The 57,671-nt window shown below is 49.9% G+C and carries 52 protein-coding genes and 1 tRNA gene (1 of these 53 only partly in view); 24 read left to right on the top strand and 29 right to left on the bottom strand.

From position 1 onward, the window contains the following. Both V7P87_RS04860 and V7P87_RS04855 read left to right on the top strand, forming a co-directional pair. Positions 1-582 carry the 3' end of a proline--tRNA ligase gene (locus V7P87_RS04860; protein WP_333796421.1) on the top strand. The gene continues 1,143 nt to the left of window position 1, outside the view, so the window shows 582 of its 1,725 coding nt (coding positions 1,144-1,725); its start codon lies off the left edge, out of view; it ends in the stop codon at positions 580-582. A gap of 175 nt (positions 583-757) precedes the next feature. Next, entirely contained in the window at positions 758-1,063 is a 306-nt protein-coding gene (locus V7P87_RS04855) for a DUF6170 family protein (protein ID WP_333796420.1), read from the top strand. Between the two features lie 139 nt (positions 1,064-1,202). Here the strand turns inward: V7P87_RS04855 and V7P87_RS04850 are convergent, their stop codons facing one another. From V7P87_RS04850 to ccmA, 11 genes are all read right to left on the bottom strand, one after another. Then, positions 1,203-2,711, bottom strand: coding sequence for a peptide MFS transporter (locus V7P87_RS04850; RefSeq protein WP_333796419.1), 1,509 nt, complete (start codon positions 2,709-2,711; stop codon positions 1,203-1,205). Between the two features lie 251 nt (positions 2,712-2,962). Continuing rightward, a complete protein-coding gene (locus V7P87_RS04845) occupies positions 2,963-3,757 on the bottom strand; it encodes an MlaA family lipoprotein (protein ID WP_333796418.1) in 795 nt (264 codons plus the stop codon). Between the two features lie 4 nt (positions 3,758-3,761). Beyond that, positions 3,762-5,009, bottom strand: a complete 1,248-nt coding sequence (gene ccmI, locus V7P87_RS04840) for a c-type cytochrome biogenesis protein CcmI (protein WP_333796417.1) — start codon at positions 5,007-5,009, stop codon at positions 3,762-3,764. After that, entirely contained in the window at positions 5,009-5,524 is a 516-nt protein-coding gene (locus V7P87_RS04835; RefSeq protein ID WP_333796416.1) for a cytochrome c-type biogenesis protein, read from the bottom strand. Before V7P87_RS04835 ends, ccmI begins: the two co-directional genes overlap by 1 nt. After that, entirely contained in the window at positions 5,514-6,137 is a 624-nt protein-coding gene (locus tag V7P87_RS04830; protein ID WP_333796415.1) for a redoxin family protein, read from the bottom strand. The genes V7P87_RS04835 and V7P87_RS04830 overlap by 11 nt, the downstream gene beginning before the upstream one ends. After that, positions 6,130-8,124 carry a heme lyase CcmF/NrfE family subunit gene (locus tag V7P87_RS04825; RefSeq protein ID WP_333796414.1) on the bottom strand — a complete coding sequence of 665 codons (1,995 nt, stop codon included), beginning with the start codon at positions 8,122-8,124 and terminating at the stop codon, positions 6,130-6,132. The genes V7P87_RS04830 and V7P87_RS04825 overlap by 8 nt, the downstream gene beginning before the upstream one ends. After that, entirely contained in the window at positions 8,124-8,687 is a 564-nt protein-coding gene (ccmE, locus tag V7P87_RS04820) for a cytochrome c maturation protein CcmE (protein WP_333796413.1), read from the bottom strand. The genes V7P87_RS04825 and ccmE overlap by 1 nt, the downstream gene beginning before the upstream one ends. Continuing rightward, on the bottom strand, positions 8,671-8,901 hold the full coding sequence (gene ccmD / locus V7P87_RS04815) for a heme exporter protein CcmD (protein WP_333796412.1): 231 nt from the start codon (positions 8,899-8,901) through the stop codon (positions 8,671-8,673). The genes ccmE and ccmD overlap by 17 nt, the downstream gene beginning before the upstream one ends. Continuing rightward, complete coding sequence (locus V7P87_RS04810) at positions 8,901-9,728, bottom strand: heme ABC transporter permease (RefSeq protein WP_333796411.1); 828 nt, start codon at positions 9,726-9,728, stop codon at positions 8,901-8,903. The genes ccmD and V7P87_RS04810 overlap by 1 nt, the downstream gene beginning before the upstream one ends. 1 nt (position 9,729) lies before the next feature. Then, complete coding sequence (gene ccmB, locus V7P87_RS04805) at positions 9,730-10,395, bottom strand: heme exporter protein CcmB (protein WP_296299405.1); 666 nt, start codon at positions 10,393-10,395, stop codon at positions 9,730-9,732. Beyond that, a complete protein-coding gene (gene ccmA, locus V7P87_RS04800) occupies positions 10,389-11,036 on the bottom strand; it encodes a cytochrome c biogenesis heme-transporting ATPase CcmA (RefSeq protein WP_333796410.1) in 648 nt (215 codons plus the stop codon). Before ccmA ends, ccmB begins: the two co-directional genes overlap by 7 nt. Before the next feature lie 100 nt (positions 11,037-11,136). On the opposite strand from ccmA, the gene fliK reads away from it, so the two are divergent. From fliK to V7P87_RS04785, 3 genes are all read left to right on the top strand, one after another. Then, entirely contained in the window at positions 11,137-13,161 is a 2,025-nt protein-coding gene (gene fliK / locus V7P87_RS04795) for a flagellar hook-length control protein FliK (RefSeq protein ID WP_333796409.1), read from the top strand. A gap of 18 nt (positions 13,162-13,179) precedes the next feature. Then, on the top strand, positions 13,180-13,497 hold the full coding sequence (locus V7P87_RS04790; RefSeq protein ID WP_333796408.1) for an EscU/YscU/HrcU family type III secretion system export apparatus switch protein: 318 nt from the start codon (positions 13,180-13,182) through the stop codon (positions 13,495-13,497). Between the two features lie 199 nt (positions 13,498-13,696). Next, a complete protein-coding gene (locus tag V7P87_RS04785; protein WP_260656665.1) occupies positions 13,697-13,891 on the top strand; it encodes a hypothetical protein in 195 nt (64 codons plus the stop codon). A gap of 73 nt (positions 13,892-13,964) precedes the next feature. On the opposite strand, the gene rluB is transcribed toward V7P87_RS04785, so the two are convergent. The 5 genes from rluB to rnm all read right to left on the bottom strand — a co-directional run bounded on the left by rluB (position 13,965) and on the right by rnm (position 18,105). Continuing rightward, the gene (gene rluB / locus V7P87_RS04780; protein ID WP_333796407.1) at positions 13,965-14,903 is read right to left on the bottom strand and encodes a 23S rRNA pseudouridine(2605) synthase RluB; all 939 of its coding nucleotides are present in this window, start codon (positions 14,901-14,903) and stop codon (positions 13,965-13,967) included. Continuing rightward, complete coding sequence (scpB, locus tag V7P87_RS04775; RefSeq protein WP_333796406.1) at positions 14,900-15,502, bottom strand: SMC-Scp complex subunit ScpB; 603 nt, start codon at positions 15,500-15,502, stop codon at positions 14,900-14,902. The genes rluB and scpB overlap by 4 nt, the downstream gene beginning before the upstream one ends. 55 nt (positions 15,503-15,557) lie before the next feature. After that, positions 15,558-16,370 (bottom strand): segregation and condensation protein A, encoded by an 813-nt coding sequence (locus tag V7P87_RS04770; protein ID WP_296299579.1) that lies wholly within the window; start codon positions 16,368-16,370, stop codon positions 15,558-15,560. 65 nt (positions 16,371-16,435) lie between these two features. Continuing rightward, positions 16,436-17,056 carry an L-threonylcarbamoyladenylate synthase gene (locus tag V7P87_RS04765; RefSeq protein ID WP_296299399.1) on the bottom strand — a complete coding sequence of 207 codons (621 nt, stop codon included), beginning with the start codon at positions 17,054-17,056 and terminating at the stop codon, positions 16,436-16,438. Between the two features lie 131 nt (positions 17,057-17,187). Continuing rightward, on the bottom strand, positions 17,188-18,105 hold the full coding sequence (gene rnm, locus V7P87_RS04760; protein WP_333796405.1) for an RNase RNM: 918 nt from the start codon (positions 18,103-18,105) through the stop codon (positions 17,188-17,190). Positions 18,106-18,665: 560 nt separating this feature from the next. Between rnm and V7P87_RS04755 the strand changes: the two genes are divergently transcribed. From V7P87_RS04755 to V7P87_RS04720, 8 genes are all read left to right on the top strand, one after another. Next, complete coding sequence (locus V7P87_RS04755) at positions 18,666-20,279, top strand: anthranilate synthase component 1 (RefSeq protein ID WP_333796404.1); 1,614 nt, start codon at positions 18,666-18,668, stop codon at positions 20,277-20,279. Beyond that, positions 20,276-20,908 carry an aminodeoxychorismate/anthranilate synthase component II gene (locus tag V7P87_RS04750; protein ID WP_333796403.1) on the top strand — a complete coding sequence of 211 codons (633 nt, stop codon included), beginning with the start codon at positions 20,276-20,278 and terminating at the stop codon, positions 20,906-20,908. The genes V7P87_RS04755 and V7P87_RS04750 overlap by 4 nt, the downstream gene beginning before the upstream one ends. After that, the gene (trpD, locus tag V7P87_RS04745) at positions 20,905-21,960 is read left to right on the top strand and encodes an anthranilate phosphoribosyltransferase (RefSeq protein ID WP_333796402.1); all 1,056 of its coding nucleotides are present in this window, start codon (positions 20,905-20,907) and stop codon (positions 21,958-21,960) included. The genes V7P87_RS04750 and trpD overlap by 4 nt, the downstream gene beginning before the upstream one ends. Next, positions 21,953-23,341, top strand: a complete 1,389-nt coding sequence (trpCF, locus tag V7P87_RS04740) for a bifunctional indole-3-glycerol-phosphate synthase TrpC/phosphoribosylanthranilate isomerase TrpF (protein ID WP_333796401.1) — start codon at positions 21,953-21,955, stop codon at positions 23,339-23,341. The genes trpD and trpCF overlap by 8 nt, the downstream gene beginning before the upstream one ends. Beyond that, the gene (gene trpB, locus V7P87_RS04735) at positions 23,334-24,584 is read left to right on the top strand and encodes a tryptophan synthase subunit beta (RefSeq protein WP_333796400.1); all 1,251 of its coding nucleotides are present in this window, start codon (positions 23,334-23,336) and stop codon (positions 24,582-24,584) included. Before trpCF ends, trpB begins: the two co-directional genes overlap by 8 nt. Positions 24,585-24,599: 15 nt before the next feature. Continuing rightward, a complete protein-coding gene (gene trpA, locus V7P87_RS04730; protein WP_333796399.1) occupies positions 24,600-25,400 on the top strand; it encodes a tryptophan synthase subunit alpha in 801 nt (266 codons plus the stop codon). A gap of 118 nt (positions 25,401-25,518) precedes the next feature. Next, on the top strand, positions 25,519-26,967 hold the full coding sequence (locus V7P87_RS04725) for a hypothetical protein (protein WP_333796398.1): 1,449 nt from the start codon (positions 25,519-25,521) through the stop codon (positions 26,965-26,967). Positions 26,968-27,209: 242 nt separating this feature from the next. Continuing rightward, positions 27,210-28,277: an efflux RND transporter periplasmic adaptor subunit gene (locus tag V7P87_RS04720; RefSeq protein WP_333796397.1), complete on the top strand. Its 1,068-nt coding sequence runs from the start codon at positions 27,210-27,212 to the stop codon at positions 28,275-28,277. 143 nt (positions 28,278-28,420) lie between these two features. Here V7P87_RS04720 and V7P87_RS04715 read toward each other — a convergent pair whose 3' ends face one another. The 4 genes from V7P87_RS04715 to V7P87_RS04700 all read right to left on the bottom strand — a co-directional run bounded on the left by V7P87_RS04715 (position 28,421) and on the right by V7P87_RS04700 (position 35,303). Further along, positions 28,421-30,193, bottom strand: coding sequence for a M14 family metallopeptidase (locus V7P87_RS04715; RefSeq protein ID WP_333796396.1), 1,773 nt, complete (start codon positions 30,191-30,193; stop codon positions 28,421-28,423). Further along, complete coding sequence (locus tag V7P87_RS04710) at positions 30,190-30,945, bottom strand: substrate-binding periplasmic protein (protein ID WP_333796395.1); 756 nt, start codon at positions 30,943-30,945, stop codon at positions 30,190-30,192. Before V7P87_RS04710 ends, V7P87_RS04715 begins: the two co-directional genes overlap by 4 nt. 209 nt (positions 30,946-31,154) lie before the next feature. Continuing rightward, complete coding sequence (locus tag V7P87_RS04705; protein ID WP_333796394.1) at positions 31,155-34,214, bottom strand: efflux RND transporter permease subunit; 3,060 nt, start codon at positions 34,212-34,214, stop codon at positions 31,155-31,157. Between the two features lie 3 nt (positions 34,215-34,217). Further along, complete coding sequence (locus tag V7P87_RS04700; protein WP_333796393.1) at positions 34,218-35,303, bottom strand: efflux RND transporter periplasmic adaptor subunit; 1,086 nt, start codon at positions 35,301-35,303, stop codon at positions 34,218-34,220. A 106-nt stretch (positions 35,304-35,409) separates the two neighbouring features. On the opposite strand from V7P87_RS04700, the gene V7P87_RS04695 reads away from it, so the two are divergent. Next, positions 35,410-36,309 (top strand): LysR family transcriptional regulator, encoded by a 900-nt coding sequence (locus V7P87_RS04695; RefSeq protein WP_333796392.1) that lies wholly within the window; start codon positions 35,410-35,412, stop codon positions 36,307-36,309. 238 nt (positions 36,310-36,547) lie between these two features. On the opposite strand, the gene V7P87_RS04690 is transcribed toward V7P87_RS04695, so the two are convergent. The 3 genes from V7P87_RS04690 to V7P87_RS04680 form a co-directional block, all read right to left on the bottom strand. Then, complete coding sequence (locus V7P87_RS04690; RefSeq protein WP_333796391.1) at positions 36,548-37,351, bottom strand: putative porin; 804 nt, start codon at positions 37,349-37,351, stop codon at positions 36,548-36,550. A gap of 206 nt (positions 37,352-37,557) precedes the next feature. Next, a complete protein-coding gene (uvrB, locus tag V7P87_RS04685; RefSeq protein ID WP_333796390.1) occupies positions 37,558-39,561 on the bottom strand; it encodes an excinuclease ABC subunit UvrB in 2,004 nt (667 codons plus the stop codon). Between the two features lie 100 nt (positions 39,562-39,661). Then, entirely contained in the window at positions 39,662-41,026 is a 1,365-nt protein-coding gene (locus V7P87_RS04680; protein WP_333796389.1) for an MATE family efflux transporter, read from the bottom strand. A 673-nt stretch (positions 41,027-41,699) separates the two neighbouring features. On the opposite strand from V7P87_RS04680, the gene V7P87_RS04675 reads away from it, so the two are divergent. The 10 genes from V7P87_RS04675 to gloA all read left to right on the top strand — a co-directional run bounded on the left by V7P87_RS04675 (position 41,700) and on the right by gloA (position 51,408). Further along, positions 41,700-41,776: transfer RNA gene (locus V7P87_RS04675), tRNA-Asn, on the top strand. A gap of 217 nt (positions 41,777-41,993) precedes the next feature. Then, positions 41,994-43,916, top strand: coding sequence for an EAL domain-containing protein (locus V7P87_RS04670; protein ID WP_333796388.1), 1,923 nt, complete (start codon positions 41,994-41,996; stop codon positions 43,914-43,916). A 165-nt stretch (positions 43,917-44,081) separates the two neighbouring features. Further along, positions 44,082-44,663, top strand: a complete 582-nt coding sequence (rsxA, locus tag V7P87_RS04665; protein WP_333796387.1) for an electron transport complex subunit RsxA — start codon at positions 44,082-44,084, stop codon at positions 44,661-44,663. Between the two features lie 2 nt (positions 44,664-44,665). Next, on the top strand, positions 44,666-45,253 hold the full coding sequence (rsxB, locus tag V7P87_RS04660; RefSeq protein ID WP_333796386.1) for an electron transport complex subunit RsxB: 588 nt from the start codon (positions 44,666-44,668) through the stop codon (positions 45,251-45,253). After that, positions 45,254-47,809: an electron transport complex subunit RsxC gene (gene rsxC / locus V7P87_RS04655; protein WP_333796385.1), complete on the top strand. Its 2,556-nt coding sequence runs from the start codon at positions 45,254-45,256 to the stop codon at positions 47,807-47,809. Continuing rightward, positions 47,806-48,885 (top strand): electron transport complex subunit RsxD, encoded by a 1,080-nt coding sequence (rsxD, locus tag V7P87_RS04650; protein ID WP_333796384.1) that lies wholly within the window; start codon positions 47,806-47,808, stop codon positions 48,883-48,885. Before rsxC ends, rsxD begins: the two co-directional genes overlap by 4 nt. Further along, positions 48,885-49,517 (top strand): electron transport complex subunit RsxG, encoded by a 633-nt coding sequence (gene rsxG / locus V7P87_RS04645; RefSeq protein ID WP_333796383.1) that lies wholly within the window; start codon positions 48,885-48,887, stop codon positions 49,515-49,517. Before rsxD ends, rsxG begins: the two co-directional genes overlap by 1 nt. Positions 49,518-49,524: 7 nt before the next feature. Further along, positions 49,525-50,241 carry an electron transport complex subunit E gene (locus V7P87_RS04640; protein WP_333796382.1) on the top strand — a complete coding sequence of 239 codons (717 nt, stop codon included), beginning with the start codon at positions 49,525-49,527 and terminating at the stop codon, positions 50,239-50,241. A 123-nt stretch (positions 50,242-50,364) separates the two neighbouring features. Further along, positions 50,365-50,997, top strand: coding sequence for an endonuclease III (gene nth / locus V7P87_RS04635; protein ID WP_333796381.1), 633 nt, complete (start codon positions 50,365-50,367; stop codon positions 50,995-50,997). Positions 50,998-51,006: 9 nt separating this feature from the next. Further along, positions 51,007-51,408, top strand: coding sequence for a lactoylglutathione lyase (gloA, locus tag V7P87_RS04630; protein ID WP_260657758.1), 402 nt, complete (start codon positions 51,007-51,009; stop codon positions 51,406-51,408). Here gloA and V7P87_RS04625 read toward each other — a convergent pair. The 6 genes from V7P87_RS04625 to V7P87_RS04600 form a co-directional block, all read right to left on the bottom strand. After that, a complete protein-coding gene (locus tag V7P87_RS04625) occupies positions 51,393-53,693 on the bottom strand; it encodes a putative bifunctional diguanylate cyclase/phosphodiesterase (RefSeq protein ID WP_333796380.1) in 2,301 nt (766 codons plus the stop codon). The two genes, gloA and V7P87_RS04625, sit on opposite strands and share 16 nt — an antisense overlap. A gap of 292 nt (positions 53,694-53,985) precedes the next feature. Next, a complete protein-coding gene (locus V7P87_RS04620; RefSeq protein WP_333796379.1) occupies positions 53,986-54,891 on the bottom strand; it encodes an aspartoacylase in 906 nt (301 codons plus the stop codon). Between the two features lie 318 nt (positions 54,892-55,209). Continuing rightward, a complete protein-coding gene (locus tag V7P87_RS04615) occupies positions 55,210-55,422 on the bottom strand; it encodes a (2Fe-2S)-binding protein (RefSeq protein WP_296299374.1) in 213 nt (70 codons plus the stop codon). A gap of 244 nt (positions 55,423-55,666) precedes the next feature. Further along, complete coding sequence (locus tag V7P87_RS04610) at positions 55,667-56,065, bottom strand: DUF2750 domain-containing protein (protein WP_333796378.1); 399 nt, start codon at positions 56,063-56,065, stop codon at positions 55,667-55,669. A 105-nt stretch (positions 56,066-56,170) separates the two neighbouring features. Beyond that, positions 56,171-57,031, bottom strand: a complete 861-nt coding sequence (locus tag V7P87_RS04605; protein ID WP_333796377.1) for a peptidylprolyl isomerase — start codon at positions 57,029-57,031, stop codon at positions 56,171-56,173. A 180-nt stretch (positions 57,032-57,211) separates the two neighbouring features. Continuing rightward, positions 57,212-57,658, bottom strand: coding sequence for a YqaA family protein (locus tag V7P87_RS04600; protein ID WP_333796376.1), 447 nt, complete (start codon positions 57,656-57,658; stop codon positions 57,212-57,214). Positions 57,659-57,671 lie beyond the last annotated feature (13 nt).

Here is a 57,671-nt window from a genome sequence, read left to right as displayed (position 1 = left end):
ATCCAATCTTATGAAGTGGCGGATTTACGCAATGTGGTTGAAGGTGACCCAAGCCCATGTGGCAAAGGTAAACTTGTGATCAAACGTGGTATTGAAGTGGGCCATATTTTCCAATTGGGTGATAAATATGCCGCAGCGATGAAAGCCGGTGTACTGAATGAAGAAGGCAAACACCAGATCATGACCATGGGTTGTTATGGTGTGGGGGTGTCGCGCATCGTGGCCGCTGCTATTGAGCAAAACCACGACGAATACGGCATTACCTGGCCTGCGGCTATAGCACCATTCCAGGTGGCGCTGGTACCAATGAATATGCACAAATCAGTACGCATTCAGGAAGCCACTGAACAGCTTTATAAAGAGCTGATGGCGGCCGGTATTGAAGTGTTGTTTGATGACCGTAAAGAGCGCCCTGGTGTAATGTTTGCCGATATGGAGCTCTTGGGTGTGCCGCATCACATTGTGATTGGCGAGCGCAACCTGGACGAGCGTAAGGTGGAATACAAAAACCGCCGTACCGGTGAAAAACTGTTGTTGAATTTAGACGAAGTACTGGCAACGCTGCAGCAACAGCTGAAATAAGCCAATCACAGCAGTCGCAAGCCCGGATCCTGCCTGCAGTATTCGGGCTTTTTATTCAGGGTGTCATTAGGGTTGTCACTTCAGCACTACGCTGATGTGGTATCTAAGCGAAATCTGCATCGATAGTTGCCGCGTAATACACCCAAACCAGCTATTGATTGTTAAAGGAGCGTCCATGTTGTATTGGAATAGCCGCAGCCTGCCTGAACTGCAGGGACTGAATTTTCGTGAACGTATGCAGGTGCTGCGAAGTGCCGCGGATAGCCTGCCAACCCCACAAAAGCTGCTGCTGAATCTGTTAAAACTGGCGGTGTTAATTCCGTTATTTTTACTGATTGCCAGGGCACCGGATCTGGCCACAGCGGCGCTTTATGTACTGACACTGGTGCTGTTATACCCGCTTGTCACCCGCCCTTTGACTTTTTATCTGGTGCGCCCTTCATTAGCGAAAATCAGAGCAAATCTGGCGGCTAAATCTTAACTGCTGAACGCCCCTGGCTCTGCAATCTAAAAGCACGCTGCAGACTGATTGATAACAATAAAAAAAACCACCTCAGCTGAGGTGGTTTTTCTTTATCTATCAATCTCCGGCTTGTGTTGCCGCTTGCTTTGTTCGCGTTTTATTTTACGCCATGCATCAGTTTATTGATCAGCGGTGAAATCAGCAGCAGTAAAATACCTGCACCTAACAGCAGATAAAAACTGAAACTAAAGCCAGCCAGCGCCGATTCAATGGTCATACCGGTTTCACCGGAAATTTCACCGGCCAGAATACCAGACAGGTTATTACCTGTGGCCACCGACAGGAACCAGGCGCCCATCGCCAGACCAACATAACGCACCGGCGCCAGCTTGGTGACCATCGACAAACCAATAGGTGATAAACACAGCTCACCAATAGATTGCAGCACATAACACAACACCAGCGGCCACAGCGGGATCAAACCATTAGCATCCACCAGCTGGGTTAATGCAAACATCAGCACCAGGAAACCCAGCGCGTTGCCGAGTAAACCTAAACCAAACTTAAACGGAATTGTTGGTTCCATTTTACGTTTGCTGGTGAAATACCAAATAGCGCTGATCACAGGAGCAAACAGGATAATAGCCAGTGAGTTTACTGACTGGAACCAGCCGGTTGGGAAGATAAAACTACCGTCAGCAAAAATGTCACGGTTTACCAGATTTTGCGCCAGGAAGTTAAAAGAGCTGCCGGCCTGTTCAAAGAACATCCAGAACGTCACGTTAAAACCAAACAATAACAGCAGTGCACAGACACGGTGCATCTGGATACGGCCATTTTGTTTGCCTTCAATCAGCAGCATACCGGCCACAATCACAAAAAGCACCCCTAACACCCAGGCCAGCGTCTGCGCGCCCATACCTGCCATCAGGAAATACACCACAGGCACTGCAACCACCACACCGGCAATGACATAAGCCAGCATTTTGCCCGCCGGTTTATCTTCCGGCATCATGCCAATGCCTTTGAGTTGTTTGCGACCGATATAAAACCAGATGGTGCTTAAAATCATGCCAATACCGGCAGCGCCAAACACCGCTTTATAGTTCTGGTGTTGGGGTGTGCCAAAAATTTCACTGGCCAGCCAACCGGTTAATAACGGGGACAACATACCACCTAAGTTAATGCCCATATAAAAAATGGTAAAACCACGGTCACGACGGTCATCACCCTGTTTATACAGCTGACCCACTAAAGAAGAGATATTCGGCTTAAACAAGCCATTACCAACCACAATAACGGCAAGGCCTAATAAGAACACGTCCAGGCTTGGCACCATGATCATAAAAAGACCAATCGACATCACCACAGCGCCGAGCAAAATTGAACGCTGGTAACCAATAATACGGTCGGCCACATAACCACCAAAAATAGCGGTGGCGTACACTAAGGCCAGATAAGCACCGTAATAACGGCTGGCATCACCTTCACCTGAGGCATTACCGGCATAAAACTGCGCCACAATATATAAAGTTAATGCCCAGCGAATACCGTAGAACGCAAAACGCTCCCAGAATTCCGCCATAAACAACATCCATAATGGTTTTGGATGTCCCCATAAAGTTTCAAACTCTGGCTGATGGGTTATGGTCTGGGTTTGGCTCATACGCACACTCCGAAGTTTTGTCGCAGGCGCATAGCTGAGCGCAGCGTGTGAGCGCTGTTGAGGGTTTTCAGCATGGTGATTTCCTGTTTCTAATAATTATGTGAATGATAATTACGGGTTGAGGGTGTTTGGTTTTCGGTTAACGGACGTTTATACCGCAATAGGCGCTGAAAAAAAAGAGGCAACCCAAGCGGTTGCCCTTTTTTACCGCGAAAATCCGCAGATCTGCGGAATTTTGGCGACAGATCGGATCACTCCAGAAATTCTTCCAGTGCCTCTTCGTCCACTTCTGCAGCAGGTGGATTACCGTCATACAACTGGTATTCCTGACGTTGGAAATAAGCGTCTTTGACAAAAGCATAAGGGTCCAGCGAGTCGTTCAAAAGCTTTTCCTGTTGCATCAGCGCTTCACGCGCCGACAGTGCGCCAATGGTAAATTTGGCGATGGTTTGTGGGCTGTTTAATACCGACATCGGGAAATACAGGTTATCCACCACATCACCGGTCAGGTTACGCACTGTCGAAGGGCCACGCGCCGGGATCATCAAAAATGGACCATGGCCTACCCCCCAAACCCCTAAAGTCTGACCAAAATCTTCTTCTTTCACTTCAAGTCCTGCAGCGGTGGCCACATCAAATAACCCCACTAAACCCACAGTGCTGTTCAGTAAAAAGCGGCCGGCACTGACGGCAGAACTTTTGGGTTTGCCTTGCAATAAACCGTTAAAGAAATTGGCTGGCTCACTTAAGTTATTGACCATATTCGATAAACCAGTGCGGGCCGGTTTTGGCACCACCGCCATATACCCCTGGGTGGCGGGTTTGAGTAAATAAGCGTCCAGATAATCGTAGTTAAAGGTCCACATGGCGCGGTTCACTGATTCAAAAGGGTCACGTTCATCAGTGATAGCCTCAGCCTGCGGCTGTGCTGTTGCAACTTCTGTATTGTTAACTGCAACATCAGCTGTGGGCTTTTGTGGTTTAGCGCTACAAGCTGCCAGCGTGGTAAATAACAGCGCCAGCGTCATTTTAAAAAGTGGATTCATCCATTTACTCCAGTGAAAGTGTCAGCTCCTGCTGACCATCTTTTAATTCAATAAGTTCTGAAACTATTTCCGGGTCGCCCGCTGTTTTGGCAACGGCACCCGACTGACTGATCCGTGCTGATACCAGCACCTGCGCCACATTATCCAGGCCCCAGCCAGGCTGCATCACCATATTCGAGTTCAGCTCAATCTGACGACTGCCGCTAAAGACCGCCAGTTTTCGCACTGCCAGTGGCATAGGCGGGCCTTCGGCCGCTTTGGCTAGCACAAATAAACTGGCGTCTTTAAATTTTGCTGCCAAAGCAGCACTGATCTGTAAAGTCAGCATAATACGACGTTTAGGCGTGGCCGGATCTACAGCAGCGTTTTGGTCAGCCGAAGTAGCAGCTTGAGTGTCAACAGCAACAGCGCCTGCCCCTTCAGTCACTTTGGCCAGTTGCTGCTCCACCATGGCGTAACGTGGGTCATTTTTATCCAGTTGTGATAACAACATGTCCCAGGCCGCTTTCGCCTCAACCAGATCACCCCGCTCCTGGGCTATCAGCGCCAGCATCGACAAGGCGTCCTGATTCATCGGATCTTTACTCAGCACCAGCCCCAGGCTTTGTGCTGCTTTTTGCAGATTGTCGGCATTGTCGGTTACCAACAGCGCCTGGGCGTAACTTAACAGCACATTGGCGCGCTCTGGGGTTAGTTTCAGCGCTTTTTCAAAAGCCTCAATAGCGTCATCCACTAATCCCTGTGAAAACCAGATGCGGCCAAGCACATACCAGGCCACTGCGTCGTCGCCTTCATTGGCCAGTTTGGTGCGAAGCGCCAGCGCAAATAAACTGATTTCTTTTTCACTGAGCGGCTCGCCTTTATTAAGCAGCGCCCGCTCGCCATAAGAAGGTAAATTTTGTTGTGCCAGCTCCCAGTCAGCCAATTGCCGGTAATGACCACTGAGGCCATAAGCAATGCCCACCACCACAAGCACCAGTACCAGAGACAGCGGCGCCAGCCAGGGTGTGTTGTTACCGGCAAGAGCCGCCTGACGCTCCCCGATAAACTGGCTTTTTAATTCATTGGCTGCACTTAAAAAATCTTCAGCCGCCAGCTCTCCATTGTCTCTGGCCTGTGTCAGTGCATGCAAACGCTCGGCAAAAAGCTCGGTCTGGGTTTGTTCGGCGCTACCGGCTTTACGCGGCCACCATAACAGCAATACCACCACAGCCAGCATCAGCAGCGCCGCTACACTTAATTGCATCAACATTAATCCGGCTCCTTTGATGATTTTTCTGCCATGGCCTGTTTAATCATCGCCTGCAGTTTTTGTTCAAGCTCAGGGTCAACAGCGTCCGTTTGTTGCAGTTGCTGCGCTTTTTGTTGTTTTTGCAACATCACCCAGAACAAAGCAGCCAATAACAACAAAGGCGCCAGCCATAACCAGATTGTGCTCCACTGCACCGGCGGCTGATAATGCACAAAGTCACCATACCTTTGTTTCATATAATCAATCACTTGCTCTTTGTTTTGCCCTTGCTGCACCAGCTGATAGGTTTTTTCGCGCATATCCACCGCCACCACAGCGTTGGAATCGGCAATATTCTGGTTCTGGCATTTAGGGCAACGCAACTCGGCCGTCAGTTCACGGTACAGCGCTTCTTGCCTGGCATCCTGAAAAGGCAGCAACTCTTCTGCCGCAGTGGCAGCAAAAGCCGAACATAAAAACAAAGCGAATAACAAAGGGCTGAACGCCCCTAACAACAGCTGCATCTTAAGGCGCATTGGTGGCTCCTTCACTTTGTTGTCCGCCGGCGCCTGTCGCCTGGGCTTCCTGCACAACCGCCTGATATTGCGCAGCTAAGGCAAGCCAGTTTTGCGGGTTAATATCGCCAACATGGTGGGCGCGGATTTGCCCCTGTGCGTCAATTAAGAAGGTTTCAGGCGCACCTGTCACCCCTAAATCAAAAATCAGGCTACGTTTTTCATCCAGAATATTCAGCTGATAAGGATTGCCCTGCTCGGCCAGCTTTTTTGCCACATCCTGCTGTAATGCCGCTAAATCAAAAGTCTCGCCAAAGGCACTGTCCTGCGGCTGCACATAATACAAACCCACAATCTCAATGCCCTGCTGGCGCAGCTCGGTTAAAAAACCAAGCTCGGCATTACAGGTTGGGCACCACAGGCCCCAGACATTCAGTAAATACACTTTGCCTTTGAGATTGTCGGCGCTCAGCATCCGCTGTGGCTCCATCAGATCCGGCAGTGAAAACGCCGGCAAAGGTTTGCTCAAAAGCGCCGAGCCATGCTGGCGCGGGTCGGAAAACAAACCGCTGAATAAAAAAGCCGACAGCGCAATAAAAAGCACAAAAGGAATAAAAAACATTAACTTACGCATGTTCAGCTCCGGCAATTGCAGCTGTTGTTTCCCGCGTTTTTACGTCAACATGAACGCTGGCGCGACGGTAGCGTTTATCCAATAGCGCGAGCAAAGCACCCAATGCCATCAATACACCACCCAGCCAAATCCAGCGCACAAAAGGTTTGACATAAACCCGCATCGCCCAGGACGGGCCGCTCAGCTCTTCTCCCAAAGCCACGTATAAATCGCGGCTTAACCGGGCGTGCACCGCAGCTTCGGTCATCACGGTTTTTTGCAGTGGATAAAAACGTTTTTCTGCGTGCAGATGGGTCACTTTTTTGCCATCGCTGTACACTTCCAGCTCAGCGGCCTGGCCACCATAGTTCGGGCCGTTCAGCGCATAGACGTCGGTCAGCGTAAAGTGGTAACCATTGAGCTCCACTGTGTCACCAATTTTCATCCGTACGTCTTTTTCCACACTCAGGGTTTTGGTCATGGCCACGCCAATCACCAGCACGGCAAAGCCAATATGCGCCAGCGTCATACCCCAGTGGCTGGCCTGCAAACGGCCGATGCCAGTGCTGAAACCACCCAGCTGCTGCGCACGCTGATATACCTCACCAATGGCTGACATACCAACCCAGGCACCGAGCAAACAACCCAGCAGCGCCAGATTGGCCGCTAACGACTGTGTTGCGGCCAGATAACCAATAGCCATAGTTAATGCCAGCAGCGCCACTAGGGTCAGCGGTTTTAATAAAGGCGGCAGTTGCTGTTGTTTCCAGCGTACCCAGGGGCCAAGCCCCAGCAGTAAACTAAAGGGGATCACCAGGTAATAAAACAGCTGATTAAAAAACGGCTCGCCGATAGAAATAGAACCCAGGCCTAATTCTTTGTGAAACAGCGGGTATAAAGTGCCTAAAAACACTACCAAAGTGGCGGTCAGTAAAAATACGTTATTGCCCCACAACAACACTTCACGGCTAAACAGCTGATAGCGCGCCTGCGAGCGCACCGCATTCATCCGCAGCGCATATAAAAACAAGGAACCGCCCACCACCAGCAGTAAAAACGCCAGTAAATACAAACCACGGCTTGGATCTGAGGCAAAAGAATGCACAGACACCAGCACACCGGAGCGCACTAAAAAGGCGCCCATTAAACTTAAGGAAAATGCCGCAATGGCCAGCAGCACGGTCCAGGACTTAAAAGTGCCGCGTTTTTCGGTGACCGCCAGCGAATGCAACAACGCAGTGCCTACCAGCCAAGGCATAAAAGATGCGTTTTCAACAGGATCCCAGAACCACCAGCCGCCCCAGCCCAGTTCGTTATAAGCCCACCAGCTGCCGAGCATGATGCCCAGGGTTAAAAACAACCAGGCAGCTAAGGTCCATGGCCGTGCCCAGCGCGCCCAGGTACTGTCAAATTTACCGCCAATTAAAGCGGCAATGGCAAAAGCAAAAGAAACGGCAAAACCGACATAACCCACATACAACAAAGGTGGGTGCACTATCATGCCAAAGTCTTGTAGCAGCGGGTTTAAGTCACGGCCTTCCACCGGAAAAAACGGCAGGCTGCGCTCAAAGGGGTTGGACATAAAAAGCGAAAAGGCAATAAAACCAACACAGATAAAGCCCATCACCCCCAAAATGCGGCCTTGCATCAGCAGCGGCAAGGAGTTGGAAAAGAGCGCCACCAACGCAGTCCAGAGCGCCAGAATAGTGACCCAAAGCAGCATGGACCCTTCGTGTGAGCCAAAACTGGCAGTCAGCTGAAAATACCAGGGCAACACACTGGAGGAGTTACTGGCAACGTTAATCACAGTAAAATCACTGTGATAAAAAGCGTACATCAGACAGGCCATGGCGGTGGCGCTGAATAAAAACAGACCAATGGCCAAAGGTTTAGCCAGCAATAACGCCCGCACATTACCGCTGTAACTGCCATACATAGGCACTAGCGCCAGTAAACAAGACAAGGCAAAAGCAAATATCAGCGAAAGCTGACCAATCTCAGGAATCATTATTGGGTACCGCCCTCTGTTGCTGTGGCTGGCTTGTCCGTTGTTTTTGCTTCAGTTGTGGCAGCTCCAGACGTGGCGGAAGCATCTGTGCCAGCCGGATAGGTATATTTAGGCACCACATGTTTAATGCCTTTCACCGCTTCTGCTACTTCCGGCGGCATATATTCTTCATCATGTTTGGCCAGCACTTCAGTGGCCTGAATATTGGTGGCATCGATTAAAGTGCCTTGTGCCACTATGCCCTGCCCTTCGCGGAATAAATCCGGCAGTATGCCGTCATAATGCACTGTGACTGTCGGACCTGTGTCGGCCAAAGCAAAACTGACTTTTAAACTGCTGTCGTCCCGTTTGACCGAGCCAGGCACCACCATACCGCCAATACGCAAACGCTGGCCCGGCACGGGTTTAACTTTGTCTTTTCCTAAACCTTCCAGCAACTGACTTGGGGTATAAAACAAATCAACGTTTTCATTCAGCGCATACAACATGGCCCCCACAGCACCACTTAATAACAACAAAATGGCGCTGACGGCCATCAGCCGCTGTTTACGTCTTGGATTCATTGTGTTCTTCCTCAAGTTGTTGCTGCGCACGCACTCTGTGTTCACGCTGTTGTTTTTTGGCTAAGTCCTGCAAAATCCGGCTCTGACTGCGCTGGCTAAACCACCAAAGCGCGGCCAGCAGCCCGTAGGTACTGCCAAAGGACAACCAGACAAAAAGCGCATAACCGCCCATCTGCCAAAAGGCACTGAGTGACTCAAAATAAAATTCCGGCATCAGACACCCCGCCCTGCTTTTGTTTGCTGCACATTTGTTTGCTGCACATTTCCTTGCTGAACATGGCCTTGCTGCACATTTCCTTGCTGAACAGACTGCTGCGCCAAAGTGCGAACCCAGGGCCTGTGCTGTTCATTCAGTAAAATTGCGGTGCGAAGGCGCAAACAGGTCAGCGCCGCCAGCAATAAGGCAAAACCTAAAATTCCCAGCACTAAAGGCCACAGCATCGAAGGGTCAATCGAAGGTTTGGCAAATTTGGTGATAGTGGCGCCCTGATGCAGGGTATTCCACCATTCTACCGAAAAGTGAATAATCGGCAGATTCACCACCCCAACCACGGCCAGTAAAGCTGAAGCTTTAGCGCCAAGCTGGCGATCGGCAAAAGCGCCGGACAGCGCAATCACACCTAAATATAAAAACAATAAAATCAGTTCAGAAGTCAGTCTGGCATCCCACACCCACCAGGTGCCCCACATAGGTTTGCCCCAGGCCATGCCGGTCAAGAGGGCAATCAGGGTATACACAGCGCCAATAGGGGCAATGGCGCCAACGGCCCACTGTGCCACTTTAATTTGCCATACCAGCGCTATAAAAGCGGCAATCGCCATACTGCTGTAAGCACCCATAGACCAAATTGCCGCAGGCACATGAATATGAATAATGCGGTAACTGTCGCCTTGCTGATAATCAGCCGGGGTAAAACCAAGGCCCCAGACGGTGCTTAGCAACAACGTCAGCACAGCCAGCGTCATTAACCATGGAAACCACAAACCGCAGATGCGGTACAAAGTTTCAGGTTTGGCATACGGATCAAGCCACTTAAACATATCACCCCACGTTTAATCTTAATGCTTTTAATACCGCAAGCGGCACCAGCGCTGCCGCCAGACACAACATGGCCGCTAATACGGCCAATTGTGCCGAATAGTCCAGTCCCAGCGTGGCATTCTCCACAGCGGCGCTGGCAAAAATCAGCAGCGGAATATACAAAGGTAAAATCAGTAAGGCCAGCAGAATTCCGCCTTTATCGGCAGATAAAGTAAGGGCTGCGCCCAGTGCCGCCAGTAAATTTAATAACGGCGTGCCCAGCAGCAAACTCAGCACTATCGCCTGCCAGGCTGCAGTACCCAGGCCAAGTAATAAGGCAATCAGCGGCGATATCAATAACAACGGCAAGGCGGTGCTGCACCAGCTGCTGCTGATTTTGGCCAGCACATAAGGAAATAACGGGTCTCTTGCCGTAACAAGTTGCTCCAGCGTACCCTGGCGAAAATCTTCTTTAAACAAGCGTTCTGCGCCAAGCAACACACTCAAAAGCGCCGCTATCCAGACAATGCCGGGCGCAATTTCGGCCAGCAAATTCGGTTTAGCACCTACACCGAGCGGAAATAAGGTGAGGACTATGACAAAAAACATCAATGGATTCAGCCAGTCGGCTTTTTGCCGGGCCAGTAAGCGCCATTCACGCACAAAAGCGGCTTTAAACATTACCATCGGTAAACAAGCTCCAGGGTGCGGCTTTGCGGGAACTGTTGTTCCATCGCCTGGTGAGTGGTCAGAATAATGGCGCCGCCCTGTTCAAGATGCCGCTTAAACTGCTGTTGCAGCAGCTGAATGGCACTTTGGTCCAGCGCGGTAAAAGGCTCATCTAAAATCCAGAGTTTTGCCTGGGTTAACCACAAGCGCGCTAAAGACACACGGCGTTGCTGGCCGGCCGATAACATCTGACAGGGAATATCTTCAAGGCCAGCCAAACCCAGAGTGGCCAGCACGGCAAAATAATCGGTTTTTTTCAGCGCAAATGCTGCCTGCCAGAATTCCAGATTTTCAAGCGCGGTCAGCTGGGGCTGTACCCCACTTAAATGGCCGATAAAACATAAAGATTGGGCAAAATCACTCTGTGGCGCGCTGTTTGACGATCTGTGAGATAACGGCTCGCCACACCACAACACTTGCCCTTCATCAGGTGTAGCCAAACCCGCCAGAATACGCAACAAACTGCTTTTACCGGCGCCGTTTTTACCACTGATATGCAATAACTCACCTGCTGCGAGCTCAAGGTCAACAGCATCAAACAGCACCCGGTCTTGCCGGACACAACAAAGGGCCAAAGCAGTTAATAAGTTTGTCGACACCAGAGAAACAGCCATCAAAAAAAACAGCGCGCATCTTAACATATTGGCGTTAGAATACGCATGCGCTATAACCTTGATAGCCGCTTAAACAGCCAAAATTATGAACCAGATCAATCTTGATTCTCTGTTACACATCGGCAGCACTCCGGCATCAGCTGCCAGCCCCGCTGTGCTGGCGCCGCTGAAGCTCAGCCCCGACACCCTGTATCAGGGTTTGCTGAATATTGGCCGTGATGGCAGCAGTCAGCTGCAGCTGAGCACAGCACAAGGCCCGGTACAGATTAAATTAAGCCCTGAGCAAACCCGTTTATTGCAGGCTGGCTTACAGCAAACAAGCACAACAACCTTAACAACTGCCACCATTGCAACTCAGCCTCAGACGAGCGCTCATCCACAGCAACCCGGCCAACCTCAGGGCCTAATCAATCTTCATCTGGCGCTAAAGCAGCTGCCGTCAGGCCAATTGCAGCTGCAGGTACAGCCAAACGCCAATCCACCGACGGCCGTCAGCTTCAGTAGCGCTGCGCTGGTTAAACTATTAGGCGCCCCGGAGCACAGCAATCAGTTGCAATTGGAAGTGCAGTTAAGCCGCAGCGGCGAAAAACTGTTATTACAGCTGCCGAATCAGCGCCAGCTGCAATTGCCGCTCAGTTTTGTGCCACAAAGCAGCCAATGGCCACAGCAGTTTCAAACCAAAGCTTTGCTGCTGCTCGATGCCAGTACAACACAGCTTCAGATCAAACTAAAACTCGACACCGTTTTACCAGAAATCTTGAAAAACTCTGCTGCAGAAGTTACCAAAAGTCCGGAGCAAAACAGCAGCTCAGCCCAGTCCAAAACCGGCGCAGGCACAACACAGTTATTCTCTGACAGCAAGGCAGCAAGATCTGAAAACGCAGCAGCGGCCAGCACTTTGCCCGCCGCAGCTTTTAGCGATAAAACAGTGAGCCTGAGCCAGGCTCAGAACCGTGAACTGCTGCCATTGCTGGCCAAAGCGCTGCAACCTGCGCTGCTCAGTGCTGAAACTAAACCAGGTGCTGATGCCAAACCGCTGCAACAATGGCTGCATAATCAGCTCAGCGCAGCACAACAGGCCACGGCCAAACAAATCCCGACCCAGTTGCAACAAGGTGCCGACTGGCAATTAAGTCCGTCCAGCCATAAATCTGCGCCACAACAATGGCAATTACAGCTGAGCCCGACGCCGCCAAAAGGCGCTGTACTGGAGCTCAGCCCGCAGCAGCTGAACCGTACGCTGCTTTGGCAAACAACAACTGCCGATAGCCAGCAGAAAACCCAGGTCGATATGAGCCAGCTGTGGCGGCAATGGCTGCCGCTTTCCGGCGCCAAAGCAGATCCACTGCGGGTACTGCCAGAGCTACCGGCTGCGCTCAACGCCGTTTTTACTGAACTGAAAGCACAAAGCCTGGATGTGGCCAAGCCGGTGCAAAGCAGTCAGTTGCTGACCCAATTAAACGCCGCTTTGCAATTTAACCCGCTACAACAACTCCCTGCCAATACCAGCAGCAGTGCCGGCACTTTGGCCGTTGCGCTGCAACTATTGCTCGGAAGGCTGGCTGGCGCGAGCACCACAGAGCCCAAAACTCCGGTGGCGGCCAAACTGCAGCAGTTGATAGGCCAGCTTGATAACACACAAAGCAGCAATTTACTCAGACAACTATCGAGCCATGCCAGCACAATGCAAGGCTCGCAGCTGGCATCTGTGGAGCAGCAGCAACAACCACAGCAAAATCAGCAACTTTTTATTCAGCTGCCGCTGCAACAGGCGGGAGACAGTCGTTTTGCTGAGCTTGCCATCAGTGAGCGTGAAGCCGACGGCAAAAGCGGCAATGCAAAAACCCGGCAGTGGCTACTGACGATGAAATTTGATTTGGCCGAGCTTGGCCCCTTGCTGGTACAGGTGCGGTTAACAGGTCAGGACGTTAGCCTGCAGTTTTATGCTGAGCAGGAAAAAGTAGTCAGTACTGCCCAGCAGTTTTTACCGCTGTTCAAAGACCGGCTGAAATTACAGGGGCTCAGTGTCAGCGAAGCTCAGTGTCAGCTCGGGAAAATTCCGCCGCAGCTTTACCAGCGCAGCAATAGTTTATTGGCCGTTAAAGTGTAACTATATCAAGGTGTAGCCATGAGCAAAACCCAACAAGACAAAGCGGCCATCGCCCTGCACTATGACGGCAAAACACCGGGCAAAGCGCCGACCATTATTGCCAAAGGCCATGGTGATTTAGCCGATGAAATTATTCAGCTCGCCAAAGAACACGGTATTTTAGTGCATGAAGATGAGGAGCTCACCAAGCTGCTCAGACAAATGGAACTGGGTGACCAAATCCCCAAAGAGCTGTATTTACTGATCGCGGAACTGATTGCTTTTTCTTATGTGCTGCAGGGGAAATTTCCGGAGCATTGGGAAAACATCCATGAGCGTATTGATCTCAAAACCTGACCCCTGATGTCTGCAGTTTTCTACTCTGATCACACAAATTAAGTCCCGATTGAACCGCCTTTTTACGCCGACCGAAAAATAAATTTGCTGCCAAATTGGCGACTTAGCCGCCATTTTCACTGGTCGGAGATCTGCAAAGCGTTTTTCTTCGTCTAACCTGATAAGTCTTAATTGAATATCAACTGAATGAGGTGCGCTGATGAACGTACAGGATCTGAAACTCGGCATGTTGTGTCAAAGCAAAAAAGGTGTGGGTGTGGTCAGCTGGATAGACGCGCAGGACAGAGCTGTGTATTTATCCGATTTACACGACAACAACAAACATTTTGCAGTGAGTTTTGAAGAGCTGCAGGACGAACCTCAAATTCATCAAACCACTGATATTTATTATTAATTGAAATCCCGCCCTACTTAAAAAAAACGCCTGCAACTGCAGGCGTTTTTTATGCAAAAGGAAAACACTCGGGTTATACCCTGGTGCGTTTTTTCCCTTTAAAAGCAGGCTTGGCCGGACGGGCCGGTTTGTCTTGCTGTGGTTTTTTTTCAGCTTTTGGCGCTTTTTCCGGGTTTTTCAGTGCAATCTGATGTTTACGCACCGCCCTTTTAATAGAAGCCATCCGGCGGCGGCGCTCGTCTTTGTCTTCAGGTTTGGCCAAAGACTCAGTTTCATAATCCAAATGCACCAGTTTACGCAGGTAGTTCACATCTTCCAGTGCATATTCAGTGTAACCACCGGCAGGCAGATGTTTTGGCAATAATAAATCACCATAACGCACCCGAATTAACCGGTTGACTACAGCGCCCTGCGATTCCCACATCCGGCGAACTTCGCGGTTGCGGCCTTCGGTCAGGGTGACGTTAAACCACTTGTTAATGCCTTCACCGCCACTGGCTTTGATTTTTTTAAAGGCGGCTTTACCGTCTTCGAGCTCAACACCGGTGCGCAGTTTTTGGATCATCGCGTCTGTCACTTCACCAAATACCCGCACCGCATACTCACGTTCAACTTCAAATTTGGGGTGCATTAAGCGGTTGGCCAGTTCACCGTCTGTGGTAAACAACAACAAACCTGAGGTATTGATATCCAGCCGGCCTATCGCTATCCAGCGTGAACCGCGGATTTTTGGCAGGCGGTCAAAGACCGTCGGCCGGCCTTCAGGATCAGTGCGCGAACAAATTTCACCTTCAGGCTTGTGATACGCAATGACGCGGCAGATTTGTTCAGTTTCAGCAGCAAGTTTGACCGGATGGCCATCAACCCGCACCAGTTGGGTCGGCACGACCCTGTCACCGAGCTGCGCGACCTTGCCGTCGATAGTCACGCGGCCTGCGCTGATCCAGCTTTCCATTTCGCGGCGTGAACCCACACCGGATCGGGCCAGCACTTTTTGTAACTTTTCACTCATGATGTCTCCTCAGTCATCGCGACTGTGTTTAATAAAGCAGCGCTGTCGAGCGTCATCGCTGCCTGTGCGGAAAATTCAGTTAAAGCCGGCAATGCAGAAAGCGACTTTAAGCCAAAGTAGTTTAAAAATTCGGCTGTGGTGGCATACAAACCCGGTCGCCCCGGCACATCTTTGTGCCCCACCACTTTCACCCAACCCCGGTCGAGCAAGGTACGGATGATCTGACTGCTGACAGTTACACCACGCACCGCTTCAATTTCACCGCGGGTGATAGGTTGACGATAGGCAATCAGCGCCAGAGTTTCCAGTACAGCACGGGAATAACGCGGTGAACGCTCAGGCCAGAGTCTGGCCAGATAGTCACTCCATTCACTTTTGGTCTGAAAACGATAACCAGTTGCGGTTTCCACCAGCTCAATACCCCGGCCCTGATAATCCTGCTGCAGCTGTTTCAGCGCCTGGCTCAGCCGCTTTTTTGACAGCTGAAAATCCGCCAGCACAGTGGCTGTTAAATCGTCCGTGGTTAACGGCCTTTCGCTGGCAAATAAGCTTGCTTCAAGCAACTGTACTAACTGGCTGTCGTTAATTTTGCTGACCAATAGAACATCCTGTGGCTGTGGGTCTGTGGTTGCGGCAGGCAGGAAAACACCGCCATTATGCCAATTTCAGATGGATCTGACCATAGGCTTGCACCTGTGTCAGCTGCACCAGTTTTTCTTTGGTCAGTTCTAAAATGGCCAGAAAACTCACCACCACCCCGGCTCTGCCTTCTTCTAAGTGAAAACATTGCTCAAACAGCAGATAACCCTGCTGCGCTTTGAGCAACTGTAAAATCTGGCTCATCCGCTCGCGGGTGGATAATTTTTCTTTGGCAATATGATGATGCTGAAAATCCTTCACTCTTTTGGCCACATCGGCCAGAGCCGATACTAAATCGGCCAGCGATACTTCAGGCAAAATCACCAAAGGCGCAAAATTGTCGGCAAGTTCAGCCTGTACTTTAAAAAAGTCGCGCTCTTCCCTGGGCAGTGCGTCTAAATCTGTGGCAGCCTGTTTAAACTGCTCGTATTCCTGCAAACGGCGAATCAGCTCTGCCCTGGGATCAGCTTCTTCCGCATTCTGATGGGCATGCACTGGCAATAACAAGCGTGATTTTATTTCCGCCAGCATGGCCGCCATCACCAGATATTCGGCGGCAAGTTCAAAATTCATGCCCTGCATTAGTTCAATATATTCAATATATTGCTGGGTAATTTCATGCACCGGCAAATCAACAATATCAAACTTATTCTTCCGAATAAGGTACAGCAAAAAATCCAGCGGGCCTTCAAAAGCTTCCAGCAGCACTTCCAGTGCATCAGGGGGTATATATAAATCTTCCGGCCGCTCCAGCACAGCTTCGCCACGCACAAAAGCCAGCGGCAGCGGCGGCTGAATAGTTAAAGGTGTTAATTCGGCCTGCGGCAAAGCGGCGGGTTCGGTTGATTCTGGTTGTGGTTCTGTGATATCAGCCACTGATAGCGCTCAACTGATTATAAAAAAGGCGCAACAGGGCCTGCGCCCTCGCGCACTATCACAGCGACATCGTCGGATAAGTCCACCACTGTGGTTGGATTACCCGGCAGTACACCACCGTGCATAATTAAATCAACCTGGCGCTCGAGCTGATCGCGTAAATCCTCCGGATCGGACTCGGTAAACTCCTGGCCAGGCAAAATTAAACTGCTCGACATTAAAGGCTCCCCCAGCTCTTCCAGCAGCGCCAGCGCTATTTTGTGATCCGGAATACGCAAACCCACGGTTTTTTTCTTTTCGTTCAGCAATCGTTTTGGCACTTCTTTGGTGCCACGCAAAATAAAGGTATAAGCGCCAGGAGTGTTGTTTTTAATCAGCCGGAATGCGGTGTTTTCAACTTTGGCATAAATAGACAATTCAGATAAATCGCGGCACATCAGCGTGAAGTGATGATCGCCACTGATATGACGGATTTGTAAGATGCGCTCCATCGCTGCTTTATCACCAATATGGCAGCCCAGCGCATAACCGCTGTCGGTTGGGTACACCACAACCCCACCCTGCTTAATAATATGCACTGCCTGTTTAATTAAGCGTTGTTGAGGTGTTTCCGGATGCACATAAAAAAACTGACTCATAAAACTCCCTGTCAGCGCCATTTTATCGTTGTCATGTCGCTGTTTTTAAATTTTTAATCGTTTGATCAAACGTTGCTGATTTTGTCTTTTAGTAGCAATAGCAAGGATTTAGCCAATATTCAAGCAGGCTGTTATTGTGGCAAAGGCAAAGATTCTGCTGCAGCTTCAGTGGTGTTGATCTTGGGATCACTGCCAATTTCTGTGCCGGCAACAGTGTCAAACTGCCAGTTTTGCCAGATAGGGATAATATCGTCGGTCATATATAAACCACGCCCCAGTTCATTCCACTGCGTCGGCTGGTGAAAATCTGAGCCTACTGAGGCTTTGAGTTCAAACAACTGGCAAAGCCGCCAAATTTCGCGTTTTTGCACCGGCGTTTGTTGCGGCGACGCTACTTCAGCGGCATCACCACCGCAGAGCGCAAATTCGCGCATTAATTTTGTCAGCCATTTGCCATTGAGGTTGTATTTTAAAGGATGCGCCAGCACAGCCACACCACCGGCGTCGTGGATCCACTGTACTGCTGTGGCTAAATCCACCCAGTTATTTGGTACATAACCGGCTTTGCCACGCGCCAGATATTTTTTAAATACGTTGTTCATCGAACTGGCTTTGCCGATATTCACCAAATGGCGGGCAAAATGGGTACGGGTAAGCGCTGCGCCATTGGCCAGCTCCAGCACAGCAGGTAAACAATCCGGCACCTGAAATTTGGTTAAACGCCTGGCCATCTCGGTGGCGCGCTCCAGCCGGCGTTGTTGCTGACTTTCCAGCCTGGCCAACAATTCAGGGTCGTTGGGGTTAATTTGCAAACCCACTATATGGATTTCAAATTCGTACCAGGACGTAGAGATTTCCACACCATCAATCAGCTGCAGTGGCAGTTGCTGTGAAGCGATATGTTCAGCAGCAATGGCAAGGCCAGCCACAGTGTCATGATCGGTAATGGCCAGCACATTGATTTTTTGCGCAACGGCGCGCTCCACTAAATCTTGTGGGCTTAAAATGCCGTCGGAGCAAAAAGTGTGGCTGTGTAAATCTATTTTCATGGTGAGTCTCTAATCAAACGGCCGCCATTGTGCCACAAAAGCAGCATCAACAGCGGTTATTCTGTTAAAGCTGAGCTCACAGCAGCATCCACAGGCACATCAAAGCCTTGCAGCAACAAAGCAACACCAGAAAAACAGAGCCGTCCAGACTTTTATACGTTTTATTTTGTGTTTATGCCAAATGCAGCTTGACGAAACCTAAGCATCTGCGGTTTGATAGGGGCAGAATTTCACAGGGTGTACTTCAGTATGATGTTACAAACAACCTTAACCAACTGGTGGTGGCATACTCCTTAACGGGCGTGTGTTGGTGTTGTTTACCCTGAATAAACCCCAAGAGCCCGTTTTCAGCAAACGGGCTCTTTTTTTTGACCATAAAAAATAAACAGTAAAATTAGGATTAAAAACATGAGTTTAGTAGCGTTAATTTCCTGGCGATGGTGGCAATTTTCAGTTGGGGGCACAGGCCCAGCTTTGGACTATTGTAACTAACAGCCTCTGATCTTTGCGGCACCAACCGCGGATCAGCCCCGCCGATGCGGGCTTTGTAAGGAAAGACCATGATTTTCAGCCATATCACCCAACAAGCCGGCCAGGTGGCCAGCATTAGCCAGACAGTGCCTTATCAGGCCGACCCGCTGGCCTGTTACCAGCATTTAGCAGCACAAAGCCGTGATTCGCTGCTGCTCGAATCTGCCGAAATTGACAGCAAAGACAATCTGAAAAGCCTGATGTTACTGGATGCCGCCCTGCGCATTGAATGTAACGGCGGGCAAGTCACAGTAGAAGCCATCACTGACAACGGCAAACTACTACTGCCATTTTTGCGCGACAAGTTGCAAAATAAAGCCAGCCTGTCCATGGCTGATAATTCTTCCGAGCTGATTTGCCATTTTAGCCGCCCCGACCCACTGCTGGATGAAGACAGCAAACTGATAGCCGCCAACCCTTTTGATGTGCTGCGGGTCTTGCAACACGAACTTTTTAGCCACAGCAATGAGCCTTTTGCCATTTTTTTAGGGGGTGTCATTGGTTATGACATGGTGGCCACAGTGGAGCAGCTGCCCGAAGTGCCCACAGGCGATAACCGCTGCCCGGATTATTTATTTTATGTGGCTGAAACTTTGTTGGTACTGGACCATCAGGCACAGCAAAGCCGTTTAATTGGCAATATTTTTTGTGGTGAAGGCGCTATGGCCAATTGTTTTGTGGTGGGCAACAGGCTGGAGCAACTGAGCCAGATGCTAACCGAACAAAACACCACTGCCGCAGCACAACACAAAACCCAGAGCCTGTTGCAGGAGCAGTCACAACAAGCGTCAGCAGTAAAAGTTGATATCAACGACGCCGATTTTATTGCGCAGGTAGAACAGCTTAAAGAAAACATTATTGCAGGTGATGTGTTTCAGGTGGTGCCAAGTCGTTGTTTTAGTTTGCCTTGTGCCAACCCGCTTGCCGCTTATGCCAAACTGAAACAACAAAACCCAAGCCCTTATATGTTTTTCCTGCGTGACCGCGAATTTACCCTCTTTGGTGCATCGCCTGAGTCAGCACTCAAATTTGACGCCCAAAGCCGTCAGGTGGAAATTTACCCTATAGCCGGCACCAGACGCCGCGGTTTTAACACGCAAGGCCAGATAGACCGCGATTTAGACAGCCGTATTGAGCTGGAGCTTCGCCAGGACGACAAAGAAAAAGCCGAACACTTAATGCTGGTGGATTTAGCCCGAAACGACGTGGCACGCATCAGTGTACCAGGTAGCCGTTATGTCAAAGAGCTGCTGAAAGTTGACCGTTATTCTTATGTGATGCATTTGGTGTCCAGAGTCGTAGGCACCTTAAAACCTCAGCTCGATGCACTGCACGCTTATCAGGCCTGTATGAATATGGGCACTTTAGTTGGTGCACCCAAGGTAAGAGCGGCCGAGCTTATTCGTCAGGTGGAAGGTAAACGCCGTGGCAGTTATGGCGGTGCTGTCGGTTATTTATCCGGTAACGGTGATTTTGACAGTTGTATTGTGATTCGCAGTGCTTATGTTGAAGCAGGCAAAGCTTATATTCAGGCCGGTGCCGGGGTGGTGTATGACTCCATCGCCAAAGCCGAAGCTGATGAGACCCGCAGTAAAGCCCAGGCGGTGGTGACTGCCATTCTGGCCGCCGGAGGTGCGCAATGAGTACTATCAACCCACAGAGCATTGCAACAACCAGCAAAACCATCGTCTATCTGCTCGATAACAAAGACTCTTTTACCTACAACCTGGTGGATGAGCTGGCGCAGCTTCATTGTGAATTAAAGCTCTACCGTAATACGGTGCCGGCTGAATTTATTTTTGCCAAAATGCAGCAGGATGCCAACAGCCACAAAGTGCTGTTGTTATTATCCCCTGGCCCTGGCGCCCCTGCCGAAGCGGGCTCTATGCCTGAGCTTATCCGGCTTTGCGCCGGTGTGTTCCCTATGCTGGGCATTTGTCTGGGTCATCAGGCTTTAGTCGAGCATTATGGCGGCACCGTTGGCCGTGCCGGTGAAACAGTGCATGGTAAAACCTCCTTGATTGAGCTGGATGAACACCCGGTGTTTCACAACTTACCAAGACCTTTTGCCGTAGCGCGTTATCACTCGCTCATGGCCACTCAGGTGCCGGACAGCCTGCAGGTGATTGCACGCTATCAGCATATTCCGATGGCCATTTTCCATGCTGAGCACAAGGTGCTGGGGTTTCAGTTCCATCCGGAGTCGATTTTAACGACGCTGGGTAAACCTTTATTGGCGCAAAGCCTGGCTTATCTGGGAGATGCTGCATGAACAACACAGCTATTCAGACCCAAGGCCAAAATAACAGCTTTAATGCCCAGCCTTATTTACACCAGCTACTGGCCGGTGAAGCGCTGACTCAAGCACAAAGTGAAGCTTTTTTTGCCGCAGTAGCCGCTGGTTTAGTGGAGCCAGTGCTGTTATCGGCGGTGCTGGTTGCACTGAAACTTAAAGGTGAAACGGCTGATGAAATTGCCGGTGCAGCACTGGCCTTTCGCGCTGCTGCCACCGCTTTGCCAGTCACAAAGCGTGCTGCTATTGACTGCTGCGGCACAGGTGGTGATGGCAGCAATACCATTAATATCTCGACCACTGCTGCTATAGTGGCGGCAGCTATGGGCCTTGTCGTCAGCAAACATGGCAACCGCAGTGTGTCCTCGCAAAGTGGCTCGGCCGATTTATTTGAAAAGCTTGGCGTGAATATTCAGATGAGCCCGCAGCAGGCCGCCAGCGCTTTGGATAAAGCCGGAGTCAGCTTTTTATTTGCACCTTTGTATCACCCGGGCATCCGCCATGCCATGCCGGTACGCACAGCGCTTAAAACCCGCACTTTGTTTAACCTGCTTGGGCCTTTACTCAACCCGGCCGCACCTGATTTTCAGCTCTTGGGCGTGTACGACGCCAAATTGTGCAAAGTGATGGCACAAGCGCTGAAACAACTGGGCGTTCAGCGTGCCTGGGTAGTACATGGCGCCGGTTGTGATGAAATTGCTTTGCATGGCGTGACGCAGGTCTGTGAAGTACGGGACTGTGAGCTTTTTGAATTTAGCTTAACAGCCGCCGATTTTGGCCTGGGATCGCAACCACTGAGTGCACTCAAAGGCGGCGACCCCAGCCATAACGCTGCCGCCAGCCTTGCCATTTTAAATGGCACAGCACCAGAGGCGCACAAGGCCGCTATTGCCGCGAACGTGGCCGCCATGCTGAAAATTTGTGGCCAGGGTGAAGATTTAGCCGCCAACTGCCAACAAGTTTTAGCGCTTTTACAAACAGACGCAGCCATGCGACCCCTAACGTTGTTACAGGAGGCCAGTTATGGCTAACGTGTTAGAAAATATTATTCACCACAAAAGGTTAGAAGTGAGCGAGCGCAAAATCAGCCAGCCGCTTGAGACTTTTATTGCCGATGTAACACCCACATCCCGCAAATTTTTACAGGCGCTGTTACAACCTGGTGCCCGTTTTATTCTGGAATGTAAAAAAGCGTCCCCTTCCAAAGGTTTAATTCGCGCCAATTTTGATTTAGACGAAATTGCCGCTGTGTATGGCAAATACGCCGACTGTATTTCGGTACTGACCGACGAAAAGTTTTTTCAGGGAAGTTATACATATTTAGCCAGTATGCGGCAAAAAGTCACGCAGCCGCTTTTACACAAAGATTTTATCATCGACCCTTATCAGATTTATTTAGGCAGGCTTCATGGTGCTGACGCTGTGCTCTTGATGTTGTCGGTGTTATCAGACGAGGAATACCAACACCTTGCCAAAGTTGCGCAGGAGCTGGGTATGACTGTGCTGACGGAAGTGAGCAATGAAGAAGAAACCTTGCGCGCTGTGGCACTGAAAGCTGAGCTGATTGGCATTAATAACCGCGATTTACGTACTTTAACCACTCATTTAGAGACCAGTTTCCGCCTTGCCCGGTTGATCCCGCCAGGGACCCCTGTCGTATCTGAATCCGGTATTTATTTTAATCCTCAGGTGCGCAAGCTACGTAAAGTGGCCAAAGCCTTTTTGGTGGGCAGTGCGTTAATGGCAGAGCCGGATCTGGAAAATGCAGTCCGTGCTTTAGTGCTGGGCACACATAAAGTCTGTGGCCTGACTACTGCTGAACAAGCACAAGCCGTGTATCAGGCTGGTGCATATTATGGCGGGTTAATTTTTTATCCGGCCTCACCCCGTGCGGTGAATTTGGCACAGGCGGCATCTATAGTTGCGGCGGCGCCACTGAATTTTGTCGGTGTTTTTGTTAATGAAACCCCGGAACAAGTGGCATTGATAGCGCATGAACTTAGATTAAGCGCGGTGCAGCTGCATGGTGATGAAGACGATGCCTATCTTCAAAAGCTCAGAGGCTTATTGCCCAAAACCACTGCCATCTGGAAAGCCTACAGAGTCAAAGACAAACTGCCGCAGTTCAGCCCACTTGCCGACAAAGTGATGCTGGACAGTTATCAGCAGGGTTTACCGGGAGGCACCGGCGTGCGTTTTGACTGGGCACTGCTACAACAGCAGTTTGCCGGGGATTTTGATAACAAACTACTGCTGGCCGGTGGTTTAACGCCGGACAATGTGACCGCAGCCTTGCACTTGCCGGTGGCCGGCCTTGATATGAACTCAGGCCTGGAGAGCGCCCCAGGCGTCAAAGATCCGGCCAAAATTTCCCAAGCATTTCAACAGATCAGAGAATTCAGTTATGACTAAGCCTTTATTAAACCCTTATTTTGGTGAATACGGCGGTATGTTTGTACCGCAATTATTGGTACCTGCGCTGCGTCAGCTGGAGCAGGCTTTTGTTGATGCACAAAAGGACCCGGCCTTTTTAGCCGAGTTCCAGCATCTGCTGACGCACTACGCCGGCAGGCCCACACCGCTGACGTTGTGCCGCAATATCAGCCCCAACCCGCTGGTGAAAATTTATTTAAAACGCGAAGATTTATTGCACGGCGGCGCCCATAAAACCAATCAGGTGTTAGGTCAGGCTCTGCTTGCCAAGCGGATGGGCAAAAAAGACATTATTGCTGAAACTGGCGCCGGTCAGCATGGTGTGGCCACCGCTTTAGCCTGCGCGTTGCTTGGGCTTAACTGCAAAATTTATATGGGCGCCAAAGATATTGAACGTCAGGCCCCCAATGTGTTTCGGATGAAACTGATGGGCGCGACTGTGATTCCGGTTACTGCAGGCTCAGGTACTTTAAAAGACGCGGTCAACGAAGCCATGCGCGACTGGTCAGCCAGTTATGCCACCAGCCATTATCTGCTGGGCACTGCGGCAGGCCCACACCCGTTCCCGACCATAGTGCGGGAATTTCAGAAGATGATTGGCGAAGAAGCCAAACAACAAATTCTGCAAGCGGAAGGCAAATTACCGGATGCAGTGCTCGCTTGTGTTGGGGGTGGCTCCAACGCTATTGGCATGTTCGCCGATTTTATTCCGCACGAAGAAGTCAAACTGATTGGTGTCGAGCCAGGTGGTATGGGTATCAACACCCATCAGCATGGTGCAGCGCTTTCAACCGGCAGTTTTGGTATTTTGCATGGCGCCTATACCGCCATTATGCAAACCGCGGACGGCCAGATTGAAGAATCATATTCTATTTCAGCTGGCCTGGATTACCCGGCCGTAGGCCCACAACACACTTATTTAGCCTCTATTGGCCGTGCTCATTATGTGGCCATTAACGACGATGAAGCTTTGGCAGCCTTTCAGCTACTGGCCAAAACCGAAGGGATTATTCCGGCGCTGGAAAGTTCTCATGCTTTAGCCCATGCGCTGAAAATGGCCGAAGCCGCCACAGAACCTACTGTGCTTTTAGTGAATTTATCGGGTCGTGGTGATAAAGATTTAGGCCATGTGATGGCTGTACTGGCTGAGCATCAGGCGGCAGAAATTGCCCAGAGACAACTGACTGAACAGGCCGCCGAGCGCCAGCATCAGAGCAAATAAGGGAAAGGAAGTAATATGTTACGTTATGATTTGATGTTCAAGCGTTTAAACCAAGCCCATCAGGGAGCCTTTGTGCCTTTTGTCACCATCGGCGACCCTTCGCTGGACTTGTCTTTTGACATTATCAAAACACTGATCGACAACGGTGCTGACGCTCTGGAGCTGGGTATTCCGTTTTCCGACCCTATTGCCGATGGCCCAACTATTCAAAACGCCAATATCCGCGCTTTGGCAGCTGGGGTGACACCGGCACAATGTTTTGAATTAATTACCAAAATCCGCGCTTATGATGCCGATATCCCTATAGGTTTATTGCTGTACAGCAACCTGGTGATGGCCCGTGGGATCGAACATTTTTACCAGCAAGCCAAAACAGCAGGTGTGGATTCAATATTGATTGCCGACGTGCCGCTGCATGAAAGCCAAATGTTCAGAAAGGCTGCACAAAAACATGATATTGCACAGATCTTTATCGCACCGCCCAATATCGACACCGACGGGTTAAATGAGCTGGCAAGTTATGGCCGCGGTTACACGTATTTGTTAAGCCGCGCCGGTGTGACTGGCACTGAAACCGCAGCTGCTATGCCAGCCTCACAGTTGGTGCAACAGCTTAAGGACGTGCATGCAGCACCCACTTTGCTGGGTTTTGGTATTTCCAAACCAGAGCATGTCAAAGCAGCATTGGCCGCCGGCGCCGCCGGTGCTATCTCGGGCTCTGCCATAGTGCAGATCATCGAGCAGCATCATGGTGAGCCTGCAATACTGCTGGCCGAGCTGGCCGGTTTTGTGGCCGCAATGAAAGCAGCAACTTAATTCCGTACCGACACTGATGTTATTGCCGATCAGTAACCACGGCTGATTGGCAATAAAGATTGAAAAAATGTAAACATTCTAATAAGTTATCCTCTTACATATTTAGCAGGAGCGTAAAATGTTAAGGATAACTTCCAGTATCAACCCATTACGGTCGCTTGTTTTTACCTCAGTGTTATTGTGCCCGGTCTTCAGTGCTGTAAGCCTTGCGACTGAACAGCCTCCCATTCTCGAATTTGAACCCAACTGTGCTCCTACAATAGTCTCCACTGAAACTTTATTTAAGGTCTTATCGCCGTCGGAAAGCAGTGGCCAAACTGAAATTAGCGTTGCGTCAACAACGCTGCTACAACAAATGCGACAACTGGCCGCCGATAAAAAAGCAGATGCGCTTATTATCCGGCAACTGGCAGCCAAAAGTCGTAAATCACTGGTCCCGAATGCAGTGCCGCAACGGCGGTTAACGCTGGTTGCTGATTTAATTCATTTTTGTTCTGACGACACCAGCTTGTCAGACCGCACGACCCTTTTTGATAAAAACGGCAACAAGTCATTTACACTCCCATCGCTCAAACTGAGTTTACATACACCAGCAACTTTTTCGGCTGAACCACAGCAAGTACTACCGCAGCCGCGTCGGGTCGTTTCACTGCAACAAGGCGCTTATGGATTATTACCAGGAATGACCCAAACCGAGGTGCTTGAGCTCGCTGGCCCACCGGATATTCAAATTACCCTTAAAACCGGCCACAAAGCCTGGGCTTATGGCCGTTATTTATGGTTAATATTGGATGACAGACTGCAACAAATTCATTACCGCGCTCAAGTGTTGTCGGGTTACGGGATCAATCTGGCTGAAATGAGCACTCAGTTCGAACGGGTGTGGCAGCTTGATGGCAAGTTGCCGCAACGCACTGCACTTGCCAAAGTAAAAAGGTATTTAACGGAACAAAAACAAGATCACCAGTCAACGGATTCAACCGAATTGCTGTTGCAAAACAATAAACATCAATTAATGCTGAATTTTGAACTACACCAGGCTGATATGGCACAACCGGCAGTCCCATTGTTAACTGAGTTCAGTCTGTACCCCAAAGACCAAAAAAAAATTGCGTTGGAACCGCTGCAACTTGACTGGCAGCCCCTGCTGCCGCTGCTATCGGTATTAGCACCAAACCAACAGCAGCAAAAGCCGCAACTTAGCAGATTAACGGCATTATTGGCCTCACCACATTTTCAGGTGATTGAGCGTAAAGATAAAAACTGGCTGGTGTTTGGCGATTATCTGCAGTTACATATCAAAAACAATGAAGTGCAGGAACTCAGGCTGACGCCGGCCTTTTCAGAGTTAAATGCCAACAAAGCTCTTCCCCTCGCGTTGCTGCATGCCTTGGATCTGCCTGATAACGGTCAACAACTGAAGCAACAATATCCGCACGCTCAGAGGTTTGCCGACAAAGTGTTGCTGCAGTTGCAGCAAGATCTGAGTTCACAGTCGATTGAGGTTCTCATCGACCCTGACAGTCCGGATGAAAAAATTGAGCAATTATCTATCCGTTATTACTAACGCTCTGGCCCAAATAAAACAACTACCTTGTGAGAACTTGCAACATAAGGCAGCGTTTTATCAAAGACTTAGTGCCCACTTTTATCCCACATCCGCCCTACATCAGTTACTTGCTCAGGCCTGCGGAGGCGGCAGCTCGTCACGACCCCGCGATAAAACCGCCTGACGAATTTGCCATTAGCGGTTAAAATGGCCACTTTTGCAGCAGCGCCCCTGCGCTGCTGATTTTGTGGAGTTGCCGGATGTTGTTCAAAAAGCCCAAAACCGTCGCAGTATGTGCCTTATTGGTCTGTGGCCTGAGCCCAAGTTTTGCGGTCTTTGCCACAGCCAAAAAAGTCTCGATAGAACCGGCTTTACACCATAACAGCGACGTCACCCATACTTTGCCTTGTGTGGTGGCTGCGCCTGTGACTCACCGTATTGCCAGCCATGCCAGTGCTGAATTACTGGAATTGTTACCTGTGGGCACTTCGGTGAAAAAAGGCCAGCTGGTGGCGCGGCAGGACGATATTTATCTGAATCAGCAAATTGCGCTTATTCGCACCGACATTGAATCGGCGCGGGTGGCCAAAGCTTTTGCTGCCGACGAATTTAACCGTGCTGCTATGCTCGGCAAAAAAGGCCTGGCGTCCTCTGCTGAAATGAACAAATTTAAACTGCAACTGGACAGCGCCAGCCTGAAAATGCAGCGACTAGAGTTGGAGCTGCAGCTGGCCGAAGCCCGGCATAAAAGATTAAAACACTATGCCCCTTTTGACGCCCAGGTGATTAACGTCAATTCAGAACCCGGCGCCCAGCTTGCTGAAGGCCAGGCCATTTTACAGCTGATGTCGACACAGAACAAACAGCTGGAATGTAAACTGTCGGTGATGGCCTATCAGAATGTGGTGGCATTAAAAGGTCACAGATTTGACTTTAATGGCAAGCCGTTAAAACTCAGGGAAGTCAGCCAGCAACTGGATGCCACCTCAGATAACCTGATTTTATATTTTGACCATCCGGCTAAAGACAAAAGGGATATTCTGGTGGGCTACCGCCAGGAAATTACCATGGCGGTAAAAGCCAATAATATTACCAAGGTGCCTTCAGATGCGATTGAACTCGAAGGAATTACCTATCACAGCTGGCGCGTTAAAGACAACGGCACTGTGGAGCGGCTGGATGTGGACGTGCTGGGCAGTACCGACAGTTATTATATTATCCAGTCTGACATTAAACCCGGCGACCAGCTGGTGGTCCGTGGTCAGCAAGGGCTGAATAATGGCCAGCAGGTGGAGCTGGTGAGTCGCGACTCACCACCGCCACCTTAAAGTTCCAAAAGCTTTCTTTCACAAAAACCTTCAGCAATGTACCGCCTGCGCTGCCGTGACTAAGACAACAGCAACAACACCAACAAAAAGCCGCTTTTAAAAGCGGCTTTTTACTCACTGAACAACCAGGCTCAGGCTTTGACTTAACGCTCCAGCAGCACCGGATATTTCAGGTAACTCTGATCATAAAAAGGCGAGCGCTGATAAAACCACTGTAATCTGGCACGGCCATCTTTTTTCAGTTGTTCATCCTGTTTTTCCGCATCGGCAAAAGCCTGTTTTAATTTGGTGTCGGTTTTTAACTGCTGCTCAATCCAGGGAATTAACGCATAAGTTTCAAAATATTCAGTGCGTTCAAACATACCGTGGAAAAAGCCCCAGCTAAAAAACGAATCCGGAGCCTGAGGTTGTAATAAAGCCACCGCCAGCGCACCTAAGGGCTGATCAGTACTGACCCGCACTGAACCTGCCGGCAGGCTGACATTCTGCCAGCTGATCTGAAAATCAGCACTGACCCCAAAACGGCCTTCAAAAGGTTTTTCCGCAAATTTGGGCGCTGAGGCGATCAGCTGCTGCAATTCCAGCGTTTTAGCACTGCTGAGCTTGCTCATCTGTACCCCATGCAGTGACAGTCGTTCTATGACATCCTGATACTGCGGCGGGATCCAATACGCTTTGGGCACTTCCACTTCCAGCGCCGGCACTTTTTCCCAATATACAGGTAAGTCTTGGTATTCCTTTGGCTCTCCTGTCCATTTGACATAAGAGCCTTTGAGGATGTCACTGTGCACCAGCTCGTAACCAATACCTTTAAACTGGATCAGATCAGGCTGCTCAGCCGCCTTAAATGCCAGTACCTGTTGTTGTGGCCGCGCATTTTCATCGGCTTTTTTCGCCAGTTGTAATACTTTGCCTTGCTCCTGCAATAACTTCAGTGTTTGTTCCAACATCACATAGGTGCCAAGGACACGCTGTTTATATGGTTTTAAGCTATGGTTTTCCACCAGCACTGTTGGCAAATGCCGCACATCACCATATCCATTGGAGAACCTGGGTGTTGACGTAGAGCCGGATAAACCTTTACTAAAATCCTGCGAGTCCAGGCCAAATACCAAAGGTCCCGGAATATGCCCCTGACGGCTCAGTGCTTTATCAATGCCGGGGCGGTACACCTGCGCCAGCCAGCTGGCCCCGTTCGGGCTTAAACTGGCAAAAGGTTCATTAAAGCCATAGGTGATGTCGTATTGATAGTCTTCACCATCGGTGACATGAATATCCAGATATAAATCCGGTTGATACTGATTAATAGCCTTGAGCACAGCCCGTACTTCAGGGCTGTCAATTTTGGCATAATCGCGGTTGATGTTCAGATTCTGCGCTGTACTGCGCCAGCCCTGAGTGGCGGGTCCACGTTGATTCATCCGGTTAAAACTGCCGCGTCTTTCATGGGCATCGACCGACAAAATCGGAATAAACAACAAATCAACATTATTTAATAAGCCCGCTTTGTCACCATGAACTATGTCACGCAGCAACATCAGGCCGGCATCTTTGCCGTCAATTTCACCACTGTGAATGCCCGCCTGCACCAACAAGGTGGGCCGGCCCGAGCGGCCAATTAAATCCGGTTGCTGACTGGCTTTAACCAGCACAATATCGCGGCCCTGTGGGCTTTGCCCGAGCACTTCAAGGCGCAGCGCAGGCGCACTTTCCACCAGCTTTTTTAAATAAGTCATGGTGCTTTGATAATCCGGGCTGTCGGTCAGCCCCGTCAGTTCAGCGGGCGTGACCCAGGGGTGCGCTGGCTGGATCAGGCTTTCAGAAGCCCCTTGCCAGGCGGCAACAGGTGGCAAATGGCTATCAGCCAGCACAGGCAGGGCCAGTGCGGCAACCACGGCTAAATACAAAGTTTTCATCGGGAAATGGTCACTCCGGCACCAAATAGTTTTTCATCAAGACCGGCCTTGCGCTGCTTGGCAAGGCCCAGGTTAAATTTGCGGATAATGTCACTGCAAGGCAAATAGTTGCGTGAACATACCAGATAAGCGCGCTGCGCTGTCAAGACAGGTTTCGACAGATACCGCACTTTTGCCGTTGGCGCAGGCAGCTGTTTGAGCAGTTGATAAGCCACCACAGGGTCCATCAGTACAAAATCTACTTTACCGGACAACAAATTTTGCAAACTGATGTAATCAGACACTGCGGTTTCAAGCTGAAATTCGCTTTTTTGCACATCAAATTCAGCGCCATAAAAATAGTTGGCTGTGACCCCCAGCCGATAAGGGCGCAGTTCATCCCAGCGATCGGGACTGAAATCCTGCTCCACCCGGCCTATCAGCTGTTGTTTAATTTCCACTAAAGCATCGGAAAACAACCAGTCTTGTTCCAGTTTGTTGGTTTTAAACCATAAAAAAGAAGCGGTATTGGGCTGCTGCGCCGCTGTTGGTACATTCTGCCATGGCATAAATTGTACTTTGGTGGCAACACCAACACTTCTAAAAGACTGCTGCACCAATTGTGTCAGCACCCCTTGTGGCTCAGCCAGCTCGTCAATATAAGGTGGATAACTATCAACCACCAGGGTGAGTGGCTGCTCAGCAGCGGCTGCAGACTGCAGCCAGAGGACTGGTAATGTGATCAGCCAAAAAGGCAAAGACAACAGCTTCATCAAGCTCCCCGCTCAGCATTCATAGACAGGGTTAACAGACTAAGGCAAGGCTGCAAAAATGTATAGCAACCTTTGGGAAACAGATTGATTCAACGGTGTGTCTGCTGTTTTAGCAAACATAGTGGCAACGCGTGATGGACGACCGCACATCATCCGAAAAAAAGAGCCTGGGAGCAGGCTCTTTTCTGCTGTTTTATGCAGGCCTATGCTCAGACCGGCGTTTTAATGCGATATACAGTGCAATATAACAGCGGTAAGAACAGTAACGTTAAGATGGTGGCAAAACCAAGGCCAAACATGATAACCACCGCCATACTGGCAAAAAAGTCATCACCGACCAGCGGTATCATGCCAAGTATTGTGGTAATAGCCGCCATTGCCACAGGTCGCACCCTGCTCACCGCTGAATGAAATACTGCCTCAAAAGCAGCCCTGCCTTCACTGAGCTCAAGCCGGATCTGATCAACCAGTACAATGCCGTTTTTCACCAGCATGCCCGATAAACTTAAAAAACCCAACAGGGCCATAAAACCAAAAGGCACACCTATCAACAACAAACCAAGGGCCACGCCAATAATAGCCAGCGGCACACAAGCCCAAATAACCAAGGCATCCCGGCTGGAATTAAACAGCAGCACAGTGACCACAAACATCACCAGATAACCCAGAGGTAAAGAACCAAACAAAGCTTTTTGTGCTTTGGTCTGAGCTTCCAGCTCGCCCCCCCAGCTTAAGCTGTAGCCGGTTGGCAAGGGAATGGCTTCAATCTGTGGTTTTACTCTTTTTAATAAATTAGCCGCAGTGTCGTTGCTTAAAATGTCGTGATCGGCCATCAACGTCAGGGTGCGTTTACGGTCACGGCGCATAATTTGTGGATCTTCCCAGACCAGCTCAAAACTGCTGACCACCTGGCTGATTGGGATATAACGGCCAATTTTTGGGCTGTAGATCTGTAAATCTTTTAACGTATCCACACTGCTACGCTCATTGAGCGGCGGCCGGCTGATGATCGGCAATAAATGGGTGCCGTCGCGGTAAATACCCACTGTTTTGCCGCTGACATGGGTCAGCAACACATCATCAATGTCCTGTTTGGTAATACCGGCACGGCGCGCCACGGCTTCGTTAAACACAGGCCTGATCACTTTCACCCGCTCACGCCAGTCATCCCGGATATTGGTTGCGCCCGGATCTTTTTGCATGATGGCTTTAGCTTCTTCGCCCAGGGCACGCAGCACATCCGGATCCGGCCCGCTGAACCTGGCTTCCAGTTTAGCCGCTGTTGAAGGGCCTACCTCCAGCCGTTTTAATTTTTGCTGTAACCTTGGATGCTGTTGCAAAATAAAGTCACGCAGTTTCAGCATCACAGGCTCTAACTGGCTTTTATCTTGCACCCGCACTATCAACTGGCTATAAGAGGGATAAATTTTTTCTGGCTGGTAGGTCAGCATAAAACGGTCAGCGCCCCTGCCTATGGTTGCAGTCACAGCCGTCACTTCAGGTTGTTGCTGTAAGAAGGCCGATACCAGCTGATTGTCTTCCAGCGACTGGCGGATATCAGTACCAGCAGGTTGCCATAAATCCACCATAAACATCGGAGTATTGGAGGCCGGGAAAAACACCTGTTTTACTTTGGCAAAGCCCAACACCGCCAGCACCAGCATCAATAACATGGCGCTATAACTCACCACTCTGTGACGCAGCACAAAATTTAATAACAGCCGGTAAACATCAAAAATCAGGCCGCGGTATAAGGCGTCTTGCTGATTGTTGTTGTCAGTGTCAGGCTGCTGTTTAAACAATAAACTGGCAAAAAATGGCGTCAGGGTGATAGCGGTCACCCAGCTTAATAACAAGCTGATTAATAACACCCAGAATAAACTGCCGGCAAACTCCCCTGTGGCATCGCTGGAAAGCCCGATAGGCGCAAAAGCAGTGACGGCAATCACAGTCGCGCCCAATAATGGCCATTGGGTTTGCCGTACTATGTGCGATGCTGCGGTTTTTAGCGGCAAGCGTTTTTGCATGCCTATCAGAATGCCTTCGACGATAACAATGGCGTTATCCACCAGCATCCCCAGCGCGATGATCAAGGCACCCAGCGACACCCGCTGCAGCTCAATCTGCATTTGCTGCATAAAAATAAAGGTGCCCAGCACAGTCAGTAGCAATATCAGGCCAATTAAAAAACCACTTTTCAGCCCCATAAACACCAGCAGTACCAAGATCACTATCACCACGGCTTCCACCAGATTCAGGATAAAACCATCGACCGACACCTGTACTTCGGCCGGCTGGTTATACACAGTACTAACGTCCATACCCACAGGTCTGGTGTACTCAAGTTCGGCCAGGCGCGCCGCTACAGCTTTCCCCACATCCACCACATTGACACCACTGCTAAATGACACCCCAAGGGTTAACGCAGATTTGCCACCAAAACGCACTATATGGGACGGCACTTCCTGACTGGCACGATAGACCTTGGCCACATCACCGAGGTAAATCAACTCTTTAGCGGCCGGATTACTGATGATCAGCTGCTCCAGCTCTTTGACCGACTGAAACTCACCACTTGGGTAAATCCGCACACTGTCAGGCCCAACTCTGAGCGAGCCGGCGTTTGACACCACGTTTTGGGTTTGCAATAAACTGGCAATTTGTGCAGGCGGTATGCCCAAAGAGGCCAGACGGGAGCGGGAAATTTCAACAATCACCTGTTCCTGCTGCACACCACCCACTGACACTTTGCCAACCCCGTCCACCAGCACCAGCTCACGGCGTAAAATGTCGACATAATCACGCAGTTCATCATCGCTGTAACCATCACCGCTGATGGCATACAACATGCCGTACACGTCGCCAAAATCGTCATTGACCATAGGTGGTTTGACGCCTGGCGGCAATTGTGGTGTTAAATCATGCACTTTACGGCGTAATTCATCCCAGATTTGCTTTAGCTCTTTGCTGCGGTAAATGCCCTTCATCTCCACCATAATTTGTGAAGTGCCGGCGGTGGAAATTGACGTGACATGATCAACATAAGGCAATTGCTGAATCGCATTTTCCAGCGGATAACTGACTTCCTCTTCCACTTGCTGCGGTGAAGCGCCAGGGTAACTGGTGATCACCATGGCTTGTTTTAAGGTAAATTGTGGATCTTCCAGCTGACCAAGTCCGAGATAACTTAAGCTGCCGCCAATCAATAAAATCAGCGCCACCAGCCAGGAAGAAGTGGTGTTTTTAATAAAATAATGTGCAGCATCCATCTGTTACAGCCCCCGCTCACGCTGCCATGGCCGCACTTTTTGTCCTGGCTGTAGCTGCTGGGTACCGGCTGTGACCACTTGCTCGCCCACACTCAAGCCGGAGCGGATTTGAATACCTTCAGCCGTCAGTTCACCTGTGGTGACAGCACGGCGCTCTACCTGCTGACTGTCCGGCAAATAAACCCAGACAAAACGCTGATTGTCTTTAAGCGCCACATCATTGGCGGCAAATACCGCAGTGGCAGGCACCAACAGTGCCGCGTCCGGCTGATGGGTTAACTGGCTTAAATCGGCGATGACATTGGCTGTCATGCCGGACAGCACATTAAATTCTTTGGGAGTTGGCATACTAAACACCACTTTAAAGCTGTTGGTGGCAGGGTCAGCTCTGGTGTCCCACTCTTTAATGCTGGCGCGGTATTGGTGCGCCGGGTAAGAGTCAAAAACAACTTCTGGCTGGTAAGACACGTCTTTTTTCACCAGCGCTATCACATCTTCCGGCACCTGGATCACCACATCCACCATATCGCGCAATTGCAGCTCCAGCACTGGCTGTTGTGCCTGCACGTTTTCATGATTTTCCACTAAGGATCGTGACACTGTGCCGCTAAAAGGCGCCAGCATTTCGGTGTAACTTAAATTGGTCTGACTGGTTTTGAGGTCTGCATCGGCCACCTGCAGCTGCGCCTTGGCTTCATCAAACATGGCCTGTGATACCAGTTTTTGGCCGATCAATGTATTGGCCCGGTCAAACTGCGCTTTAGATAATTGATAGCGCGCCTGTGCCTGTTCCACTTTTAGTTTAAAATCAGTGGCATCCAGCCTTGCCAGTAACTCACCTTTTTTAACCTGCTGACCAGGCCGCACCTTTAGCTCCGTCAGTTTGCCACTGACTCTAAAGGTCAGCCGGGCATTTTCGGTGGGTTCCACCAATGCCGGAAACTGCCGGATACTCTGTGCCCTGTGATCACTCACCTGATGTAATTTCACCGGCCGGATCACGTCTGCACTCTGTTGCTGCTCAGCTTTCTGGCAGCCCGATAATGACAAACTGACGACCAAAGCCGCGATCACTAATTTTTTGCCCATGCAAGGTTGCTCCATCAAAACATCAGCCACATTCGGGCTGGCACTATACAAGCCAATACATTCAGATTAAATTTATATTTATTGCATATCTTTATAAGATTAACTTATGAACTTAACCAGCCTGCAGATATTGCAAGCCATCAGCCAGAGTGACAGTCTGCAACAGGCGGCACTGCAACTGCATAAAACCCAGCCTGCGCTCAGCATGGCGCTGAAAAAACTAGAGCAGCAATGCGGCTTTACTATAGTCGACCGCAATCACTATCGCTTAAGGCTGACCGAAGCCGGACAACGTTTTTACCAACAAGCCCAGCAGTTGCTACACCAGCATGCACAGCTAAAATCGCTGGCCAAACATTTAAGCCGGGGTGCTGAAGCCAGTTTGCGGATTTCCTTTGACGAAGCAGTAGAACCCTCGCCCTTAATGCCCGCTATTTTGCAGGCACAGCAGCTGTTTCCACAGACTGAACTGTCGATTAGCTTTGATTACCGGCTGCAGGCGCTGGAAAAACTAAAACACCAGCAAACCGATTTGGCCATCAGTCCCTGGTTTCCGGTTTTTATCAGTCTGGGCCAGTTTGAACCTGTGGCCATTGGCGAGTTTGATATTTTATGTGTGGCAAGCCCGGGGTTATTGGCCAGACTGAACGAACCATTACAGAGCATCCAACAACTGCATGCACTGCCGCAGCTGGTGGCTGACTCCAACGCCCTTGATTTTGATAGTGGCAAACTACTGCCATTACAAAGCAGTCAGCGGCTGAAAATTAATAACAGTCAGAGTATGAAACAGGCACTGCTGGCCGATTTAGGCTGGGGTATGCTGGCGCGGCATCAAGTGCAGACTGAACTGGAGCATGGCACTCTGCTGCCTATTTATACCAAAGAAATGCCAGGCCCGATCCGGGGAGAAGTGCATCTGGTGAAACACCGTGATCAGCTGCTTGGCCCTGTCGCCGACTTTTTATGGCAACAATGGACTTCACAACAGCGGGTGACTGGTTAAGCCCTGTACCTGAGTCCGGCCTCCCCGCAGAGCGGAAGGCGCAACAGCGGCAGCACGCCAACAGTTTGGCGCACTGAGATCCCGCAGTCGCCCTATACCTAAAAAAAAGCCCTGCAAATGCAGGGCAATCAGCAAGGAACTACATTGGTTGCGCGGCTTGATGCAGTGTCTGCATCAAGCTTTGTCAGGCACCACACTCCCCTCAGAGTGCTGATGCCTGAGCTTGTGACACTATGACTTAGAAACGGTAGCTGGCGCCCACCTGATACAGGGTTTCGTCTTCGTCGTCCAGATAGTCAATACGTTTGAGCGACGCATTCAGTGCCAGATTTGGCAAAGCAAACCACTGACTGCGCAGTTCATAAGCATCGGCTTCGGTCTGGAACACACCTTTGGAATCCCATTCATAACCTAAGCCAACCGACAGATTTTTACCAAAGTAATAATCAGCACCGACGTTGTAGCCAGTCCAGGTCGAGTGGTTAAAATTACGCATACCGGCTGTGATAGCGATAAAGTCGCCTGTGTCTAAGTCCAATAATTTTTTCGTGCTGGCACCATATTCCAGATAAGTACTGCCATCAGAATCTTTCACATGGTAAATATCACCGGTGACTAACCAGTCGTTTTGCACAAAAAAGCCCAGTTTAGTGGTGGCCTCATATTCTTTGCTGTTGTTCACAAAACGCCAGTCTAAAGATGCATAAAAGTCGTGACGGCTATCCATATACTCGCCGCCGACAGACCAGCTGTTGTTATTGGCTTCAAACTCACCATATTCGATAGTGTCACGACTAAAAGTACCATGCACACTGGCCTGACGCTGCATAAACGCGGCTTCCGCCAAAGGCACTGCCCCTTCGGTTTGCACCGGTGCTAAATAAAAGCGTTGTTTCAGGTTCCATGAAGATAAGTCTGCACCTTCAACATCGGCCCAGCCATAGTTCACATCAGTTTGCGACTGATAAGAACCAGCCAAAGCTGTTGCAGACCCCAAAGATAACAAAGCAGGAACAAGAACAGGGAAAAGATAAGATTTCATAAAATGCCCTCCGGCTGTAAATAACGGGGCAAGCTTACCAAAAGAAAAATTAATTAAAACTGAATAGATAAATTTTTTTATGAATAACGTCGATAAATGCAAAATATAATTTATTACAATTAAAATTCATTAACTTACAAATTAGATCTTGCATTTATCTATCTTAAAAAATAGCTGAACATCAAATTCAGCTAAATTTAATTTTACTAAATCTCCAGCAAACCAGCCTTTAATGCATGAACCTGATCACGAAGCACAGCTGCCTGCTCAAACTCCAGATTTTTCGCATGTTGCAGCATCTGCGCTTCCAATTTTTTAATCTCAGCCTGCACCTGATAAGGTGTTTTGCCTTTGACCAGCTGCAGATGCTCAGCCACTTTTTGTTGTGGCTGGTTATTTTTTGCATCCTGGCCTAAGTCCATCACATCGCCGATTTTTTTCGAAATTTGTGTTGGGGTAATGCCATGTTGCTCGTTATAAGTCATCTGTTTGGCACGGCGCCGCTCTGTTTCATCGATGGCCTTTTGCATTGAGCCGGTGATGCGGTCGGCATACAAAATGGCTTTGCCTTTTACATTGCGCGCCGCCCGACCTATGGTCTGAATCAGTGAGCGCTCTGAGCGTAAAAAACCTTCTTTGTCGGCATCCAGAATGGCTACAAGCGACACTTCAGGAATATCCAGACCTTCCCGCAACAGGTTAATACCTACCAGCACATCAAAGACCCCAAGGCGTAAATCGCGGATAATTTCCACCCGCTCCACGGTGTCGATATCCGAATGCAGGTAGCGCACTTTGACATTATGCTCGTGCAGATAGTCGGTTAAATCTTCCGCCATTTTTTTGGTTAAAGTGGTGACCAGAATACGCTCACCCAGTTTACTGCAACGATAAGCCTCAGATAGTAGATCATCCACCTGAGTGGCCACAGGGCGGATCTCAATGACAGGGTCAATGAGGCCAGTTGGCCGCACTACCTGCTCCACCACTTCACCGGCTGATTTTTCCAGCTCATAAGCTGCAGGTGTGGCCGACACATAAATCCGTTGTGGTGCTATGGCTTCAAATTCATCAAACTTCAGCGGCCTGTTATCCAGCGCCGACGGCAAGCGAAAACCATAATTCACCAGATTTTCTTTACGCGACCGATCGCCTTTATACATGGCGCCAATTTGTGAAATAGTGACATGGGATTCGTCAATAAACATCAAGCCATCGGCCGGGAAATAATCCAGCAAGGTTGGTGGTGGTTCACCTTCAGCACGGCCGGATAAATAACGCGAGTAGTTTTCAATGCCCGAGCAGTACCCGAGCTCCACCATCATTTCCAAATCAAACAAGGTGCGCTGACCAATACGCTGCTCTTCAATCAGTTTATTTTCCGCCAGTAGCTGAGCACGCCTGGCAGCCAGCTCTATTTTGATCCTGTCGACCGCTTCGAGGATCTTCTCCCTGGGCGTCACATAGTGGGTTTTGGGATAAATAGTGTAACGCGCCACCACTTTTTCCACCGCACCTGTGAGTGGGTCAAACAGGCTGATACGTTCTATTTCTTCATCAAACAGTTCCAGCCGCACTGCCAGTTCATCCGACTCGGCCGGAAAAATATCAATGACATCACCGCGCACCCGGTAAGTGGCGCGTTCAAACGCCATATCATTGCGCTGATACTGCAGCTCAGCCAAACGGCGCAGAATAAAACGCTGATCAACAATGTCACCCACTTTCAGATGCAGCAGCATCTTCATATAAGATTCCGGGTCGCCCAAACCGTAAATAGCGGAGACTGAGGCGATGATCACCACATCCCGGCGCTCCATCAGCGCTTTGGTGGCTGATAAACGCATCTGTTCTATATGTTCGTTAATAGAGGCATCTTTTTCGATAAAGGTATCACTGGCCGGTACATAAGCTTCAGGCTGGTAATAATCGTAATAAGACACAAAATATTCGACGGCGTTATCGGGGAAAAACTCTTTCATTTCGCCATAAAGCTGCGCCGCCAGGGTTTTATTGTGCGCCATAATCAGCGTCGGCCGGTTTACGCTGGCAATCACATTGGCCATGGTAAAAGTTTTACCTGAGCCAGTAACCCCCAACAGGGTCTGATGGGCCAGACCCGCTTCTAAACCGTCCACCAGTGCCGCAATGGCGGTGGGCTGATCGCCGGATGGCTGATATGGTGAATGAAGTTTAAAGTCGCGTGACATAAGCTTTCCCTGTAAGAAACGCAAAAGCAACCAGTCTGAGACCAACAGAACCTGGTACCAACAGTAATAGAGGCCCGGCAGCTTTTAATTCTTTGCACTACTACAACGTTTTGACCCTTTGCAAACTGGCAAGCGTGCTCTGAAACCAATAAAAAGCAATAGCGGCAATGATCACATTGGCCAGTAAAGCGCCACTATACACACCCAACACGCCAAAAAGTTTGCCGCCAAGCCAGGCCATAGGCACATAAAACACAAAAAGCCGCACCACACTCAGTGCAAGCGCCCGCATCGGTAAATGCAGCGCATTAAAAGATGAATTGGTTAAAATGACGATGCCCTGCAGACCATACCCCAGTGGCAAAATCCAGATAAAACTGCGGATCAGCGAAATCACCTCCGGATCATCAGAAAACCACAAGGCAATCCACCAGGCGCCAGCAGCCAATAGCAAATACACCGCAAACTGCCAGCCAAGCACAAAACGGATACAAAGCTGATAACCGGTTTTGACCCTTTCGAGCTTTCCTGCCCCCAGATTCTGACTGACAAAAGGCGGCAAGGTCATCGACAGTGCCAGCACCACTAAACAGGCAATACTTTCAAGCCGGGCACCTACCCCATAAGCGGCCACTGCATGGGCACCGTAACTTGCCATTACAGCGGTTAAAATAGCCATCGCCAGCGGTGTTAACATATTGGCACCTGCTGCCGGCAAACCTATATGAAGAATACGTTTACTGATCGCCAAAAATTCTGACAGGGGCTGATGGCCACTGTTAATCAGACCTCTGCGATAAATGATCAGATATAAAATCAGGCTAAAACTTACCAGCCAGGAAATCAGGCTGGCAATAGCCGCCCCTTCAACCCCCATGGCCGGCACAGGGCCAATACCAAAAATAAGGATAGGATCCAGCACAGCATTGACCAGTCCGGAGCAAGCCATCATTAAACTCGGGGTTTTGGTATCACCTGCTGCGCGCAGCACGGCATTACCTATCATAGGGGTGATTAACAATACGGCGCCGGCAAACCACCAGCTCATATAATCATGGATAAAAGGTAAAGTATCATCTTTGGCGCCGAGTAAACGAAACAGCGGATCCATACAGAGATAACCCAATAAAGATAAAGCCGCCACCAGATAAGCCGACAACCAGAGTGCTGCCAGACCATCCGCTTTGGCCGCAGAGCTGTCGCCACTGCCGTGGGCTTTGGCAATCAGCGCCGAAGTGCCAATACTCAAACCAATGGCAAGGCTAATCACGGTAAAAGTGACAGGGAAAGTAAAACTGACCGCCGCCAGCTCTTTGGTACCCAGCATGCTGATAAAAAAAGTGTCCACCAGATTAAACGACATTAAGGTAATCATGCCAAACAGCATAGGCACCGTCATACGGGTTAACGTCTGCTGGATATCACCCTGAGTCATATCGGTTTTTTTTAAAGCTGTGTTGCTCATAAGCTGAGTCTTGGGGCAAGGGTGCGCTATTGTAGTGAAAAGTTGCAGCGAGCTCCATCAACAGCCACAACTTTTATCAGTTCTGCTGACAAAGCATTGCAGCACTTTATCCAAACTTAAAAAACAGCAACCAGAATTCAAGACGCGTCCCAACTCTCAACCCGGCCTGGATCCGGCATCAAAGCTGGTACAGATCCCGGAACAGAATGCCAAAAGGGCAGAATTTAGCCTGCTATCGCACAAAAACAGTTCACAATTGCCATATTGCCGACATCTTCGGCAGAAAATGCAGCACTTTGCCGCACCATGAAAAAGCATTTTTCACAAGCCATTGTTTTTAAAGCAATAAATATTTTTTAATTTAGATATTGATCTGGCGCTAAGCCGCATTATTGCTGGCTTCACACAGGAGTGACACCAGTCATCCACAAAGATATCCACAGATTCTGTGAGTAACATGCGCCAGCCCTTATCTGCTATAGGCTGGCGCCAGATCGCCTTTTTGCTCCTGCTGGATCAACGTAAAAACAGCAAAAAAACAGCGGCATTTGTTACTTTTTCGACACTTTGGCTAAACAATCGGCAAGTGAATCAGAATCAAAGATTTGTGCTGGTTTAACTGTTGACAGCCTGAAAGAGGCGCATTAGTATGGCGCCCCGTTGCAGACACAGTTCCTCAGTAGCTCAGCCGGTTAGAGCGGCGGACTGTTAATCCGTAGGTCGTTGGTTCGAGTCCAACCTGGGGAGCCACCTAAAGACAGATTCTTTTTATTTCACGATAAATTCCCACTGCCTTCACGGCATTTTGCCACATTCGACGCTTTAATCTGCCAACCGGCGTAAAGTCTGTTTATTTCACTGCAATTTTTTGTTTTAATTGAATTTATAGAGCTCATTTGTTCCTGTTGATTCAGGATGCCGTCTATAGTTGAGTTGATCCCCTGCGAAAATTGGAAAGTGCGCCGCTATGAAAATGTTACGGACCCTGCTTGTTGCCCAATTTGTCTGCGTACTGCTGCTGCTTGCCATAGTGTTAAGTGCACTGGTGACGACAGAACAACAACATGTCAAAGAAAGTTATGACCGCCAGAAGATAGCGCTGACGCAGCTGCTGAAAAACTTTGTTGGCGAAGATTACAAAACTCTGGTGCAGCAAATCCGCGCCAGCACCAATCCACAAATGTTACAGCTGAGCAAACTGGACGGCACAGTGTTGCATGAGCACAACAATGCCACGAGTGGTTCTACCCTGTTGGAACAAATTTTTAGTCTGACCGGTATCGAACAAAAAGCAGCCACTATTAAAAACGACGAACACCAGTTACAACTGCAGTTTATTCCGGATTTTGACCGTTCCAACGCCGTATTCCTGCAAGCGTTCTGGATGGCGTTACTGGCACCATTATTTTTATGTTTATTACCTGCCCTACTGACGCCGCTGTTATTAAAAGCACAACTTCGCAAAGTCAGTTACAACATCAGCCATGCCATTGAACGTTTTATGCGTGATCCGGCTGCTGAGCTGCAAACACAGGATTTAACAGATGAATTTGAAGATGTAGCGCTGTCACTGAACAAATTTGCCCAGTTTAGCCAGCAACAATTTAATGAAATGTCACAAGCCGCCAAACAGGTGACCGAAGATGCCTTTCGTGACTCTATTACCGGCCTGCCCAACCGCAACCGTTTTGTGCAATTTTATGAAGAACACCTGCGTGAAGGCAGTGAAAAAGACTTTGGTATTTTTGCCATCACCCGTTGTACTGAACTGCAGAATATCAACCAGAGCCGCGGTTTTCAGGAAGGCGACAAGTACATTCTGTCGGTCAGTGAGTTAATTCAGAAAGTCGCCGCCAGCTATCGCGACCACAAAGTGTACCGGCTCAATAGTTCCGACTTTGCCATTCTGCTGCCGCGTGTCACGCTAAAAGACGCGGAAAACTTTGCCACTCAGCTGCAAAGCAGGTTAAACGAATACCAAAAAATTGCTGAACTTGATTCAGTGGCTTATACAGGTTTGGTCAGTTATGAAACCGGCAAACCGCTGGGCGAAATTCTGGCCGTTGCCGACACTTCAATTAGCCTGGCGCAAACGAAACAAAGCAACAGCTGGCACGTTCAAAAAGACAGTGCCGTTGGTGAAATTGGTATAGGTGGTTATGGCAATCAGAACTGGCGCAATGTTATTGACGATGTGCTGGATAACGGTCGTATTTCGTTGTTATTACAAACAGTGCAGCCGTCGAACCGGTCGTCAAAAACCTATTCAGAAATTCTGGTGCGCTTTAAAACCATTGAAGATCAGATTTTGCCAACCGCATCATTTCTGGCCATGGCAGAAAAGCTGGACAAAATTATCGCGGTTGACCGGCTGATTATTGAAACTGCGCTCACCACCATTAAAAACCGCAATATGCAGGATCAGTATTTTGGTCTGAATCTGTCGCCCCGCTGTGTGCATGATGATCAGTTTGTCATTTGGCTGGAGCGGCGGTTACTGAAAGATGCCTCTATCGCGACCAAACTGGTGTTTGAAGTCAGCGAATATGGGCTGCAGCAAAACTTAAAAACCAGTAAAAGGTTTATCGACATGTTGCACCGCTGTGGCTGCCGCTTAACAGTCGAAAAATTTGGTGTGGGTATTACCTCCTTTAAATTCTTCCGTGATTTAAAACCGGACTTTGTCAAAATGGACGGCAGTTATACCCGTCATATTGATGAAGACAAAAACAATCAATATTTTATGCGGCTGATGATCGACCTCGCCCACCGTATTGGCGTGGGAGTGCTGGCCGAAAGTGTTGAGTCACAGGAAGAAAAACATATGCTGGAATCGTTATTTATTGACGGTACCCAGGGCTATTACATCGGCAAACCGGCGCCGCTCTGAGCGCCCTGCCGTAAATTTAAGCAAACAACAAACAACCTTGTTTTCTGTCGGGTTGTTTGCTGCTTTTAAAGACCGCATAATAGCGCACCCAAAATAACAGGCCCGTGCCAGCCCGCTTTTCTTGATGACACTGCGCCCGTCTGACCACCAGATGATGATGTGATGATGACTGAATTTCTGCTTTTACTCGTCAGTACAATACTGGTCAATAATTTTGTACTGGTAAAATTTCTTGGCCTTTGCCCTTTTATGGGGGTGTCCAACAAACTCGATACCGCCATTGGCATGTGTCTGGCCACTACTTTTGTACTGACTCTGGCGTCCTTGTGCAGCTATCTGGTGGACAGTTACATTCTGGCTCCGCTGGAGCTTGGTTATTTACGCACTTTAAGTTTTATTCTGGTGATTGCTGTTGTAGTGCAATTTACTGAAATGGTGGTGCATAAAACCAGCCCGGCTTTATACCGGCTGCTGGGTATTTTCCTGCCTCTGATCACCACCAACTGCGCCGTTTTAGGTGTTGCGCTGTTAAATGTCAAAGCCAACCACGGGCTGCTTGGTTCTGTCATTTATGGTTTTGGTGCCGCTGTGGGTTTTTCGATGGTGCTGGTGTTATTTGCTGCCATGCGGGAACGCCTTGCCAGTGCTGATGTGCCTGTGGTGTTTAGAGGCGCTGCTATTGGGCTTATCACGGCAGGCCTGATGTCGCTGGCCTTTATGGGTTTTACCGGTCTGGTGAAGGTGTAACCATGTCGATTTTTATCGCCCTTGGCGCTATTACCCTGCTTGCCCTGATTTTTGGTGCCGTATTGGGTTATGCCGCCATTAAATTTAAGGTGGAAGCTGATCCACTGGTGGATCAAATTGACGATATCCTGCCGCAAACCCAATGTGGCCAATGTGGTTACCCGGGTTGCCGTCCTTATGCCGAAGCTATTGCCAATGGCGACGCTATTAATAAATGTCCACCCGGCGGTGATGCCACTATTAAAAAGCTCGCTGATCTGATGGGCGTTGCTGCAACACCACTGGACAGCAGCCAGACCCCGGCCATCAAACGAGTGGCTTATATCCGTGAAGATGAATGTATTGGTTGTACCAAATGTATTCAGGCCTGTCCGGTTGACGCCATAGTAGGCGCATCCAAACAAATGCACACTGTGATGGTGGATGAATGCACCGGCTGCGACCTTTGTGTTGAGCCTTGCCCGGTAAACTGTATTGATATGGTTCCGTTGCCCGGCACAGTCGAACGCTGGAAATGGGACTTACAGGCCATTCCGGTGCGGGTGATAGACGCAAATCCGGTGAGTAAAAATCTGGTGGAGACAAACTAAGTGCCGTCCTTGTTTCAGCAAATTAAAGCAGGCAAGTTGTGGGATTTTCATGGTGGCATTCACCCACCGGCCCGCAAAGACTACACCAGTCAAAAACCTATTGGCCGTTTGTCATTACCTGAACGTTTATATGTGCCGCTGCGCCAGCATATTGGTGTCGCAGGTGCTTTATTGGTAAAAACCGGGCAAAGAGTACTCAAAGGTCAGGCACTGACTGCAGCTGACAGTGCCATGGCAGTGCCGGTGCATGCGCCAACTTCAGGCATCGTTGTTGCCATTGAACCCCATATCGCAGCGCACCCTTCTGCATTGCCTGAGCCTTGTGTGGTGATAGAGCCTGATGGTCTGGAAGAATGGCGGCCGCGTCATGGCCTGAACTTACTGGAATCAGACAAAGCACTGTTACTTAAACGTATCCAGCAGGCCGGTATTGCCGGTATGGGCGGCGCCGGTTTTCCAACCCATCTGAAAAGTGGTGGTTCGGCCGGCGTTGATTATCTGATCATCAACGCTGTGGAGTGTGAACCTTATATCAGTGCCGACGACGTGCTGATGCAGGAATATGCCACCACTATTGTTAAAGGCATTGATATTTTATGCCAGCTGTTAAGCCCGGCCGCTGTGCTGATTGGCATTGAAGATGACAAGCCCGATGCCATTGCAGCCATGCAGGCAGCCTGTAGTCAGCGCGAGCAATATCTGGTGCGGGTAGTTCCAGCGAAATACCCGTCCGGCGGTGAAAAACAGCTGATTCAGCTGCTCACCAGCAAAGAAGTACCGGCAGGCCGGCGGCCGCTCGACATTGGCATTGTGATGCAAAACGTTGGCACTGCTTTTGCCATAGCCCAGGCGGTGCTGGAAGATATACCGCTGATTTCCCGTATTGTTACTGTCACAGGTGACAGCCTGAGCCAGCCACAAAATATGCATGCGTTGATTGGAACGCCGGTCGGCGCGTTGCTGGACGCTTGTGGTTTTATGCCCGAGCCCGAGCAAAGAGTGATTATGGGCGGGCCTATGATGGGTTTTACCCTGCCCTCCTTGTCGGTGCCGCTGGTGAAAACCACCAACTGTATTCTGGCGCCAACCCAACAGGAGTTACCATCGGCAGGTCCGGAAATGGACTGTATCCGCTGTGGTGCCTGTGCTGAAGTTTGCCCTGCCACTTTGTTACCCCAGCAACTGCTCTGGTACAGCAAAGCCAAAGATCAGGACAAACTCAAAGAATACAATCTGGCCGACTGTATTGAATGTGGTGCCTGTGCTTATATCTGCCCGAGCGAAATTCCGCTGGTGCATTATTACCGGGTAGCCAAAGCCGAAATTCGTGAACAAAGCCGTGACGAGCTCAAAGCTGAACAGGCCAAAGCCCGGTTTGAAGCGCGCAACGAGCGGCTGGAAAAAGAAAAACAAGAGCGTGCAGCGCGCAATCAGGCGTTAGCGGCGCAGCGTCAGCAAATGCTGGATGCGCAGCAAAAACAACAGGAAATTGCCGCAGCCGCAGAGCGGGTCGCCAGCAGCCATCCGGCGCAACAGCCACTTTCCAAAGAACAGATCATTGCCGAGCGCGAACGTAAAAAAGCCGAAGCACGCGCTTATCAGGCCGCCAAAGAGCTGCAGCATAGCGCTGCCCAAACAGCACAGACTCAGGCCACTGCGCAGGAACAGGCAGCTACAGAAATGAGCGAAGCACCAGCAGGCGATGCCAGAGCTGCAGCTGTCGCCGCTGCTATTGCCCGTGCCAAAGCGAAAAAAGCCACAGCAGAAGCTACAGTTCAGCCAAGCACTTCGCCTGTTAATCAAGCTGATGCACCGGCAGAAACAGGGGATGAGCGCGCCGCAGCTGTGGCTGCCGCTATCGCCCGCGCTAAAGCAAAAAAAGCCGCAAGTGCTGATACAACAGCTCAGGCTGAGCCCGCAGCAAATCAGGCTACAGACGCAGCCACTGCCTCTGAAGCTGCAGCACAAAGTGCAGATCCAAGAGCGGCCGCAGTAGCCGCTGCTATTGCCCGCGCCAAAGCAAAAAAAGCTGCAGCTGCTGCACCCGCTGATGCACCTCAGGTTCAGGTTGGTGCCGCAGAGCAGGCAGAAGCACAACAGAGCGCAGCTCCTGCTGAAGATCCAAGAGCTGCTGCTGTTGCCGCTGCCATTGCCCGAGCGAAAGCCAAAAAGGCCGCGCTGACTGCTGAACAAGGCTTGGCTACTGCACCAACACAAGCGGCTGAAGTCACTGAAATCACTGATGCAACTGGAAATACACTGGACCAGCCAACGCTTGACCAATCACCCGGCACAGCGGCAATGGCAGACAGCAGCACTGTGGCAGATCAGAAAGAACAAGCCAAAAAGGCAGCGTTAAGCGCTGCTATAGCCAGAGCCAAAGCAAGGCAACAGTCCGAAACTGCCACAGCAACAGCAAGCGCGTCTGAGCCCAGCGCACAAACGGATAACCCTCAGCTTGATGCCAAAAAAGCGGCGATTGCCGCCGCTATTGCCCGCGCTAAAGCCAGACAACAAGCCGCTACAGACAACAGCACTTCCGAGGATGAGGCATGAGTTTCAGAATAGCCAGTTCGCCACATAACCACAGTCAGCAACAAACCCATGTGCTGATGCGTAAAGTGGCGCTGGCCTGTATTCCGGGTATTGCTGCCCAGTGTTACTTTTTTGGTTTTGGCGTGTTGCTGCAGTTGTTGCTTGCCATCAGCACTGCCCTGGCCAGTGAAGCGCTGATCCTGTACTGGCGCGGTAAACCTGTGTTGCTTAGGCTCAAAGACAATAGCGCCCTGTTAACCGCTGTGCTGTTGGCCGTTGCCATTCCACCTTTTGCCCCCTGGTGGATCATCGTTCTGGGCACTGCCTTTGCCATTATTGTGGTGAAACAGCTGTATGGTGGTTTGGGTCATAATTTGTTTAACCCGGCCATGGCCGCTTATGTACTGCTGCTGATTTCTTTTCCGCAGCAAATGACCAGCTGGTTGCCGCCTCAAAGTTTGCAGGCGCAGCAACAACACCTGCTGGATCCGATCTGTACCGTGTTTACCGACTTCAGCTGTGCCGGTTACAGCATAACCCAGTTAAAAACCGACGCCGACGGCATGACGATGGCAACACCACTGGACACCCTAAAAACCGATTTAGCCGCCGGCCGTACTGTCAGTGAAAGCCAGCAACACAAAATATTCGCCTCTATTGGCGGTATCGGTTGGAACTGGGTCAATCTGGCGTTTTTAGCCGGGGGTCTTTGGTTATTACAACAAAAGATCATTCAGTGGCGGATTCCGGTAGCGCTTTTGGGCAGCCTTGCGCTCTGTAGTTTGCTGGCTTACTTGATAGACGCTGATCGCAACGGCAGTCCGCTGTTTCATCTGCTCTCCGGCGGCACTATGCTGGCGGCCTTTTTTATTGCCACAGATCCGGTGTCGGCTTCTACCACAGAGCGCGGCCGGTTGATTTATGGTGCGCTGATTGGCCTGCTGATTTTTCTGATCCGCCGTTTTGGCGGTTACCCGGATGCCGTCGCTTTTGCCGTCATGCTGGCAAATCTCGCCGTACCTTTAATTGATTATTACACCAGACCCAGAACCTATGGGCACAGACCCCATACTCACAAAAATAGAGGAGCGCACTGATGCTGAAGTTTGTCAGTAAAAATGCGCTGCTGCTTGGCACTGCTGCAGCTATTTGTGTGGCTCTGGTCAGCAGCATTAACCAGCTGACGGCACCTGAAATTGCCCGTCAGACTGAACTTGAAAAATTAAGGTTAATTCAGGAAGTGTTGCCAGCTGGCGCGGCAACCCCGGATCTATTGCAAGACTGTGTGGTGCTTCGTCAGCCTGAGGTGTTTTTTCAGCCTGAAGCCAAACTGTATCGCTGGCGCGCTGAAACTCAGACACCGGCATTTGTGGTGGAAACCACAGCGCCTGATGGTTATAGCGGCAATATTCAGCTCCTCGCTGCTATTGATCTGCAAGGCACCGTCATGGCGGTGCGGGTATTAAATCATAAAGAAACCCCAGGCCTTGGCGATAAAATTGAAACACGCAAAAGTGACTGGATCCACAGCCTGGCGCAGCAGCAAGTACAGGGCGTTGACGATAAAAGGTTTGCCGTAAAAAAAGACGGGGGTCAGTTTGATCAGTTTGCCGGTGCTACTATTACGCCAAGAGCGCTGATAGCAGCTGTCAAACGCACCGCTTTGTATTTAAAACAACATCCTGAACTGATGTCGCAGCAAGCTAACTGTCACATTCAGGGGCAATGAGGTTTTGATGAATCAATATCAGGAAATAGCCCGGCAGGGCCTCTGGCAAAATAACCCTGGCCTGGTGCAGTTATTGGGGTTGTGTCCGCTATTGGCCACCAGCGCTACGCTCACCAACGCTTTGGGGCTTGGTCTTGCCACTATGCTGGTGCTGATGAGCACGAACTTTGTGGTGTCGCTTATTCGCCATCAGGTGCCCAACGAAATCCGTATTCCGGTTTTTGTGATGGTGATAGCCGCAGTGGTAACAGCGATAGAACAGCTGATGCATGCTTATACCTACGCCCTTTATCAGTCGCTCGGCATTTTTATTCCGTTGATTGTCACCAACTGTGTTGTGATTGGCCGTGCCGAAGCTTTTGCCTCTAAAAATGCTATTTTACCGGCCACAGTGGATGGCCTGATGATGGGACTGGGTTTTACCGCTGTACTGGCATCCTTGGGCGCAGTGCGCGAAGTGCTGGGCCAGGGTACCTTATTTGACGGTGCTGACGCGCTGCTCGGCAGCTGGGCCACAGTGCTCAGAGTAGAGCTGTACCAAAGCGACAGCCACTTTTTACTGGCTATTCTGCCACCTGGTGCTTTTATCGTATTGGGCTGCTTAATTGCCGCCAAAAATGCCATTGATTTACGGCAAAAGAAGAAACAGCAACAAGTCAAAACGATCACCCGTGCCAGAGTCACGCACAGTTCAGGTACTGAAAGTGCGGCCGGCGGCAACTGACAAGCCAGGCCTAGCCCAGCTGCACTGATGTTAAAAAGCCTGCAGTTCGCCGCAGGTTTTCCTTGGCACATAGCACCGACTGCGTGTTTTTAATCCCGCAGCACGACCTCAGCAGAGAGTCTGATGAATAAAGAAAAACGTATTGCAATTTTAACCCGATTGCGCGATGCCAACCCCAAACCAACCACTGAACTGGAATACAGCACACCTTTTGAGCTGTTAATCGCTGTTTTGTTGTCAGCACAAGCCACAGATGTGGGTGTGAATAAAGCCACCCGCAAGCTTTACGCCGTGGCCAATACGCCGACAGCCATGCTCCAACTTGGGCTGGACGGAGTGAAAGACTATGTCAAAACCATAGGCCTTTTTAATACCAAAGCGGAAAACATCATTAAAACCTGCCGTATTCTGCTGGAGCAGCATGGCGGTGAAGTACCGGAAAACCGCGAGGCGTTAGAAGCCTTGCCCGGTGTCGGCCGTAAAACCGCCAATGTGGTGCTGAACACCGCTTTTGGCTGGCCCACAATCGCAGTGGATACCCATATTTTTCGGGTCAGCAACAGAATGAATTTTGCCCCCGGCAAAAATGTCGATGAAGTAGAACAAAAATTGCTGAAGGTGGTGCCAGCAGAATTTAAGCTTGATGTGCATCACTGGCTGATTTTGCATGGCCGTTATACCTGCACAGCACGCAAACCTAAATGCGGCAGCTGTTTGGTGGAAGACCTGTGCGAATTTAAAGAAAAAACCGAATAGGAGCATCAAATGCGGATTTTACACACCATGCTGCGCGTCACTGACTTACAGCGTTCTATCGCTTTTTACACCGAAGTGCTGGGCATGAAGTTGCTGCGCCAGTCCGACAATCCGGAATATAAATATACCCTGGCTTTTGTGGGCTACAGCGATGAAAAAGACGGTGCTGTGCTGGAGCTGACATACAACTATGGTGTGACGCAGTACGAAGCTGGCACCGCTTTTGGCCATATTGCGCTGGAAGTGGAGGATGTATACAAAGCCTGTGACGACATTCGTGCCCGTGGTGGTGTGATCAGCCGTGAACCAGGCCCTGTAAAAGGTGGCAGCACTGAAATTGCTTTTGTCCGTGATCCGGACAACTATGCCATTGAACTGATTCAGAAAAAGGCAAACTACCAGACATTATAATCCGGCCCGACGGCATTATCGGTTTCAGTCTGCGCCAGGCGCAGACTGATATCTTCAGCACTCTGTGGTTTAGCGTAATAATAACCTTGCTGATAATGACAACCCAGTTGTTGTAAAAAACCGGCCTGCGCTTCGGTTTCTACCCCTTCAGCCACCAGTTTTAACTGCAGACTCTGTCCCATTGCCACTATGGCACGTACCAGATGTTCGTGACGCTCGCCGTCAAACATCGCCTGCACAAAAGAGCGGTCTATCTTCAGACTATGCAGCGCAAAACGGCTTAAATAACTGAGTGAGCTGTAGCCGGTGCCAAAATCATCCAGTGAAATCAGCACACCAAGTTCGGTGAGCTGGGTCATCACAGCACGGCTTTCACCTGAATCATCCAGCAATACCCTTTCGGTAATTTCCAGCTCCAGCTGGCAAGGCTGTAGCTGATAAAAGGCCAATAACTGTGTTAATCTGGGGACAAAGTGCTGATTATCCAGCTGCAGCGCTGAAATGTTGATGCTCAGTGTCAGCTGTTTTTTGCATTGTTGCTGCCATTTGGCCAGTTGGGCGCAGCCTTGTGCCAATACCCAGTCACCAAGCTCAACAATATAACCACTGTCTTCCGCCACCGGAATAAAACGGTCCGGGCTGACCAGGCCCAGCCTGCTACTCTGCCAGCGTAACAAGGCTTCCATTTTGACAAAACCAGCTTTGCCACTTTGCACTATCGGCTGATAATACAACTGCAGTTCATTGCGGCTAATAGCTTGTTTTAATTCGTTATCCAGCTGCAATAATTGTCTGGAGCGCTCCAGCATGGGCTCGCTGAAAAAAGCAAAACTATGCCTGCCCTGCTGCTTGGCGCTGTACATGGCAATATCGGCTTTTTTAATTAAAGTGTCGCTGTTGTCACCATCCTGCGGTGCCAGGCTGATACCTATACTGCAGCTAAGTGACACCTGCAAATCATTCAGCACAAACACAGGTTCAAACACTGCTCGCAGCGCCGCCAGCGGCTGTTGTAACTGCTCCGAAGCAGCAACCCCAGGCTGCATTGGCCATAACAGCGCAAACTCATCCCCGCTAAAACGCGCCAATGTTAAGGGGGCAAATCGCTGTTGCAGCCGCTCGGCCACTTTTTTCAGCAAACTGTCCCCCAGCTGTGGACCAAAGTTGTCGTTAATACGTTTAAAATGGTCAATATCAAGCAATAACAGGGCCTGCGGTTTTTGCTGCCGCAATAGTTTATCCAGCTCATCGGCCAGCGCATTGCGGTTCATCAGTCCTGTGATGCGATCTGTTGCCGCCGCTTTGAGTAGTTCACGTTGCTGGGTTTTACGTTCTGAAATATCCAACAGCTGCACCAGGCAATACAACTGGCCATACTCGGAATAAGGCGAGCTGATAAATTCAGCCTCTAATATGTTACCGTTGCAAAGGGTGATCACGGCTTCATCAATATAAGGTGCTTTGGCGCCTGGCTCTGTGAGCCTGGCAAAAAACGCATCGGCCATTTCCTGAGTTAATCTGGGCAGCACCCGGGTCACACTCTGACCTTCAATATCAGCGCGGCTGGAAAAACCAAGCAATAATGCCCCTTTATCATTAGCCCGTACTATAGTGCCAGCTTTGTCCCGCACAAAAAAACCGTGGCTTAAACTGTCAATAATGGCGCTGTAACGCCTTTTAGACTGCACCAGCAGCAGATAAACAAAACCAAGCAGACAACAAATTTTCGCCACAGAGGCCAGCGCCATCACCAGATTAACTTGCAGCTCAAATGCCACCGCAAAAGGCATCACCACTGTCATCAGGCTACGCACCCAGAAAATAACCGCTAAACCCCAATACTCAGGTAACCTTTGCCACAGCCAATAGCCGCTGGCAGCAAAAATCACCGTCATCACAAAATAATGCAGTAATGCTGTGACCGACACTGCAGAGGCAAAAGGATCCGCCACTTCCACACTCAGGCGCAGCAATAACGCCAGCACCAGAAAAAGCCCCAGTTCACGACGCCAGGATGTCAGCTGATAGGCCACCACCCAACGACCCCCAAACCAATAACCACACCAGCCGCCAAAAGCCAGTAAGGTCATTAATTCGTGTTTTAACCAGGGAAACGGCAAGGCGGTGGCAGGCAGATACCAGAATAAAATCAGCAGCGATAAACTGAGATGACCCAGCCCCCAGAACAGGGCGTGGCGGTCGCGGCGCTGCAGCACGTATAAAAATAACAGCAGGAAACCAAACAGCAGGTCGACAACAAAGGATACCAGTACCATATCTTTCATCAGTAACAGTTCCTCTGCGCGAAATATTCAGGTGCTGACTGGCGGGGGCTCTTGCCAATACAGAAACGCAATTGCTTGATATTCTAGCCAATATTCGCTGAAAACGGCAGTTTTGTCTGCTGCAATCAGCAAAAATATCAAGGCACCTCAGATCAACACATTGTGGCTTGGCAAAATAGCCATCTCAAGGTAAAAGCAGGGTAAATAAAGTGGCAACCAGATGATAAAACCACAGCGTTTTGCCTTAAAACCACAAAACGCTGCAGGCAAGCGAACAAGCCGGCGCGCCGGTTTATTTCACCTCAATCCAGACTTTTTCGTTCAGCGACATCGCCAGATTATTGTCGTAATAGGCCGCTTCATTGATAAAAGTCGGATAGACAACCGCTTTGCCGTCGTAACAAATTTCACTGCCATCAAACAAGGTAAAAAGTGGCTGCCCCGGCACTATCGGCTGATAATCGCGGTCCTGAATGTTTTTATGCACCATGCCAAGACGTTCACCTGCGGCATTGAGCGGCAGCTTAATGCTATGTAAATAACGGAAGGCCTCAACCCGCTCTGGCAACTGCGGCAAGGTGTTGTTGTTGTAATGCTCAATAAAATCAAGAATATGCTGTGTCATTTCGTGCATTTGTTCCAGCACATCCTGACGCAGCACAGACTGTGGCTGCGGTCCGACTTCCACAATCACACCATAAGTACCGACAGTACATAACAGCGCATGCTCCTCAGCAGCAAAGTGATCTTCATCTCTGGAGATAATGGCTTCCGGCATTTTCAGTTTGATATAACCGGCCAGTAAATTATAAATACGGCCTGGTTGTGTCAGGATCAGGCAAGGTCCCATATTGCTGGTGGTATTGTGTAAATCAATAATAAAGTCGGTTTTTGCCGCCCCTTTGGGGCCAAGCTCTGCATTGATCACTTTGGCCCGGCTTTGTTCGTAATTACAACGGCTTGGATCAGCCAAATCGGCAGTTTTAAACTGACGGTTTAAGTCGCTGTCCAGATACCTTTTGTTGGCCTGATGCGCCATCGGATTGGCAAACAAAGTGCGGCAGGAAAAACTCGGTCTTTGCATCAGCGCAGGCTCAGCGTTATAACGGCGCTGCAAATAAATACCTGAAAATTCATTACCATGGGTACCGCCAACAATGGCGACAGTGCGGATCACAGGGTTTGGAGCTGTGCTCATACAGACCTCATCAAGATAAAATAACAAATGCAGCTCTGAAGCGGCGAAGAGAACCTTATTATGCCCGAGCCGGTCAGCGCTTTGAATAAAAAACATATATTCATGCAGAATATATAGATATTCATTAAATAACAGCCCATTTGGCTAGGATAACTGCAAGTGACGATGTGGTTATTTCAAACCGCTCACCCGCGACCACATCAGCACTGACATGGTATTAGTGTTGGCAGCAGTTTATCAAGACTGTAGCTCAGCACCTGAAACAGGCAGGCCTTAAGCGACGACTATCGGAAGAATAGAGGGGAAAGCTCAATGGGTTTAAGCGGCAGGCCGGTGTTGTTCAATCACACGGCAAGGGATCATCTGTGCAGATAAAGTACGGTTTAACAGATCCTGGGCAGAACTGGTGCATTTGCCACATTGACTGCCCACACCCAAACATTGTTTCAGCTCGCGCATAGAGCACAAACCTTCGGCAACTTTTTGTTTGATGGTTTTATCAGTCACTGCTTTACAGACACAAACGTACATAACAGCCCCGCTTTTACCCAAGCTCAAAAAAACGTCGTCATGGTAATCTAATTAAGAACAATTATCAATAGCGGGAACGCAAATTGCGCTGCAAATTTCACCATGTGAAGGCGGATAGCTTCACCGCCTTGTACCCCTGATAAAGCAGCTGAAAAACGCGGCTTTTGCTTTTGCTATAACCACAGCTCAAGCCAGAAAACACAAAGCCGGCATCAGGCCGGCTTTGGGATGATAAAAACACAGCTTAGTGGCTGTTATCTTCCTGCATCACTTCCAGCAGCGTTTCCTGCAACTCAGCTGGTGGCACAACGATACCTGGCTCATCGGCATGCGGGAAAATGGCGACCGACAGCTCGTCACCTTCTAAACCTGAAGTCCATTTGTCCAGCCAGGTGCTGATATCCACAGCCTGCGCCTGACAGTTGGCCCAATCACCTTCAATCCATAACTGGGCAATTTCAGCGTGTGGCCATACCGGAATACAACGTTCGTCTTCAGCTGTGACCAGCACAAAACCTTCATCGTCGGTCAGGATCCAGATTTTTTCCAGATCGGCCACTGCGTTAATAAAATATTCGTAGCGCTGCTCGGCATCAAGTTGCGTGACTTTTTTAATTTCGTCAGCTGTCAGGGTGTATTCCATAAAATTACCTTTTTATCGCAAATTAAACATCATGACCGATATGATGAACCAAAGTCGGCTTTTCGCCTAGCGCTTTTATTCAAGCGCCTTTCCTCACCCTAATTGCTAAGGCTTGAGCCTGACCGGCACCTGCTGATAACAAATATCCAGCGCGCCATTGCCTTTATAATGAAAAAATCCAGCTGCACGTGCCCTGCTTTGCTCCAGCCGTTGCTGGAACTGTGTGCTGCCGGTGTCCAGCCACTGCAACTGCAGTTGTGCTTCAGGTTTGAGATCAGAGCCCAGTGTCATACTGACAATACGGCTTCGGCCTTGCTGTTTGGCAATAATGCCACCTGCGCTTGCTTCACCTCTTTTGACCAGATTCAGCCATGGCCCGCCCCAAATCACTTTGGCCACTATCGACATATTCCGATCCAGATGCCGGGGTGCCTGGCCCTGCATTAGCGCAAAATCTGTAGTGGCGCTATTGGCATCTTCACTGCGCGCCATATTCACCACATTAGGGCAATGGATCAGCCACTCTTGTCCATCGCCCCGGCCGAGGGCAAAACCATGTCTGAAACCAGTTTGACTGGCCAGTAAATCGCTCTGTTGCACCAGGGTAAAAGCATCATTCTGGCGCACCGGCCAGCTAAATTCGGCGCTGAGTTTAGGCCAATCGGTTTTCACTGCGCCTGGGTGTTTTTCCCCCTCCATCAAGCCGGCTTGCAGCACAAACTGATCAATCACCCGGTAAAACTCCAAGCCGTTATAAAAGCCGGATTGCACCAACTGTTTAAAAGCCGCAGTATTTTTCGGGGTAAATTCGCTGGCAAGCTTGAGTACTACAGTGGCCTTTTCAACAGAATGCTGCGCTGCAGTCGCCTGCGCCAGCGTGCCCTGCTCCAGCTGCAAATACACCAGCTCCTGCTGTGGAATATCCAGCCAGCCATCTTTTGACGGCTCAGTCGCTAAAACCGGCACCAGGAGACCACCTGATAACACCGCTGCTGATATCAGCTTAAAACCCAACCTGTTGTTTAACATCACTTGTATTTCCCTGTTGTGGCAGTTTTTGTTGTCACTGTTCTTATGTAACTGTTCTTGTGAAGCTGTGAAGCGAGCGCTCCAGATTGAACTTTTGCGCCTTGTTTTTCAGCCTGTTTAGCCTTTTGGCAGCAGCTGGTCAGCCAGCAGCAATAACAGCGCGTAACGGCTGCCTTTGGCCAGCAGCACCAGCGGCACAAATAACCATAATTTCATCCGCATCACACCTGCCACTATGGTCAAGGGGTCGCCCACCACAGGCACCCAGCTTAATAATAACGAGGCAGACCCCCAACGCTGATACCAGCGCTCAGCTTTCGCCAACTGCTCAGCATCCACCGGAAACCAGCGTTTATTGGAAAAGCGCAGCAATTGAGAGCCCAGCCACCAGTTCAGGCAAGAGCCGGTGACATTACCAAAAGTAGCAATAGCCCATAACATCAAAGGGTGATAACCCTGCCACCACAAAGCACCCAGCACAATTTCAGAGCTACCGGGTAACACAGTGGCCGAGCTAAAAGCACTGAATAACAGCCCAAGCCAGGGCCAGACCGCAGTATTCATCGACAAAAACCTG

The sequence above is a fragment of the Rheinheimera sp. genome, from assembly GCF_036782235.1.
Taxonomy (GTDB): Bacteria; Pseudomonadota; Gammaproteobacteria; order Enterobacterales; family Alteromonadaceae; genus Pararheinheimera.
The sequence above is the reverse complement of the archived record's forward strand: the minus strand, read 5'-3'. Positions and strand labels throughout refer to the sequence as shown.

Coding starts and splice junctions, on each gene's coding strand:
- V7P87_RS04855 (WP_333796420.1), top strand. CDS start 758: ATGTTGTATTGGAATAGCCGCAGCCTGCCTGAACTGCAGGGACTGAAT.
- V7P87_RS04850 (WP_333796419.1), bottom strand. CDS start 2,711: ATGAGCCAAACCCAGACCATAACCCATCAGCCAGAGTTTGAAACTTTA.
- V7P87_RS04845 (WP_333796418.1), bottom strand. CDS start 3,757: ATGAATCCACTTTTTAAAATGACGCTGGCGCTGTTATTTACCACGCTG.
- ccmI (WP_333796417.1), bottom strand. CDS start 5,009: ATGTTGATGCAATTAAGTGTAGCGGCGCTGCTGATGCTGGCTGTGGTG.
- V7P87_RS04835 (WP_333796416.1), bottom strand. CDS start 5,524: ATGCGCCTTAAGATGCAGCTGTTGTTAGGGGCGTTCAGCCCTTTGTTA.
- V7P87_RS04830 (WP_333796415.1), bottom strand. CDS start 6,137: ATGCGTAAGTTAATGTTTTTTATTCCTTTTGTGCTTTTTATTGCGCTG.
- V7P87_RS04825 (WP_333796414.1), bottom strand. CDS start 8,124: ATGATTCCTGAGATTGGTCAGCTTTCGCTGATATTTGCTTTTGCCTTG.
- ccmE (WP_333796413.1), bottom strand. CDS start 8,687: ATGAATCCAAGACGTAAACAGCGGCTGATGGCCGTCAGCGCCATTTTG.
- ccmD (WP_333796412.1), bottom strand. CDS start 8,901: ATGCCGGAATTTTATTTTGAGTCACTCAGTGCCTTTTGGCAGATGGGC.
- V7P87_RS04810 (WP_333796411.1), bottom strand. CDS start 9,728: ATGTTTAAGTGGCTTGATCCGTATGCCAAACCTGAAACTTTGTACCGC.
- ccmB (WP_296299405.1), bottom strand. CDS start 10,395: ATGGTAATGTTTAAAGCCGCTTTTGTGCGTGAATGGCGCTTACTGGCC.
- fliK (WP_333796409.1), top strand. CDS start 11,137: ATGAACCAGATCAATCTTGATTCTCTGTTACACATCGGCAGCACTCCG.
- V7P87_RS04790 (WP_333796408.1), top strand. CDS start 13,180: ATGAGCAAAACCCAACAAGACAAAGCGGCCATCGCCCTGCACTATGAC.
- V7P87_RS04785 (WP_260656665.1), top strand. CDS start 13,697: ATGAACGTACAGGATCTGAAACTCGGCATGTTGTGTCAAAGCAAAAAA.
- rluB (WP_333796407.1), bottom strand. CDS start 14,903: ATGAGTGAAAAGTTACAAAAAGTGCTGGCCCGATCCGGTGTGGGTTCA.
- V7P87_RS04765 (WP_296299399.1), bottom strand. CDS start 17,056: ATGAGTCAGTTTTTTTATGTGCATCCGGAAACACCTCAACAACGCTTA.
- rnm (WP_333796405.1), bottom strand. CDS start 18,105: ATGAAAATAGATTTACACAGCCACACTTTTTGCTCCGACGGCATTTTA.
- V7P87_RS04755 (WP_333796404.1), top strand. CDS start 18,666: ATGATTTTCAGCCATATCACCCAACAAGCCGGCCAGGTGGCCAGCATT.
- V7P87_RS04750 (WP_333796403.1), top strand. CDS start 20,276: ATGAGTACTATCAACCCACAGAGCATTGCAACAACCAGCAAAACCATC.
- trpD (WP_333796402.1), top strand. CDS start 20,905: ATGAACAACACAGCTATTCAGACCCAAGGCCAAAATAACAGCTTTAAT.
- trpCF (WP_333796401.1), top strand. CDS start 21,953: ATGGCTAACGTGTTAGAAAATATTATTCACCACAAAAGGTTAGAAGTG.
- trpB (WP_333796400.1), top strand. CDS start 23,334: ATGACTAAGCCTTTATTAAACCCTTATTTTGGTGAATACGGCGGTATG.
- trpA (WP_333796399.1), top strand. CDS start 24,600: ATGTTACGTTATGATTTGATGTTCAAGCGTTTAAACCAAGCCCATCAG.
- V7P87_RS04725 (WP_333796398.1), top strand. CDS start 25,519: ATGTTAAGGATAACTTCCAGTATCAACCCATTACGGTCGCTTGTTTTT.
- V7P87_RS04720 (WP_333796397.1), top strand. CDS start 27,210: ATGTTGTTCAAAAAGCCCAAAACCGTCGCAGTATGTGCCTTATTGGTC.
- V7P87_RS04715 (WP_333796396.1), bottom strand. CDS start 30,193: ATGAAAACTTTGTATTTAGCCGTGGTTGCCGCACTGGCCCTGCCTGTG.
- V7P87_RS04710 (WP_333796395.1), bottom strand. CDS start 30,945: ATGAAGCTGTTGTCTTTGCCTTTTTGGCTGATCACATTACCAGTCCTC.
- V7P87_RS04705 (WP_333796394.1), bottom strand. CDS start 34,214: ATGGATGCTGCACATTATTTTATTAAAAACACCACTTCTTCCTGGCTG.
- V7P87_RS04700 (WP_333796393.1), bottom strand. CDS start 35,303: ATGGGCAAAAAATTAGTGATCGCGGCTTTGGTCGTCAGTTTGTCATTA.
- V7P87_RS04695 (WP_333796392.1), top strand. CDS start 35,410: ATGAACTTAACCAGCCTGCAGATATTGCAAGCCATCAGCCAGAGTGAC.
- V7P87_RS04690 (WP_333796391.1), bottom strand. CDS start 37,351: ATGAAATCTTATCTTTTCCCTGTTCTTGTTCCTGCTTTGTTATCTTTG.
- uvrB (WP_333796390.1), bottom strand. CDS start 39,561: ATGTCACGCGACTTTAAACTTCATTCACCATATCAGCCATCCGGCGAT.
- V7P87_RS04680 (WP_333796389.1), bottom strand. CDS start 41,026: ATGAGCAACACAGCTTTAAAAAAAACCGATATGACTCAGGGTGATATC.
- V7P87_RS04670 (WP_333796388.1), top strand. CDS start 41,994: ATGAAAATGTTACGGACCCTGCTTGTTGCCCAATTTGTCTGCGTACTG.
- rsxA (WP_333796387.1), top strand. CDS start 44,082: ATGACTGAATTTCTGCTTTTACTCGTCAGTACAATACTGGTCAATAAT.
- rsxB (WP_333796386.1), top strand. CDS start 44,666: ATGTCGATTTTTATCGCCCTTGGCGCTATTACCCTGCTTGCCCTGATT.
- rsxD (WP_333796384.1), top strand. CDS start 47,806: ATGAGTTTCAGAATAGCCAGTTCGCCACATAACCACAGTCAGCAACAA.
- rsxG (WP_333796383.1), top strand. CDS start 48,885: ATGCTGAAGTTTGTCAGTAAAAATGCGCTGCTGCTTGGCACTGCTGCA.
- V7P87_RS04640 (WP_333796382.1), top strand. CDS start 49,525: ATGAATCAATATCAGGAAATAGCCCGGCAGGGCCTCTGGCAAAATAAC.
- nth (WP_333796381.1), top strand. CDS start 50,365: ATGAATAAAGAAAAACGTATTGCAATTTTAACCCGATTGCGCGATGCC.
- gloA (WP_260657758.1), top strand. CDS start 51,007: ATGCGGATTTTACACACCATGCTGCGCGTCACTGACTTACAGCGTTCT.
- V7P87_RS04625 (WP_333796380.1), bottom strand. CDS start 53,693: ATGAAAGATATGGTACTGGTATCCTTTGTTGTCGACCTGCTGTTTGGT.
- V7P87_RS04620 (WP_333796379.1), bottom strand. CDS start 54,891: ATGAGCACAGCTCCAAACCCTGTGATCCGCACTGTCGCCATTGTTGGC.
- V7P87_RS04615 (WP_296299374.1), bottom strand. CDS start 55,422: ATGTACGTTTGTGTCTGTAAAGCAGTGACTGATAAAACCATCAAACAA.
- V7P87_RS04610 (WP_333796378.1), bottom strand. CDS start 56,065: ATGGAATACACCCTGACAGCTGACGAAATTAAAAAAGTCACGCAACTT.
- V7P87_RS04600 (WP_333796376.1), bottom strand. CDS start 57,658: ATGAATACTGCGGTCTGGCCCTGGCTTGGGCTGTTATTCAGTGCTTTT.